This is a genomic window from Candidatus Pseudomonas auctus, assembly GCF_048654275.1.
GTDB classification, from domain to species: Bacteria; Pseudomonadota; Gammaproteobacteria; order Pseudomonadales; family Pseudomonadaceae; genus Aquipseudomonas; species Aquipseudomonas pharyngis.
Map to the genome: position 1 here is coordinate 1 of NZ_JBJYZK010000016.1, position 55,518 is coordinate 55,518.

Annotated in this window: 52 protein-coding genes; 24 read left to right on the top strand and 28 right to left on the bottom strand. The window is 61.4% G+C overall.

What is annotated here, in order from left to right; all coding sequences use genetic code 11:
• Positions 1-116 precede the first annotated feature (116 nt).
• From preA to hydA, 3 genes are all read right to left on the bottom strand, one after another.
• The gene (gene preA / locus ACKUG4_RS23970; protein WP_445434968.1) at positions 117-1,391 is read right to left on the bottom strand and encodes an NAD-dependent dihydropyrimidine dehydrogenase subunit PreA; all 1,275 of its coding nucleotides are present in this window, start codon (positions 1,389-1,391) and stop codon (positions 117-119) included.
• Positions 1,392-2,759, bottom strand: a complete 1,368-nt coding sequence (locus ACKUG4_RS23975; RefSeq protein ID WP_445434969.1) for an NAD(P)-dependent oxidoreductase — start codon at positions 2,757-2,759, stop codon at positions 1,392-1,394.
• Positions 2,760-2,918: 159 nt separating this feature from the next.
• On the bottom strand, positions 2,919-4,358 hold the full coding sequence (gene hydA, locus ACKUG4_RS23980; protein ID WP_445434970.1) for a dihydropyrimidinase: 1,440 nt from the start codon (positions 4,356-4,358) through the stop codon (positions 2,919-2,921).
• 618 nt (positions 4,359-4,976) lie between these two features.
• Between hydA and ACKUG4_RS23985 the strand changes: the two genes are divergently transcribed.
• Together ACKUG4_RS23985 and ACKUG4_RS23990 are read left to right on the top strand one after the other, a co-directional pair.
• On the top strand, positions 4,977-6,461 hold the full coding sequence (locus ACKUG4_RS23985) for an NCS1 family nucleobase:cation symporter-1 (protein ID WP_445434971.1): 1,485 nt from the start codon (positions 4,977-4,979) through the stop codon (positions 6,459-6,461).
• A 143-nt stretch (positions 6,462-6,604) separates the two neighbouring features.
• Positions 6,605-7,888, top strand: a complete 1,284-nt coding sequence (locus ACKUG4_RS23990) for a Zn-dependent hydrolase (RefSeq protein ID WP_236189072.1) — start codon at positions 6,605-6,607, stop codon at positions 7,886-7,888.
• A 60-nt stretch (positions 7,889-7,948) separates the two neighbouring features.
• Here ACKUG4_RS23990 and ACKUG4_RS23995 read toward each other — a convergent pair whose 3' ends face one another.
• A complete protein-coding gene (locus tag ACKUG4_RS23995; protein ID WP_039767201.1) occupies positions 7,949-8,155 on the bottom strand; it encodes a hypothetical protein in 207 nt (68 codons plus the stop codon).
• 170 nt (positions 8,156-8,325) lie between these two features.
• On the opposite strand from ACKUG4_RS23995, the gene ACKUG4_RS24000 reads away from it, so the two are divergent.
• The 3 genes from ACKUG4_RS24000 (at position 8,326) to ACKUG4_RS24010 (ending at position 11,764) form a co-directional block, all read left to right on the top strand.
• Positions 8,326-9,816: a helix-turn-helix transcriptional regulator gene (locus ACKUG4_RS24000; RefSeq protein WP_134333889.1), complete on the top strand. Its 1,491-nt coding sequence runs from the start codon at positions 8,326-8,328 to the stop codon at positions 9,814-9,816.
• A 190-nt stretch (positions 9,817-10,006) separates the two neighbouring features.
• The gene (locus tag ACKUG4_RS24005) at positions 10,007-10,249 is read left to right on the top strand and encodes a DUF1652 domain-containing protein (protein WP_039767197.1); all 243 of its coding nucleotides are present in this window, start codon (positions 10,007-10,009) and stop codon (positions 10,247-10,249) included.
• An 861-nt stretch (positions 10,250-11,110) separates the two neighbouring features.
• A complete protein-coding gene (locus ACKUG4_RS24010; RefSeq protein WP_236189071.1) occupies positions 11,111-11,764 on the top strand; it encodes a trimeric intracellular cation channel family protein in 654 nt (217 codons plus the stop codon).
• 46 nt (positions 11,765-11,810) lie between these two features.
• Here the strand turns inward: ACKUG4_RS24010 and ACKUG4_RS24015 are convergent, their stop codons facing one another.
• From ACKUG4_RS24015 to ACKUG4_RS24030, 4 genes are all read right to left on the bottom strand, one after another.
• Positions 11,811-12,578, bottom strand: a complete 768-nt coding sequence (locus ACKUG4_RS24015) for an SDR family oxidoreductase (protein WP_445434972.1) — start codon at positions 12,576-12,578, stop codon at positions 11,811-11,813.
• 37 nt (positions 12,579-12,615) lie between these two features.
• On the bottom strand, positions 12,616-13,683 hold the full coding sequence (locus ACKUG4_RS24020) for a phosphotransferase family protein (protein WP_064597514.1): 1,068 nt from the start codon (positions 13,681-13,683) through the stop codon (positions 12,616-12,618).
• Between the two features lie 216 nt (positions 13,684-13,899).
• Positions 13,900-14,868 (bottom strand): 2-hydroxyacid dehydrogenase, encoded by a 969-nt coding sequence (locus tag ACKUG4_RS24025; RefSeq protein ID WP_445434973.1) that lies wholly within the window; start codon positions 14,866-14,868, stop codon positions 13,900-13,902.
• A gap of 172 nt (positions 14,869-15,040) precedes the next feature.
• Positions 15,041-15,424 (bottom strand): tautomerase family protein, encoded by a 384-nt coding sequence (locus tag ACKUG4_RS24030; protein ID WP_064597510.1) that lies wholly within the window; start codon positions 15,422-15,424, stop codon positions 15,041-15,043.
• A gap of 274 nt (positions 15,425-15,698) precedes the next feature.
• On the opposite strand from ACKUG4_RS24030, the gene ACKUG4_RS24035 reads away from it, so the two are divergent.
• The 3 genes from ACKUG4_RS24035 (at position 15,699) to ACKUG4_RS24045 (ending at position 17,648) form a co-directional block, all read left to right on the top strand.
• Complete coding sequence (locus ACKUG4_RS24035; RefSeq protein WP_064597508.1) at positions 15,699-15,893, top strand: hypothetical protein; 195 nt, start codon at positions 15,699-15,701, stop codon at positions 15,891-15,893.
• 48 nt (positions 15,894-15,941) lie between these two features.
• Positions 15,942-16,112, top strand: a complete 171-nt coding sequence (locus ACKUG4_RS24040; protein ID WP_172829490.1) for a hypothetical protein — start codon at positions 15,942-15,944, stop codon at positions 16,110-16,112.
• A gap of 255 nt (positions 16,113-16,367) precedes the next feature.
• Positions 16,368-17,648, top strand: a complete 1,281-nt coding sequence (locus ACKUG4_RS24045) for an HAAAP family serine/threonine permease (protein WP_064597506.1) — start codon at positions 16,368-16,370, stop codon at positions 17,646-17,648.
• A 167-nt stretch (positions 17,649-17,815) separates the two neighbouring features.
• On the opposite strand, the gene acnB is transcribed toward ACKUG4_RS24045, so the two are convergent.
• Positions 17,816-20,425 (bottom strand): bifunctional aconitate hydratase 2/2-methylisocitrate dehydratase, encoded by a 2,610-nt coding sequence (acnB, locus tag ACKUG4_RS24050; RefSeq protein ID WP_041475328.1) that lies wholly within the window; start codon positions 20,423-20,425, stop codon positions 17,816-17,818.
• Between the two features lie 469 nt (positions 20,426-20,894).
• Here acnB and ACKUG4_RS24055 point away from each other — a divergent pair, with 469 nt between their 5' ends.
• On the top strand, positions 20,895-21,365 hold the full coding sequence (locus tag ACKUG4_RS24055; protein ID WP_039767141.1) for a DUF1289 domain-containing protein: 471 nt from the start codon (positions 20,895-20,897) through the stop codon (positions 21,363-21,365).
• A gap of 124 nt (positions 21,366-21,489) precedes the next feature.
• Here ACKUG4_RS24055 and uspL read toward each other — a convergent pair whose 3' ends face one another.
• Positions 21,490-22,353 carry a universal stress protein UspL gene (gene uspL / locus ACKUG4_RS24060; RefSeq protein ID WP_007958823.1) on the bottom strand — a complete coding sequence of 288 codons (864 nt, stop codon included), beginning with the start codon at positions 22,351-22,353 and terminating at the stop codon, positions 21,490-21,492.
• A gap of 159 nt (positions 22,354-22,512) precedes the next feature.
• On the opposite strand from uspL, the gene ACKUG4_RS24065 reads away from it, so the two are divergent.
• From ACKUG4_RS24065 to ACKUG4_RS24075, 3 genes are all read left to right on the top strand, one after another.
• Complete coding sequence (locus ACKUG4_RS24065; RefSeq protein WP_064597504.1) at positions 22,513-23,121, top strand: MiaE family protein; 609 nt, start codon at positions 22,513-22,515, stop codon at positions 23,119-23,121.
• Positions 23,122-23,261: 140 nt separating this feature from the next.
• Positions 23,262-23,969, top strand: coding sequence for a response regulator (locus ACKUG4_RS24070; RefSeq protein WP_064380497.1), 708 nt, complete (start codon positions 23,262-23,264; stop codon positions 23,967-23,969).
• Positions 23,970-25,256, top strand: coding sequence for an ATP-binding protein (locus ACKUG4_RS24075; protein WP_445434974.1), 1,287 nt, complete (start codon positions 23,970-23,972; stop codon positions 25,254-25,256). It begins immediately after the preceding gene.
• 34 nt (positions 25,257-25,290) lie between these two features.
• On the opposite strand, the gene ACKUG4_RS24080 is transcribed toward ACKUG4_RS24075, so the two are convergent.
• Both ACKUG4_RS24080 and moaA read right to left on the bottom strand, forming a co-directional pair.
• On the bottom strand, positions 25,291-26,190 hold the full coding sequence (locus tag ACKUG4_RS24080) for a bestrophin family protein (RefSeq protein WP_445434975.1): 900 nt from the start codon (positions 26,188-26,190) through the stop codon (positions 25,291-25,293).
• A 29-nt stretch (positions 26,191-26,219) separates the two neighbouring features.
• Positions 26,220-27,218, bottom strand: a complete 999-nt coding sequence (gene moaA, locus ACKUG4_RS24085; protein WP_064600882.1) for a GTP 3',8-cyclase MoaA — start codon at positions 27,216-27,218, stop codon at positions 26,220-26,222.
• A gap of 357 nt (positions 27,219-27,575) precedes the next feature.
• Here moaA and ACKUG4_RS24090 point away from each other — a divergent pair, with 357 nt between their 5' ends.
• The 4 genes from ACKUG4_RS24090 (at position 27,576) to ACKUG4_RS24105 (ending at position 32,598) form a co-directional block, all read left to right on the top strand.
• A complete protein-coding gene (locus tag ACKUG4_RS24090; protein ID WP_445434976.1) occupies positions 27,576-29,900 on the top strand; it encodes an FdhF/YdeP family oxidoreductase in 2,325 nt (774 codons plus the stop codon).
• Between the two features lie 109 nt (positions 29,901-30,009).
• Complete coding sequence (locus tag ACKUG4_RS24095) at positions 30,010-31,425, top strand: cytochrome ubiquinol oxidase subunit I (RefSeq protein ID WP_236189058.1); 1,416 nt, start codon at positions 30,010-30,012, stop codon at positions 31,423-31,425.
• Between the two features lie 17 nt (positions 31,426-31,442).
• On the top strand, positions 31,443-32,459 hold the full coding sequence (cydB, locus tag ACKUG4_RS24100) for a cytochrome d ubiquinol oxidase subunit II (protein WP_064597494.1): 1,017 nt from the start codon (positions 31,443-31,445) through the stop codon (positions 32,457-32,459).
• On the top strand, positions 32,446-32,598 hold the full coding sequence (locus ACKUG4_RS24105) for a DUF2474 domain-containing protein (RefSeq protein WP_074688757.1): 153 nt from the start codon (positions 32,446-32,448) through the stop codon (positions 32,596-32,598). The genes cydB and ACKUG4_RS24105 overlap by 14 nt, the downstream gene beginning before the upstream one ends.
• Positions 32,599-32,771: 173 nt before the next feature.
• Here the strand turns inward: ACKUG4_RS24105 and ACKUG4_RS24110 are convergent, their stop codons facing one another.
• On the bottom strand, positions 32,772-33,623 hold the full coding sequence (locus ACKUG4_RS24110) for a CAP domain-containing protein (protein ID WP_064597492.1): 852 nt from the start codon (positions 33,621-33,623) through the stop codon (positions 32,772-32,774).
• 199 nt (positions 33,624-33,822) lie between these two features.
• Between ACKUG4_RS24110 and ACKUG4_RS24115 the strand changes: the two genes are divergently transcribed.
• On the top strand, positions 33,823-34,443 hold the full coding sequence (locus ACKUG4_RS24115; RefSeq protein WP_085648353.1) for a cell wall hydrolase: 621 nt from the start codon (positions 33,823-33,825) through the stop codon (positions 34,441-34,443).
• Positions 34,444-34,588: 145 nt separating this feature from the next.
• Here ACKUG4_RS24115 and ACKUG4_RS24120 read toward each other — a convergent pair whose 3' ends face one another.
• From ACKUG4_RS24120 to ACKUG4_RS24135, 4 genes are all read right to left on the bottom strand, one after another.
• Entirely contained in the window at positions 34,589-35,995 is a 1,407-nt protein-coding gene (locus tag ACKUG4_RS24120) for a heavy metal sensor histidine kinase (RefSeq protein WP_445434977.1), read from the bottom strand.
• Entirely contained in the window at positions 35,992-36,663 is a 672-nt protein-coding gene (locus tag ACKUG4_RS24125) for a heavy metal response regulator transcription factor (protein ID WP_039767117.1), read from the bottom strand. The genes ACKUG4_RS24120 and ACKUG4_RS24125 overlap by 4 nt, the downstream gene beginning before the upstream one ends.
• Before the next feature lie 12 nt (positions 36,664-36,675).
• Positions 36,676-36,933, bottom strand: a complete 258-nt coding sequence (locus tag ACKUG4_RS24130; RefSeq protein WP_064597487.1) for a DUF2790 domain-containing protein — start codon at positions 36,931-36,933, stop codon at positions 36,676-36,678.
• A gap of 147 nt (positions 36,934-37,080) precedes the next feature.
• Positions 37,081-37,794 (bottom strand): murein L,D-transpeptidase catalytic domain family protein, encoded by a 714-nt coding sequence (locus ACKUG4_RS24135; RefSeq protein WP_011334749.1) that lies wholly within the window; start codon positions 37,792-37,794, stop codon positions 37,081-37,083.
• A gap of 151 nt (positions 37,795-37,945) precedes the next feature.
• Here ACKUG4_RS24135 and ACKUG4_RS24140 point away from each other — a divergent pair, with 151 nt between their 5' ends.
• On the top strand, positions 37,946-39,559 hold the full coding sequence (locus ACKUG4_RS24140; protein ID WP_445434978.1) for a L,D-transpeptidase family protein: 1,614 nt from the start codon (positions 37,946-37,948) through the stop codon (positions 39,557-39,559).
• A 3-nt stretch (positions 39,560-39,562) separates the two neighbouring features.
• Here the strand turns inward: ACKUG4_RS24140 and ACKUG4_RS24145 are convergent, their stop codons facing one another.
• Together ACKUG4_RS24145 and ACKUG4_RS24150 are read right to left on the bottom strand one after the other, a co-directional pair.
• Positions 39,563-40,078 (bottom strand): HvfX family Cu-binding RiPP maturation protein, encoded by a 516-nt coding sequence (locus ACKUG4_RS24145; RefSeq protein ID WP_445434979.1) that lies wholly within the window; start codon positions 40,076-40,078, stop codon positions 39,563-39,565.
• A 58-nt stretch (positions 40,079-40,136) separates the two neighbouring features.
• The gene (locus ACKUG4_RS24150) at positions 40,137-40,340 is read right to left on the bottom strand and encodes an HvfA family oxazolone/thioamide-modified RiPP metallophore (protein ID WP_064597478.1); all 204 of its coding nucleotides are present in this window, start codon (positions 40,338-40,340) and stop codon (positions 40,137-40,139) included.
• Positions 40,341-40,581: 241 nt separating this feature from the next.
• On the opposite strand from ACKUG4_RS24150, the gene glsB reads away from it, so the two are divergent.
• On the top strand, positions 40,582-41,490 hold the full coding sequence (gene glsB, locus ACKUG4_RS24155) for a glutaminase B (protein ID WP_445434980.1): 909 nt from the start codon (positions 40,582-40,584) through the stop codon (positions 41,488-41,490).
• 69 nt (positions 41,491-41,559) lie between these two features.
• Positions 41,560-43,062: an aldehyde dehydrogenase family protein gene (locus ACKUG4_RS24160; protein WP_445434981.1), complete on the top strand. Its 1,503-nt coding sequence runs from the start codon at positions 41,560-41,562 to the stop codon at positions 43,060-43,062.
• Between the two features lie 48 nt (positions 43,063-43,110).
• On the opposite strand, the gene ACKUG4_RS24165 is transcribed toward ACKUG4_RS24160, so the two are convergent.
• The 3 genes from ACKUG4_RS24165 to cynS form a co-directional block, all read right to left on the bottom strand.
• The gene (locus ACKUG4_RS24165) at positions 43,111-43,770 is read right to left on the bottom strand and encodes a carbonic anhydrase (RefSeq protein ID WP_007950573.1); all 660 of its coding nucleotides are present in this window, start codon (positions 43,768-43,770) and stop codon (positions 43,111-43,113) included.
• 11 nt (positions 43,771-43,781) lie between these two features.
• Entirely contained in the window at positions 43,782-44,018 is a 237-nt protein-coding gene (locus ACKUG4_RS24170) for a DUF2790 domain-containing protein (protein WP_064597472.1), read from the bottom strand.
• An 83-nt stretch (positions 44,019-44,101) separates the two neighbouring features.
• Entirely contained in the window at positions 44,102-44,566 is a 465-nt protein-coding gene (gene cynS, locus ACKUG4_RS24175; RefSeq protein WP_011334741.1) for a cyanase, read from the bottom strand.
• 119 nt (positions 44,567-44,685) lie between these two features.
• Here cynS and cynR point away from each other — a divergent pair, with 119 nt between their 5' ends.
• Entirely contained in the window at positions 44,686-45,573 is an 888-nt protein-coding gene (cynR, locus tag ACKUG4_RS24180; protein ID WP_445434982.1) for a transcriptional regulator CynR, read from the top strand.
• 243 nt (positions 45,574-45,816) lie between these two features.
• On the opposite strand, the gene ACKUG4_RS24185 is transcribed toward cynR, so the two are convergent.
• The gene (locus ACKUG4_RS24185) at positions 45,817-46,146 is read right to left on the bottom strand and encodes a hypothetical protein (protein WP_085602835.1); all 330 of its coding nucleotides are present in this window, start codon (positions 46,144-46,146) and stop codon (positions 45,817-45,819) included.
• A 127-nt stretch (positions 46,147-46,273) separates the two neighbouring features.
• Between ACKUG4_RS24185 and ACKUG4_RS24190 the strand changes: the two genes are divergently transcribed.
• On the top strand, positions 46,274-46,645 hold the full coding sequence (locus ACKUG4_RS24190; protein WP_445434983.1) for a hypothetical protein: 372 nt from the start codon (positions 46,274-46,276) through the stop codon (positions 46,643-46,645).
• Positions 46,646-46,657: 12 nt separating this feature from the next.
• Here ACKUG4_RS24190 and ACKUG4_RS24195 read toward each other — a convergent pair whose 3' ends face one another.
• The 3 genes from ACKUG4_RS24195 to ACKUG4_RS24205 form a co-directional block, all read right to left on the bottom strand.
• Positions 46,658-47,161, bottom strand: a complete 504-nt coding sequence (locus tag ACKUG4_RS24195; RefSeq protein ID WP_445434984.1) for a GNAT family N-acetyltransferase — start codon at positions 47,159-47,161, stop codon at positions 46,658-46,660.
• A 47-nt stretch (positions 47,162-47,208) separates the two neighbouring features.
• Positions 47,209-49,152 (bottom strand): DNA topoisomerase III, encoded by a 1,944-nt coding sequence (locus ACKUG4_RS24200; RefSeq protein ID WP_445434985.1) that lies wholly within the window; start codon positions 49,150-49,152, stop codon positions 47,209-47,211.
• A 117-nt stretch (positions 49,153-49,269) separates the two neighbouring features.
• The gene (locus ACKUG4_RS24205) at positions 49,270-50,484 is read right to left on the bottom strand and encodes an MFS transporter (RefSeq protein ID WP_445434986.1); all 1,215 of its coding nucleotides are present in this window, start codon (positions 50,482-50,484) and stop codon (positions 49,270-49,272) included.
• A gap of 181 nt (positions 50,485-50,665) precedes the next feature.
• Here ACKUG4_RS24205 and ACKUG4_RS24210 point away from each other — a divergent pair, with 181 nt between their 5' ends.
• Positions 50,666-51,034: a DUF427 domain-containing protein gene (locus ACKUG4_RS24210; protein ID WP_414882838.1), complete on the top strand. Its 369-nt coding sequence runs from the start codon at positions 50,666-50,668 to the stop codon at positions 51,032-51,034.
• Positions 51,035-51,083: 49 nt separating this feature from the next.
• Here the strand turns inward: ACKUG4_RS24210 and ACKUG4_RS24215 are convergent, their stop codons facing one another.
• A complete protein-coding gene (locus ACKUG4_RS24215) occupies positions 51,084-52,706 on the bottom strand; it encodes an MFS transporter (RefSeq protein WP_445434987.1) in 1,623 nt (540 codons plus the stop codon).
• 81 nt (positions 52,707-52,787) lie between these two features.
• On the bottom strand, positions 52,788-54,437 hold the full coding sequence (locus ACKUG4_RS24220; protein WP_445434988.1) for a GMC family oxidoreductase: 1,650 nt from the start codon (positions 54,435-54,437) through the stop codon (positions 52,788-52,790).
• Positions 54,438-54,570: 133 nt separating this feature from the next.
• Between ACKUG4_RS24220 and ACKUG4_RS24225 the strand changes: the two genes are divergently transcribed.
• Positions 54,571-55,458, top strand: a complete 888-nt coding sequence (locus tag ACKUG4_RS24225) for a LysR family transcriptional regulator (protein WP_064597450.1) — start codon at positions 54,571-54,573, stop codon at positions 55,456-55,458.
• Positions 55,459-55,518: the final 60 nt, after the last annotated feature.

The following is a 55,518-nucleotide window of genomic DNA, read 5'->3' on the forward strand; positions in this document are numbered from 1 at the left end:
TCCCACGGTCCGTACTGGCTAGAGTCGGAATCGAGCTTTTAGTCCCGCCCACCCCTTCAAGTCTAAACATACAAGCGAGCCTGCTCGCGAAAGCGTCGGGTCAGAAACCGCCGAGCTCAAGGGCTGACGTGGTAGGGATTGCGCGGATCATGATTCCAGTCCAGAAACGGCTTGCCCGTTTCCATCGGCACCATCTCGATGCAATCCGCCACCGGACAAGTGATCTGGCACAGATTGCACCCCACACACTCATCATCGATCACTTCATATTTATGCGTGCCATCGGCCTGTTTCAGGCTGCTGATCGCCTGGTGTGAAGTATCCTCGCAGGCAATGTGGCAACGCCCGCAACCGATGCACGCCGCCTGGTCGATCTTCGCGATGACTTGATAGTTGATGTCCAGGTACTTCCAGTCCGTGGTGTTGCCCACCGCGCGCCCGGAAAACTCGGCAATGCTGGCGTAGCCTTGACTGTCCATCCACCGCGACAGGCCATCCTTCATCTCATCGACAATCCGGAAGCCATGCAGCATCGCCGCCGTGCACACCTGTACCGCGCCGCTGCCCAGTGCGATGAACTCCGCCGCGTCACGCCAGCTGCCAATGCCGCCGATGCCGCAGATCGGCAGGCCCTGGGTCTGTGGATCACGGGCGATTTCCGCGACCATGTTCAACGCGATCGGCTTCACTGCCGAGCCGCAATAACCGCCGTGGGTGCTTTTGCTGCCGACGGTGGGCAGGGCGACCATGTGTTCGAGGTCGACGCTGGTGATCGAATTGATGGTGTTGATCAGCGACACCGCATCGGCGCCGCCCCGGTGCGCAGCGCGGGCGGCGACGCGGATGTCGGTGATGTTCGGCGTCAGTTTGACGATCACCGGCAGCGAGCAATAGGTCTTGCACCAGCGCGTCACCTGCTGGACGTACTCCGGCACCTGACCGACCGCCGCACCCATGCCACGTTCCGGCATGCCGTGTGGGCAGCCGAAGTTCAATTCGATGCCATCGGCGCCGGTGGCTTCCACCAGCGGCAGGATGTGTTTCCACGACTCTTCGACGCACGGCACCATCAGCGAAACGATCAGCGCGCGGTCCGGCCAATCCTTTTTCACCTGGGTGATTTCCCGCAGGTTGATTTCCAGCGAGCGGTCGGTGATCAGTTCGATGTTGTTGATGCCCAGCACTTCGCGGTTGTTGCCGTAATGCGCCGAATAACGCGAAGACACGTTGACCGCCGCCGGGTCTTCACCCAGGGTTTTCCAGACCACGCCACCCCAGCCGGCTTCGAAGGCGCGGACCACGTTGTAGGCCTTGTCGGTCGGCGGCGCGGAGGCCAGCCAGAACGGATTGGGGGCTTTGATACCGGCGAAGACAATCGAGAGATCGGCCATTTACGCAGCCTCCACGTTGAGCATCAGTTGAGCGTTGATCGCCTCGGCGGCGCGCTTGCCGTGTTGCACCGCTTGCACGGTCAGGTCCTGATCGAGGCTGGTGCAGTCGCCGCCGGCATACACGCCGGGGATGCTGGTGCGCAGGTTTTCATCGACCTGAATCCGTTCGCCCTGACGCTTGAGTTCGCGGGCCAGTGGGTCGGCGAGGGCGCTGCCGTCGAAGGCCTGGCCGATGGCTTTGAAGATCGCATCGGCGGCCAGCTCGAAAGTCTCGCCAGTGGTTTGCAGGCGACCTTCCACCAGATGGGTGCGGGCGAAGCGCATGCCACGCACCTTGCCTTGAGCGTCGAGCAGCACTTCATCCGGTTGCGCCCAGGTCAGCAGCCGCACCTGATTGGCCTTGGCGATGTCCTGTTCGTGGCCGGTGGCGCCCATGTCCGCTGCGCCACGGCGATAGACCAGGTTGACGTCGCGGGCACCGAGGCGGGCCATTTGCACGGCCATGTCGATGGCGGTATTGCCGGCGCCGAGGACGATGCAGCGCTCGGCCAGCGGCAGTTGCGACAGGTCGTCGGCCTGACGCAGTTCGCGGATGTAGTCGGTGGCGGCGAGCAGGCCGGGGGCGTCTTCGTGGGACAGGCCGAGTTGCTTGCTCGCATTGAGACCGAGGCCGAGGAACACTGCGTCGAACTGTTGATGCAGTTCGCTCAAAGTCAGGTTGTCGCCGAGTTTCTGTCCGTGGCGGATTTCGATGCCGCCGATCTGCAGGAGGAAATCCAGCTCCTTCTGCGCGTAGTCGTCGACCAGTTTGTACTTGGCGATCCCGTATTCGTTGAGCCCGCCAGCCTTCTCCCGCGCTTCGAAAATCACCACGTCATGCCCGTGCATCGCGCTGCGATGTGCGCAGGACAAACCCGCCGGGCCGGCACCGACCACGGCGATGCGTTTGCCGGTGGCGGCGGCGCGCTGGAACGGGTGTTCGGTGAAGTGCGCGTTGTCCACGGCATAACGCTGCAGCAGGCCGATCAGCACCGGCGCGCATTCGTGGGCGTTGTTGCGCACGCAGGCTTGCTGGCAGAGGATCTCGGTCGGACAGACCCGGGCGCAACTGCCGCCGAGGATGTTCGCCGAGAGGATTTTCTGCGCCGCGCCGGGCACGTTGTCCTGATGGATATTGCGGATGAACGACGGAATGTCGATCTCGCTCGGGCACGCGTTCACGCACGGGGCGTCGTAGCAATACAGGCAGCGCGAGGCTTCCAGATGCGCCTGGCGGTCGTTGAGCGGCGGCGCCAGATCGGTGAAATGGCCGGCGAGGGTGGCCGCACTTTCGTGTGGGTGCGGGAGATGGTTCAAGGTCTCGATCACGGTTTTTTGCCTCACGGTTATTTGAGGTTTTCTGCCTCTGTCGGGCAGTGGTTTTTTGTGGTGTTTGAACTGGCCTCATCGCCAGCAGGCTGGCTCCCACATTTGGAATGCGTACACCTGTGGGAGCTAGCCTGCTAGCGATGGCCGAAGGCCTGAATTTCAGCGTTTAACCGCAACCGGCCTGTGCAACTCCGCCCGCTTGCTCAGCAAATCAAACACCGCCGGATACGCCGGCCGTTCGATATAGCGGCCTGCGCCACGCTCGGCGCGCAGGTCGCCGTCGGTCCAGACCACCCGGCCCTGGCTGACGGTATGGCTCGGCACACCGGTCACGGTCTTGCCTTCGAAGATGTTGAAGTCCACCTGCTGATGGTGGGTCTTGGCGGAGATGGTGCGGGTGCCTTGCGGGTCCCACAGCACCAGGTCGGCATCGGCGCCGACGCGGATCGCGCCTTTGCGCGGGTAGAGGTTGAAGATCTTCGCGGTGTTGGTGGAGGTGAGGGCGACGAAGTCCTGCATCGACAACCGCCCCGAGTTCACCCCTTCATCCCACAACACCGCCATGCGGTCTTCGATGCCGGCGGTGCCGTTGGGGATCTTGCTGAAATCGTCGCGGCCGGCGGCTTTCTGCTCGGCGCAGAAGCAGCAGTGGTCGGTGGCGGTGGTGTGCAGATTGCCGCTCTGCAAGCCATGCCAAAGCGCGTCCTGATGCCCGCGCGGACGGAACGGCGGGCTCATCACGTAACCGGCGGCGGTCTGCCAGTCCGGGTGCTGGTAGACACTGTCGTCCAGCAGCAGATGCCCGGCCAGCACTTCGCCGTAAACCGGTTGGCCCTTGCTGCGGGCATAGGTGATTTCGTCGAGGGCTTCCTTGGTCGAGACGTGCACCAGGTACAGCGGCGTGCCGATGGTTTCAGCGATCCGGATTGCCCGGCTCGCGGCTTCGCCTTCAACCTGCGATGGCCGCGACAGTGGATGCGCTTCCGGCCCGGTGATGCCCTGGGCCATCAACTTGCGTTGCAGGTGATAGACCAGCTCGCCGTTTTCCGCGTGCACGGTCGGCACCGCGCCGAGTTCCAGGCAGCGCTCGAAGCTCGCCACCAGCGTGTCGTCGGCGGCCATGATCGCGTTCTTGTAGGCCATGAAATGCTTGAAGCTGTTGATCCCGTGATGGCTGACCAGCTCGGCCATTTCCTCCCGCACCTGCTCGCTCCACCAAGTGATCGCGACGTGGAAGCCGTAGTCGGACGCGGACTTCTCCGCCCAGCCGCGCCACTGGTGAAAGGCTTCGAGCAGCGACTGCTGCGGATTGGGAATCACGAAATCGATGATCGAGGTGGTGCCGCCGGCCAGGCCAGCGGCGGTGCCGCTGTAGAAGTCTTCGCTGGCTACGGTGCCCATGAACGGGAGTTGCATGTGGGTGTGCGGATCGATGCCGCCGGGCATCAGGTACTGGCCGCTGCCGTCGAGCACTTCGGCGCCGGCGGGAACGTCCAGGTTTTCACCAATGGCTTTGATCACGCCGTCAGCGCAATAGACATCGGCGCGGTAACTTTCATCATGGGTAACAACGGTGGCGCCACGGATCAACAGAGACATTCCGAGTTCCTCGCAGGCATGACCGACTTGTGCCGGTTCTAGTGTTTTATTGTTCGCAGCGCCGAATGCGTAATCTTGTCAGCGCTGTCAGGAATAGACGCTAGTCGCAGTTCTGCAATTGATCAAGATTATTTTTTATAAGCTTATTACTGTTTTAAAGCATTGAAAAATAAAGATAAAAATACAAAATCACCAAAATGGTGAGGCCCTTCACCATTTTGACGCACTTGACAGGTTGGAAATATGAGCAAGATTTCCTATGTGAAATCAGCCGCTTGAAGTTGAGCGGAGAGTGACGCGTCCTGAAGAAAAATAATGCAGTGCACCAGATTGAGTCCTGACAGTTCGGACAACTTGCCTGGCATTTAGCCTGAGTGTTCAGTCAAGTTTCGCGGCCTCACAAGGTGAATAATTAAAACTGATAAACATCAGTAAGTTGCAGGAAATAGAAAGCACGGCCCGATGCGAAGCGGGGCACCCGGCACGTTTATTGATGCCGCCGCTGACACCATGGCCGGTGCATTAAGGTTGTCAGTTCCTCCGGCCATCGTCCGGCCCGCACCTGCGTGTGCAGCCGCCTGATGAGCAAAAAATAATCAGAAGAACAGTGGAGCGGCCATGCAACAGAACAGATCGCAAGTGACCGAGCGCGACGGCTTGTTCGAACTCGAAGCCGGCAGCGACGTCCTCGACAGTCCCCGATACAACCACGACATGGCACCGACCAAGGTGCGCGAACGAACCTGGAACAAATGGCACATCACCGCGCTGTGGGTCGGCATGTCGATCTGCGTGCCGACCTACACCCTCGGCGGCGTGCTCACCGCGTATTTCGGCCTCACCGTCGGCGAGGCCTTGCTGGCGATTTTGTTTGCCAACGTCATCGTCCTGATTCCCCTCACACTCAACGCGTTTCCCGGCACCAAGTACGGGATTCCGTTTCCAGTGTTGCTGCGCTCGTCGTTCGGGATTCTCGGCTCCAATGTGCCGTGCCTGATCCGCGCGCTGGTGGCGTGCGGCTGGTTCGGCATCCAGACCATGTTCGGCGGGCTGGCGATTCACCTGTTTCTCGGCTCGGTGTTTGACGGCTGGAAATCCCTCGGCGGGACGGGAGAGGTGATCGGTTTCATGGTCTTCTGGGCGCTCAACCTGTGGGTGGTGATCCGTGGCGCCGAGTCGATCAAATGGCTGGAAACCCTGTCGGCGCCGCTGCTGGTGGCGGTCGGCATCGGGTTGCTGGTGTGGGCCATGCCCAATGTGTCGATGACTGAATTGCTGGCGATCCCGCCGAAGCGTCCCGAAGGCGCGAGCGTGGTCAGCTACTTCGCCGCCGGCCTGACGGCGATGGTCGGTTTCTGGGCCACCCTGTCGCTGAACATTCCTGACTTCAGCCGTTATGCCCGCAGCCAGAAGGATCAGATCCTCGGGCAGATTTTCGGTCTGCCGCTGACCATGTTCCTGTTCGCCGCACTGGGCGTGGTGATGACCGCCGCCTCGGTGAAACTGGTGGGCGTCAGCGTTTCCGATCCGGTGACGTTGATCGGCCATATCCAGAGCCCGGTGTGGGTCGCGGTGGCCATGGCGCTGATCATCATCGCCACGCTGTCGACCAACACCGCCGCCAACATTGTTTCGCCAACCAACGACTTCCAGAACATCGCGCCCAAGGTGATCAACCGCACCAAAGCGGTGATCCTCACCGGGTTTGTTGGTCTGGCGCTGATGGGCCATGAGCTGCTGAAAAAGCTTGGCTTGATCGTCTCCGATGTCAGTCTGGAAACCGTGTATTCGAACTGGCTGCTGGGCTATTCCAGTCTGCTCGGACCGATTGCAGGGATCATGGTGGTGGACTATTTCCTGATCAAGAAACAGCAACTGGACCTGGCTGGCCTGTACCGCGACGACGTGTACCCGGCGTGGAACTGGTCCGGATTCATCGCGTTTGGCGTGCCGGTGGTGCTGACCCTGCTGTCGTTGGGCAGCAGCGCATTCAGCTGGTTCTACAGCTACGGCTGGTTCACCGGCTCGGCGCTGGGCGGGTTGATCTATTACGGGTTGTGCGCGATGCGTGCGCAGCCTTCTGTCGCGAAATCACCGGTGTGATGGAGGGCCTTATCGCGAGCAGGCTCGCTCCCACAATTGGAATGCGTTCCCCTGTGGGAGCGAGCCTGCTCGCGAAGACGGCCTGACTAACGCCGGAGATGTATCCGAAGAAACTCATAAGAAAACTGCCTGAGGAGATCCCCATGAACGCAGCCGTAGACGTTCTGCAATCGACCCATCAGCACATCAACCGCGACCGCTTATGGGCGTCGCTCATGGAGCTGGCGAAGCTCGGCGCGACGGTCAAGGGCGGGGTCTGTCGCCTGGCCCTGACCGACCTCGACCGCCAGGCCCGTGACCTGTTCGTGCAATGGTGCAAGGACGCCGGTTGCAGCGTCACGGTCGATGAAGTCGGCAACATCTTCGCCCGCCGCCCCGGCCGCAACCCGAACCTGCCACCGGTGATGACCGGCAGCCACATCGACACCCAGCCCACCGGCGGCAAGTTCGACGGTTGCTTCGGCGTGCTCGCCGGGGTCGAGGTGCTGCGCACCCTCAACGACCTCGGCGTGGAAACCGAGGCACCGCTGGAAGTGGTGGTCTGGACCAATGAAGAAGGCTCGCGCTTCGCCCCGTGCATGATGGGCTCCGGCGTGTTTGCGGAAAAATTCACCCTCGAAGAAACCCTGGCCAAGGTCGATGCCGACGGCATAACGGTTGGTGAAGCGCTGAACGCCATCGGCTACGCCGGACCGCGCAAGGTCAGCGGGCACAAGGTCGGCGCCTATTTCGAAGCGCACATCGAGCAAGGCCCGATTCTTGAGGACGAACAGAAAACCATCGGCGTAGTACTCGGCGCACTGGGGCAGAAGTGGTTCGACCTGAAACTGCGCGGCGTCGAAGCCCACGCCGGTCCGACCCCGATGCACCTGCGCAAGGACGCTCTGGTCGGCGCCTCGGTGATCGTCGGCGCGGTCAATCGAGCGGCGCTCGGCCACCAACCCCACGCCTGCGGCACGGTCGGTTGCCTGCAAGCCTATCCCGGCTCACGCAACGTCATTCCCGGCGAAGTGCGCATGACCCTCGATTTCCGGCATTTGGAACCGGCACGCCTCGACTCGATGATCGCCGAGGTCAAGCAAGTCATCGAAGCCACCTGCGAAGAACACGGCCTGACCTATGAACTGACCCCGACCGCCGACTTTCCGCCGCTGTACTTCGAAAAAGGCTGCGTCGAAGCCGTGCGCGGCGCCGCCAAAGGTCTGGGCCTGTCGCACATGGACATTGTCAGCGGCGCCGGCCACGACGCGATTTTCCTCGCCGAACTGGGCCCGGCGGGGATGATTTTCGTGCCGTGCGAAGGCGGTATCAGTCACAACGAAATCGAAAACGCCGCGCCGGACGATCTTGCGGCCGGATGCGCGGTGTTGCTGCGGGCGATGCTGGCGGCTTCGGCGGCGGTGGCGGGCAAGCAACGCGCGGCGTAAAGCCAGGGTTGGGTAGTCAAGAGACTGTGGCGATCTGGCAGATCGCCACAGACACCCGGCTCAAGTTGTTCTTTTGTGGCTCAGCTCTGCCTTGCGCCGTTCCTTGCCATCCGGGCTGCCGATGTTCAACAGCCTTCTTTCGATCATCACGTTTTCCAGTGCCTGCCGCTCTGCCGGGTCCATCTGGTGTTCGCGCTTTTTCAGCTCCAACAGAATGGGTGTGGACCACGTGCGATAGGTCCGTTCGGTAATACGGTCGCTCGTCATTTGTCTCTCCTTGATCAGATGCCCGGCCGCAGGCGCGGACACAATCCGTCGAGGTACTAACGTTAGACGAGAAAGCCGCGAGGCGCGAATAGTCAACGCTCAATCGTGGTTGGCACGATCACAACCGTCCGCGGTCGTAAATTTCACATGCGCGAACTTGTGGAGAATCAATGAGCCGGGACGTCCTGACCACCGAAACCAATCGCCGTCAGTTGCAGCAAATCATTGCCGGGCTGTCCGACGGGGTGATTCTGCTGGAGATCGACCAGACGATTCTCTGGGCCAACGAGGCGGCGCTGACGATGCATGGCGTCAGCCGCATCGGCGAGCTGGGCAACAACGCCGGGGAATATGCCGAGCGCTTCAATCTGCGGTATCGCAACAACCACGCGCTGGCACCGGAGCAGTACCCGATCTGCCGTGTGGCCGCCGGCGAAACCTTCAGCGACGTGCTGGTCGAAGTCTCCCCGTGCAGTGACGAGGAACGCACCTGGGTACACAGTGTGCGCAGCATGGTGCTGACCGATCGCGATGGCGAGGTCGAGTCGCTGGTGCTGATCATGAGCGACGTCACCGATTGGGCCAACGCCGAGCAGCGCTTCGAAAAAACCTTCAATGCCAACCCGGCGCCGGCGGTGATCTGCCGCCTCAGCGATCTGCGTTATATCAAGGTCAATCCGGGGTTTCTGGAAATGACCGGTTACGCCCGCGATCAGGTGATCGGCGCCTCGACCTATGAGCTGGACATTCTCGAACGGGCCGAGCGCAAGGATCTGGCGATCCAGCGCCTGCGTGATGTCGCGACCATTCCGCAGATGCAGGCCGAACTGCGTCTGCCGGACGGTGGCAGCAAACAGGTTATCGTCGCCGGCCAGCCGTTGGTGCTCAACGACGAAGACTGCATGCTGTTTTCGTTCGTCGACATGGAGCCACGGCACAAGGCCGAGGTCGCCCTGCGCCAGAGTGAGGAGCGGTTCGCCAAGGCCTTTCGCCTGACGCCGGTGCCGATCCTGATTTGCAGTGCCGACGAGCAGCGGCTGATCGATGTCAACCAGGCCTTCCTCGATACCTTGGCTTACGACAGCGACGACGTGCTCGGCAAGACCGTCGCGCAACTGGACTTCATCGATGAAAAGGCTGAGCGCGCCCGCTTGCTGGCGGCGCTGGAGAAGACCGGCCGGGTCGATCGCGCCGATATGCGAATCCGCAAGAAAAACGCCGAAGTGCTGGAGTGCGCGGTGTCCGCTGACACCGTCAACATCCAGAACACAGTGTGCTATCTGCTGGTGCTGATGGACATCACCGAGCGCAAGCACACTGAGCTTGAACTGGTGGCAGCGATTGAAGAGGTGATGAAGGATGCGTCGTGGTTCAGCCGCACGCTGATCGAAAAGCTGGCCAATGTGAAGAAGATCAACTCGCCGCAGTTGCCCAGCGTTTCGTTCACCGATCTCACCGCCCGCGAGCGCGATGTTCTGGGGCTGATCTGCGAGGGGCTGGCGGACAAGGAAATTGCTGCACGGTTGAAACTGGCGCCGAATACAGTGCGCAATCATGTGGCGACGGTTTATTCCAAGCTGGATGTGCACAGCCGCAGCGAGGCAATTGTCTGGGCCCGCGAACGGGGGTTGTTCTCGGGGAGCAGCCGGGGACAGCGCTAAGGTGCAAATGCACTAGTTCATGAGGTGCAAATTCGGGTGTCTGACAAGGCAGGCTGTTCTTAGGCTGGTGGGGTGCGATGCGGGTTTCGTTCGTGATCGTGTCCCTTCCGTCGTTGTTATTGGATCAGACCATGAATGTGTTGTTTGTCATTGAACCTGGCGTGTTGCGTCGATTTTCGGAGCTGGCGCGATGATTTATCTGACGCAGTTGCGGGCGCAACTTGAGCGTAGTTTTTCGCCGTTGGCTTGTGAGTGTGTGGTGGATGGGGATCATTCCCTTACTGTGAAGTTGTATCACCCGGCTTCAGGGCAGGTTGATCTGGTGATTAGTGGGTTGAGTCTGGATGCCTTGCGTACTTCGGAAGCGGTGGATGCTTTGGTTGATGAGTTGCGGTATGAGCTTGAGAGTAACTCGTTGCGAACGCCGGGGTGAACTTGGCGGCCTCTGGGCCGACCTGGTTCATGGGGTTTTTGGGTGAATATCCGATTCTTCGGGTGTTGCGGCTGGCGGTTCCGCTCTTACAGCGGGTCACTTTGGCAAACGCCCCAAAGTAACCAAAGGTCTTGTGCCCTGACGTACGGCCCTCGCTGTGGCTCGGGTTCCTTCGCTCCGGGATTGATCCGGGGGCATCGCCTACGGTTTGCTTCGCTGCACCTCCTCTCGATGTGTTTGGCTTCGCCAAACGGTCGCTGCGCTCCCACCCCCGGATCAATCCCTCCACTCAGCCTGCCGACGGGGCCAGCACGTCAAAAGCCTTTCTCGAGCTAACGCTCATCGTGGTGAGTGGTGAGTGGTGAGGAGCGAGGAGCGTAGGGCCGATTTTGATCGTTCCCAGGCTCCGCGTGGGAATGCAGCCCGGGACGCTCTGCGTCCCAATCCGACTTTCACCTGTGGGTGATGGCTTGTCGGCGGTGGCGTTGGATCAGTCGACTCATTCCGAAAATCGACAGCAAATCCTGCCAGTTCGAGCCATTTCACTGGCACTCACCCCCCACTGGTCTATAAGGAATGAGTGGTTCGGTTTCCATAACCGGGCGTTGTCCTGCTCGGCGACGGGAGTTTTCTTCCATTCATCGCGGGTCATCCTATGAACAATCCTGGGAAACGCGTGTGTGCTTCGTTGTTGTCGGCTTTCGGTCTGGTGCTGCTCAGTGGTTGCGCCAGTCCTCCACCCTCTCCGCCGGCAGCACCGCCTCCGCCACCTGAGCGCACTTGTCAGGTCATGGAAAATACCGAGGTCGCCGGTGATGCCTATGCCGACGGGCAAGTGACTCGACACATCACCAAGACCCGTTGCGTCACTCAATAAGCCGGGCGCCGTTGAAGGCGCGGGTCGAGTGGATTGTGCTGGTGGCCGATCTGGTTGGCACCGCAGTCTTTGCCGTGGAAGGCGCGATTGCGGCGATGCGCAGTCAGCTCGATCTGCTCGGGGTGATGGTGATTGCGTTTATCGTCGCGCTCGGTGGCGGGGTGACGCGTGATCTGTTGATCGGTGCTACGCCGCCCAAGGCTGTGGCGGACTGGCGCTATCCGGCGCTGGCATTTGCCATGGGCGGGGTGGCGTTTGTTTTTCATGAACTGGTGCTGGGCTGGTCCGGTTCGACGCTGATCGTGCTGGATGCGGCGGGATTGGCGCTGTTTGCCGTGGCCGGGGCGCAGAAGGCGTTGAATTTCGGGATCTCGCCGTTTGTGGCCATGTTGATGGGCACGATTACCGGGGTCGGTGGCGGGGTGCTGCGTGACATTGTGCTGGCGCGGGTGCCGGTGGTGTTGCAGGCGGATTTGTATGCCAGCTCGGCGTTTGTCGGGGCGGCAGTGTTGATCGTCGGGCGCAGGCTGGGTGTGCCACCGGTGGCGGCTGCGTTGCTGGCCGGGGCGGCGTGTCTGTTGTTGCGGTTGTTGTCGGTGCATTTCGGCTGGCAGTTGCCGAAGGTTCTGGAGGCATGAAGAGGGCAGCCCTCGGGCTGCCCTTTTCTTTTGCGTCAGAAGCGGCTCAGGACAGGAATCCGCCGTCCACGTTCAGCGACACGCCGGTGGTGTAGCTCGAGGCATCGCTCGCCAGGAACAGCACGGCGCCGGCCATTTCGCTCGGGTCGGCGACGCGTTTGAGCGGGATCTGTGTCAGGGCCTGTTTCAGGATCGCGTCGTTCTTAACCAGGGCCGAGGCGAATTTGGTGTCGGTCAGGCCCGGCAGCAGGGCGTTGCAGCGGATGCCGAACTGCGCGCATTCCTTGGCGAAGACTTTGGTCATGTTGATCACCGCAGCCTTGGTCACCGAGTAGATGCCCTGGAAGATCCCCGGCGAGATGCCGTTGATCGAGGCCACGTTGATGATGCTGCCGCCGCCGTTTTCGCGCATCAGCTTGCCGGCTTCCACCGACATGAAGAAGTAGCCGCGGATGTTCACGTCGACAGTTTTCTGGAAGGCGCCAAGGTCGGTGTCCAGCACGTTGCAGAACTGCGGGTTGGTCGCGGCGTTGTTGACCAGGATGTCCAGCCGGCCGAACTGTTCTTTGATTCCGGCGAAGACCTGGCTGATCTGTTCCATTTCGCCGATGTGGCAGGCGATCGCTGTGGCCTTGCCGCCGTCGGCGATGATGGCATCGGCCACGTGCTGGCAGCTTTCGAGTTTGCGGCTCGAAACGATGACATGGGCGCCTTGTTGGGCCAGCAGTTTGGCGATGGCCTCACCGATGCCGCGGCTGGCGCCGGAGACGAAAGCGATCTTGCCGTCGAGGTCGAACAACTGAGTCTTGGACATGGGATTCCCTTGTAGTAAGCCTTGTATAACGCCGTCATCAGAGGCTGGATTTGGCAATGACCTGCAGGCTCATCTGCTCCAGCAGTTTGTTCATGTGAATGAACTGCGCGAAGCGTTTGTCCTGGGTCTGGCCATGGAAGAAGCGGTAGTAGATCTGCTGCACGATGCCGGCCAGGCGGAACAGGCCGTAGGTGTAGTAGAAGTCGAAATTGTCGATCCGGATCCCCGAACGCTCGGCGTAATAGTCGACGAATTCGCGGCGGGTCAGCATGCCCGGCGCGTGGCTTGGCTGGCGGCGCATCAGTTGCACCGGTGCCGGGTCGTCGGCCTGGATCCAGTAGGCGAGGGTGTTGCCCAGGTCCATCAGTGGATCGCCGAGGGTGGTCAGTTCCCAGTCGAGCACGCCGATGATCTGCATCGGGTTGTTCGGGTCGAGGATGACGTTGTCGAAGCGGTAGTCGTTGTGGACGATGCTGGAGGTCGGGTGGTCGGCCGGCATCTTGTCGGTGAGCCAGGCTTTGACCTGTTCCCAGTGCGGAGCGTCCGGGGTCAGGGCTTTTTCGTAACGCTCGCTCCAGCCTTTGATCTGGCGGGCGACGTAGCCTTCAGGCTTGCCCAGATCGCCGAGGCCGCAGGCGTTGTAATCGACCCGGTGCAGCTCGACGAAGCGGTCGATGAAGCTTTTGCACAGGGCTTCGGTTTTCGCCGAATCCAGCCCCAGCTCCGGCGGCAGGTCCGAGCGCAGGATGATCCCCTTGACCCGTTCCATCACGTAGAACTCGGCACCGATCACCGACTCATCGGTGCAGTGCACATAGGCTTTCGGGCAATACGGGAAGCCGTCGCGCAGCTGGTTGAGGATGCGGAATTCGCGGCCCATGTCGTGGGCGGATTTGGCCTTGTGGCCGAACGGCGGACGGCGCAGGACGAATTCCTGGTCCGGGTATTCCAGCAGGTAGGTCAGGTTCGACGCGCCGCCGGGAAATTGGCTGATCTGCGGTGTGCCGGTCAGGCCCGGAATATGCGCCTTGAGGTACGGATCGATCAGGCTGGCATCGAGTTCTTCGCCAGAGCGGATACGGGTGGACTGGTCAGTAAGCGCCATGCTTATCCCTTCTGCTTATTTTGGAGGCCAGACATCATTGGCTAATCTAATGGCGCGCTCGGGTCGTCACAAGCGCGGTCCGGTCTTATAGGTTAGCGTGTTGGACGGTAATCAACTTTGGGAATGGGCGTGGCGTCCCGCAGCCCAACGCCGCCACGCTTGGCATGATTTCGGCAGACGCCGAATCCCGGCGTCTTGAACTTTGTCTGGCGCGCTTTAGTGCACGCGCTGGTTGTTCAGTTTCGGCGGCAACTGGAGCGGCGTCAGCACCGGTTGGCCGGAGAAGAACGCCAGCAGATTTTTGCCCACCAGTTCCACGGTGCCCTGGGTGGCTTCCGGTGATAACCCGGCGACGTGCGGGGTCAGAAGCACATTGCTGAGGTTTTTCAGTGCATCGGGCACTTGCGGCTCGTGATCGAACACATCCAGCGCCGCCCCGGCGATGCGACGTTGTTCCAGTGCGCTGATCAGTTCAGCGGTGGCGATGACGCTGGCGCGGGCAATGTTGACGATAAAACCGTTGGGCCCCAGGGCATCGAGCACCGGGCGGGTCACCAGATGCTGGCTGCCGATGCCGCCGGGCGTGGCGACCACCAGAAAGTCCGAGGCCCGGGCCAGTTCGGTCGGGGTCGAGCAGAACGCGTAAGGCACGTCGCTGCGCACCTGACGGTTGTGGTAGCTGATCTCCATGTCGAAGCCCAGGCCCGCACGTTTGGCAATCGCCATCCCCACCGCGCCCAGTCCGAGAATCCCCAGGCGCTTGCCGGCCAGTGACGGGCGCATGATTTTCGGCCACTCGCCCCGACGCACGGCTGCGTCGCAGCGCGGTATGTCACGCACCAGCGCCAGCAACATGGCCATGGCGTGGTCGGCCACCGACGAAGCGTTGACACCGGCGCCGTTGGTTACAGTCAGGCCACGGTCGCTGGCGGCTTGCAGGTCGACCTGCTCGTAACCGGCGCCGATCACGCAAATGATTTTCAGCGCGGGCAATGCGGCGATCTCTTCAGCGTATAACCCCAGGGGGCCACGGGTCAGCACCGCGTCGATCCGCGCCCCGTGGGTGGCGATGGCTTGCGCGCGTTCGGCAGGGGTCGGCGCGAGAATCAGGTGAAAACCCTGATGTTCAAGAATCGGCAAATAGTCATTGATGGTTTCAACCAGTACCAGAACGGTGGCGGGCATTGCTCGGCTCCTGTGATCGTCGGTCTTCGGGCGCAAAAGTCGGTTCAGAGTGCTGACTCCAGAGCGGTTTGGCAATGGCTGGCGCGGCCCCGCATCAGGCAGTGTAGGAGCTGATGCGGGGAGCGCGCGGGTGCTTCGTCAGAAGGTGAGGCCGGCGCTGGCGGTCACAGGATCAGGTCACGTACTGGGCGATGCCGTTGCCGAACGACCAGTTCTCTTTTTTCACCTCCACCAGATTGATAAACACATCCTCCTGACGCACGGCCAGTTGCTGGTTCAGGTTGCGCGCGATGGTCTGGAACAGCCGTTGTTTCATCTCGACGGTACGGCCTTCGCTGATGGTCAGCTGGATGAACACGATGCCGTCGCTGCGCTGGATTCCCAAATATTGCGGGTCATAGATCAAGTGCTGGTCGTCGTGCTCGGCCAGCACCTGAAAATTGTCGTGTTCCGGCACATTGATCTCGCTGCGCAGGGCGGCGTAGATCACTTCGCCAATGCGTTTGGCGAACGTCGGGTCCGGGTTCTTCTTGATGTCGACGCGGACGAGGGGCATGGGATGGCTCCACAGGCGAGGGGGACTGGACGGGAATGTCAGTCAATTCGCCATTGGGTATAGCCGAAAAATGCCGGTCAGTGAGGTTGTTTAAAAACGTTAGGAAATGGACGCACCATCCTGCGGGATTTACGGATGTTGCCTACAAGTGCTGCCGGATTCATCCGCTATACGGCGGGGTGAGATGCGCGGAACCATAGAGAGCAGGACGGGATGCGCTCTTCAGGACGGAGCGGCAACCCGGACGGAAATTGCCATCAGCCAAGGAAGGCCAATGCTTCAGAACAACCGTGAAAACCTGGAACTGGACAGGCTGCATAACGAAACGCGAAAACTGGTGGCTGAGCGGCAGAAGCTTCTGGCGGAAGAGAAGAAGCTGAAGTGGGAGACGTATTTCTATCCAGTCGCGGTGGTGGCCGGCGTGTTGACGGCAAGCGCGGCGTTAGCGGGCGTCTTTTTCAAGTTTTGAACGTTCGTTTTCGCAATCTTCAGACACATGACCCAAAAGGAAATAAACATGAGCACCTATGACGCCAAAGCCAGAATGGAGCAATTGGAACGGGAACACGATGAGTGGGCCGAAAAAATACGGATCAAGAACAGGAAAGAAATGCGCCCGATCTGGGGGTTGCTGGGATTGGGCATCTTTTGCATGTCCCTCGGCTTCATATTGGCCCGATCGATCTGATCGGGTTTTCCCATGGCACATTCGGCGCCAGCACATGCCATAGAACGACATGTGACGTATCTGGTGCCGACAGTCTTTTTCCCAAAAGCGACAAGCCTCCGATCTGCTCCGCACAACCATTCCTCAGCTAAGTCTTTGCTTCTGCTCATTTATCGCGGAGAATCGCGCCCCTGTTTCGGCCGGAGCATGTCTGTCGGTTTTTTCCGACGCGTCCTGACCGAGTGGCAAGTGACCGGAATGCGGAGATCCGACCGGATGAATGATCAGGCCAATAGCGTCGAACAACGCTTTGAGGCGGCAGCACCAGCCGAACTGTCGAGCTGGAATCGCCATGACACTACCTGGATGTTGGGACTGTTTGGGACGGCCATCGGCGCCGGTACCCTGTTTTTGCCGATCAACGCAGGTCTGGGTGGCTTCTGGCCGCTGGTGATCCTCGCGCTGCTGGCCTTCCCGATGACGTTCTACGCACACCGCGGCCTGACCCGCTTCGTGCTTTCCGGTCGCGAAGGCGCCGACATCACGGACGTGGTGGAACAGCATTTCGGCATCAAGGCCGGCGCGCTGATCACCCTGCTGTACTTCTTCGCTATCTTCCCGATCCTGCTGATCTACAGCGTTGGCCTGACCAACACGGTCGCCAGTTTCCTCGAGCACCAACTGCACATCACGCCGCCACCGCGCGCGCTGCTTTCGTTCGTGCTGATTCTCGGCCTGCTGGCCGTGGTGCGCTGCGGCGAGCAAGTGATCGTCAAGGCCATGAGCCTGATGGTGTATCCGTTCATCGTCGCGCTGCTGTTCCTGGCGGTGTACCTGATTCCGCACTGGAACGGCGGCATCCTGACCACCGCTTCGCAGGTGCCGGCACCGTCGGCGCTGCTGCACACGCTGTGGCTGGCGATTCCGGTGATGGTGTTCTCGTTCAACCACTCGCCGATCATCTCGGCGTTTGCTGTGGATCAGAAGCGTCGTTACGGCATTCACGCGGATGAGCGCAGCTCGCAGATCCTGTCCCGCGCGCACCTGCTGATGGTGGTGATGGTGCTGTTCTTCGTGTTCAGCTGCGTGCTGACCCTGTCGCCGGAGCAACTGGCGGAAGCCAAGGCGCAGAACCTGTCGATCCTGTCGTACCTGGCCAACCACTTCAGCAACCCGACTATCGCGTTCGCGGCGCCGCTGATTGCGTTCGTGGCCATCTCCAAGTCGTTCCTCGGCCACTACATCGGTGCCAGCGAAGGCCTGAAGGGCTTGATCGTCAAAAGTGGCAAGCGTCCGGGCGCCAAGGCGCTGGACCGCATCGTGGCGGCGTTCATGCTGGTTGTGTGCTGGATCGTGGCGACCCTGAACCCGAGCATCCTCGGCATGATCGAAACCATCGGTGGCCCGGTCATCGCGGCGATCCTGTTCCTGATGCCGATGTACGCGATCCGCAAAGTGCCGGCGATGGCCCGTTATCGTGGGCAGATGTCGAACGTGTTTGTCACCGCAGTGGGTCTGGTGGCCATTTCGGCGTTGATCTATTCGCTGACGGCGTGAGATCCAACACAAGATCCCGTTTGATCTTGTGAAACAGAAAGGCCGATCTGCATCGCAGGTCGGCCTTTTTTGTGCCTGCGATCAGCGCGGGGCGAGGCCCCATCCGGCAGGCATAAAAAAACGCCGCTCATCTCGCGATGGGCGGCGTTTTTCATTGCGTTGCAGCGTTAGGCTTGAACGACCGGGATCTTGGCGTTCGCAGCAGCTTCACGGAACTCGGCAATCTGGTCGAAGGACAGGTAGCGGTAAACGTCGGCCGCCATGCTGTCGATCTTGCCAGCGTATTCCATGTACTCCTCGACGGTCGGCAGGCGACCCAGGATCGAAGCGACGGACGCAAGCTCAGCCGAAGCCAGGTAGACGTTCGCGCCGTCGCCCAGACGGTTCGGGAAGTTACGGGTCGAGGTCGACACCACGGTGCTGTTCGGCTCAACGCGTGCCTGGTTACCCATGCACAGCGAGCAGCCTGGCATTTCCATGCGGGCGCCGGCCTTGCCGTAGATGCCGTAGTAGCCTTCTTCGGTCAGTTGGTGAGCGTCCATCTTGGTCGGCGGCGACAGCCACAGACGGGTTGGCAGTTGACCCTTGACCTGATCCAGCAGTTTACCGGCAGCGCGGAAGTGACCGATGTTGGTCATGCACGAACCGATGAACACTTCGTCGATCTTCTCGCCAGCAACGCTGGACAGCAGACGGGCGTCGTCCGGGTCGTTCGGCGCGCACAGCACAGGCTCGCTGATATCGGCCAGATCGATTTCGATGACTTCGGCGTACTCGGCGTCGGCATCGGCTTCCATCAGTTGCGGGTTGGCGATCCAGGCTTCCATCGCTTGAGCACGACGCTCCAGGGTACGCGCATCGCCGTAGCCTTCGCCGATCATCCAGCGCAGCAGGGTGATGTTGGACTGCAGGTACTCGGTGATCGACTCTTTCGACAGCTTGATGGTGCAACCGGCAGCCGAACGTTCGGCCGAGGCGTCGGACAGTTCGAACGCCTGTTCCAGGGTCAGACCTTCCAGGCCTTCGATTTCCAGGATGCGGCCGGAGAAGGCGTTTTTCTTGCCTTTCTTCTCGACGGTCAGCAGACCGTTCTGGATGGCGAAGTAAGGAATGGCATGAACCAGGTCACGCAGGGTGATGCCAGGTTTCATTTTGCCTTTGAAGCGCACCAGGATCGATTCCGGCATGTCCAGCGGCATGACGCCGGTGGCAGCGGCGAACGCGACCAGGCCGGAACCGGCCGGGAACGAGATGCCCATCGGGAAACGGGTGTGCGAGTCACCACCGGTACCGACGGTGTCCGGCAGCAGCATGCGGTTCAGCCACGAGTGGATGATGCCGTCGCCCGGACGCAGGGAAACACCGCCGCGGGTCATGATGAAGTCAGGCAGGGTGTGGTGGGTGGTCACGTCGATCGGCTTTGGATAAGCCGCGGTGTGGCAGAAGGACTGCATCACCAGATCAGCGGAGAAGCCCAGGCACGCCAGGTCTTTCAGTTCGTCACGCGTCATTGGACCGGTGGTGTCCTGAGAACCTACGGTGGTCATCTTCGGTTCGCAGTAGGTGCCAGGACGAACGCCTTTGCCTTCTGCCAGACCGCAAGCCTTGCCGACCATTTTCTGGGCCAGGGTGAAGCCCTTGGTGCTTTCAGCCGGAGCTTCCGGTTTCTTGAACAGGTCGAACGCTGGCAGACCCAGTTCGGCGCGAGCCTTCTCGGTCAGGCCACGGCCGATGATCAGCGGGATACGGCCGCCGGCGCGGACTTCGTCCAGCAGCACCGGGGTTTTCATTTCGAAGGTGGTGATGACTTCGTCGGTACCGTGCTTGCAGACTTTGCCTGCGTGCGGGTACAGGTCGATCACGTCGCCCATGTTCATGTTCGATACGTCGAACTCGATTGGCAGTGCGCCGGCATCTTCCATGGTGTTGTAGAAGATCGGGGCAATTTTGCTGCCGAAGCAGAAACCGCCAGCGCGCTTGTTCGGCACGTAAGGGATGTCGTCGCCGAAGAACCACAGGACCGAGTTGGTCGCCGATTTACGCGAGGAACCGGTACCGACCACGTCACCGACGTAGGCGATAGGGAAGCCCTGGCCGCGCATTTCTTCGATCTGCTTCATCGGGCCGGTCTTGCCTTGCTCGTCCGGAACGATGCCGTCACGGGCCATTTTCAGCATGGCCAGGGCGTGCAGCGGGATGTCTGGACGCGACCAGGCGTCTGGCGCAGGGGACAGGTCGTCGGTGTTGGTTTCGCCAGTCACCTTGAAGACGCGCAGGCTGATCTTGTCGGCCAGCACCGGGCGCTTCTTGAACCACTCGCCGTCAGCCCAGGATTGCAGTACGGCCTTGGCGTGAACGTTGCCGTTCTTGGCTTTTTCAGCCACGTCGTGGAAGGCATCGAACATCAGCAGGGTGTGCTTGAGTTCCTCGGCGGCCACTGGCGCCAGCTCGGCGTCGTCCAGCAGTTCAACCAGGGTCACGATGTTGTAGCCGCCCTGCATGGTGCCGAGCAGTTCTACAGCGCGCTTCTTGTCCAGCAGAGGGGAGGAGACTTCGCCCTTGGCCAGTGCGGAGAGGAAACCGGCCTTGACGTAGGCGGCTTCGTCCACTCCTGGTGGTACGCGATTGGTGATCAGGTCAACGAGGAAAGCTTCTTCGCCAGCCGGAGGATTCTTCAGCAGCTCGACCAGGCCTGCAGTTTGTTCGGCGTTAAGCGGCTGGGGAACGATACCCAGGGCTGCACGCTCTTCGATATGTTTGCGGTAGGCTTCAAGCACAGTTATTACCCTCATCAGTGGTCCCAAATGGGTGTCCGGGACGCTCATCCCGAAATTGCCGTGCTCATGCTCCTCACGACGTTGTGGGTCGTTCGGCCAGAATTACCGGCAATTCCTTACAGAAGCTGCTTTCAAAGTTTTACGCCTGCAGAACGGGGAGCTGATGAGGGTTGGCGTATGGCTTTTCCCCGCTGGAAAAACCTTACGCCAACACCGCTCTGAAGGAACGACTGTGCTCGTGACGCTTTGAAAACAGCTTCTAACGGACATTGGCGCCTAAAAAGGCTGGCTGATTCTACGGCAAAAAAAATTTAAAGGTAAGTCGCGCTCTATTGGACTTTGGTTGCGTTGTGCGCGGGTGGGGCAAACCCTGATCCGGCGCTTGCCCCTGACGTTTGAGGGGTGATGAATGGCGGACAAAGGGCTAACATGCCGACCTGTTCCGCGTTTCAAGTGTTTTGCCCACTCTATGCCCAATCAGACCATCAAGACCCCCTGCGTCGGCCTCTGCTCCACCGTTTACGGTGATCTGGTGTGCCGTGGCTGCAAGCGTTTCCACCACGAAGTGATCCATTGGAACGGTTACAACGAGGAGGAAAAGCGCGCGGTCTGGCTGCGTCTTGAGCAATTGCTGTCACAAGTGATGGCGAGCAAGGTCGAGGTCTTCGATCCGGCGCGTCTGCGCCTGCAACTGGAACAGCGCAAGATCCGCTTCGTGCCGCATCAGTCGGAATATTGCTGGGCGTATCAGCTGATCGCCCGGGGCGCGCGGGTGATCATTAATCTGGAAGCCTACGGCATGGTGCTGCTGCCGGAGTTTCGCGACTGGAACCTGCCGGAACTGCGCGATGCCATTGATCGGGAATTTTTCCTGCTGTCGGAAGCGCACTATCAGCGCTACATCGCCCCCGGTTTCCTCAAGGACGCCCTCGGCGACTGATCTATTGCCATCGCTGGCAAGCCAGCTCCCACAATGATGGTGTAAAGCTCTCCATGGAGTGCACACCTAAGTCCCTGTGGGAGCTGGCTTGCCAGCGATGACGGCCTTGCAGGCGCCCGAATACTTAATGCTTCACCGCCAACTCGACCAAATGGTCTTCAACCTCCTGAGGCTTTAGCACCAGCACGTCGCTTTCCAGCTGATCCAGCACCTGTTCAGCCGTGTTGCCGATCAACGCACCGGATACGCCGCTGCGCGCCACGGTGCCAATCACCGTCACCGCCGCCTGCAGCTTGTGCGCCATGAACGGAATCAGCACGTCCGCCGGGCCTTCCTCGACATGCAGGTGAGCGTCATCGATGTCGAACTCAGCCTGAAACGCCCGGCATTGCTCGCGATAGCGCGCCTCGATGGTTTCCTTGAGCTGGAACGTCGGGTCGGCCGCCGACAGCATCGGCGACGGATGAGCGGTAATTACGTGCAGATGCCCCTTGGCCAGGCTGGCGATGTCGAACCCATGGTCGATGATCGTGGTGTGCAGATGACGGTGTTCGCCGTCGGCATTGCCCACGTCGACCGCCGCAAGAATCACCTTGTCCTTCCACGAACCGGCGGTTTTCACCAGCAGCACCGGAGTAGGGCAGTGGCGCAGCAGTTTCCAGTCCGCCGGGGTCAGCAGGGCCTTTTTCAGCGAGCTGTCGGGGAAGTGCTGTTTGATCACCAGCCCGCAACCTTCGGCCTGCTGCACGTCGATGATGGTTTCGTGCAGGCTCTCGTTCCACGCCTGTTCGGTGGTGACGCTGTAGCCGTCCGCCAGCAGCGCGGCCTTGAGCACGCTGAGCATGCCGGCGTGATCGTGCTTCTTGTCGCAGACCAGCAGGTGCAGATGGGCCTGGGTCACCCCGGCGATCAGCTTGGCGCGCTTGAGCGCCAGGCTTTCCGCGTGTTCGGGTTCGATGACCACCAGAATGCTGCGAATGGCTTGCATGAGTGAGTCTCCAGCAATGAAAAGGCACGGCGTTGCACAACTATAGTTGCTGCGCATCCGTCTGCGACTTGATGCATATCAACGCGCGCGGCTGGTGGTCTGCGGGCAGGCCGGTATAATCGGCGCCCTTCGCTCGAACACCTTTTGACCGTGAGCCCCATGATCCTTCCCGAAATCCACGAATTCCTTGGTTGCCGCACGCCTGACGCCTGGGTTGAAGCCGCGCTGGCCGATCAGGAAACCCTGCTGATCGACCACAAGAACTGCGAGTTCAAGGCCGCCAGCACCGCGTTGAGCCTGATCGCCAAGTACCATTCCCATGTCGATCTGATCAACATGATGTCGCGTCTGGCCCGGGAAGAGCTGGTGCACCACGAGCAGGTGATGCGCATCATGAAGCGGCGCAAGATCGAACTGCGCCAGCTGCATGCCGGCCGTTATGCCTCGAGCCTGCGCAAAGTGGTGCGCAGCCATGAACCGGTGAAACTGGTCGACACCCTGGTGGTCGGCGCCTTCATCGAAGCGCGCAGTTGCGAGCGGTTCGAAGCGCTGGTGCCGCATCTGGACGAAGAACTCGGCAAGTTCTACTTCGGCCTGCTGAAAAGCGAGGCCCGGCATTTCCAGGGTTACCTGAAACTGGCCTACCAGTACGGTGATGCCAAGGACATCGCCCAGGTGATCGAGAAAGTCCGCGCCGCCGAGCAGGACCTGATCGAATCGCCGGACGAGGAATTCCGCTTCCACAGCGGCGTACCCGTCGCGGCATGAATTGTTAAAAACTCTTAAGAGTATGAAACATCAACGAAAACCGGCCCCGGAGGCCGGTTTTTGCTGCCTGCGATAAACGACTCGCCCGCGAATGCCGCCATAATGGCGCCCACTTCACAAAGCGGTTGGCGGCGGTTGTTATGGATAACCTGGGTTTTGGCAGAGTCCTGCTGGTGGAAGACGATGAGCGGCTGGCCGCGCTGATCGCCCACTTTCTCGAACAACACGGCTACGAGGTACGCACGGTGCATCGCGGCGATCTGGCCGTGGCCGCGTTTCTCGAATTCAAGCCCAAAGTGGTGGTGCTCGACCTGATGCTGCCAGGGCAGAGCGGCCTGCACGTATGCCGGGAAATCCGCAGCGTGTCGGACACACCGATTGTCATCCTGACGGCCAAGGAAGATGACCTCGACCACATTCTGGGCCTGGAGTCCGGCGCCGATGACTACGTGATCAAACCGATCAAGCCGCCGGTCCTGCTCGCGCGCCTGCGGGCCCTGCAACGCCGGCAGGTGCCGGACAGCGGCGTGGTCAGTTCACTGGAATTCGGCAACCTGGTCATCGACCGCAGTTGCCGCGAAGTGCGTCTGGCGGGCGAGCTGATCGAGCTGACCACCATGGAATTCGAACTGCTGTGGCTGCTGGCCAGCGCCGCCGGCAAGATCCTGTCGCGCGATGACATTCTCAACCGCATGCGCGGCATCGCGTTCGATGGCCTCAATCGCAGCGTCGACGTGTACATCAGCAAGTTGCGCAACAAACTCAAGGACAACCCTCGCGAACCGGTGTGCATCAAGACCGTGTGGGGCAAGGGTTACCTGTTCAATCCGTTCGCGTGGGAGTTGTAGATGCTGCGGTTATTTCTCGGGCTGTTTCTGGTGATGACCGTCGGGCTGGTAGCGGCGCTGCAAACCGTCGAACACACCTTCAACGCGTTGCTCGACAACCAGATGCAGGCCTACAACCGTGAAGCGGTGCGCGGTCAGGCCTGGTCGCTGGTCGAACACATGCGCGACCAGCAGGGCGCGGCGCGCGAGGCGCAACTGGAGGCGTTGCGGCCGCACTACGGGCTGACGTTGAGCCTGGTCGAGGCTGACCAATTGAACCTCAATGATCAGGAAAAAGCCGAACTGGCCCAGGATGTGTTGGTTATTCGTGACGATTACACCCAGTTCATCAGCAACATCGACGGAGGTTCGCAGTTGCTCAGCATCAAGCTGCCGCCCGAGCCGAGCCTGATGCCGTTCTACATTGCCGGGGCCTACCTGATGCTGGCGGTGCTACTGGGCATCGTCCTGTACTTCTGGGTTCGCCCGCATTGGCGCGATCTGGAAAAACTCCGGCTGGCCGCCGAGCGCTTCGGCGACAACGACCTCTCGGTGCGGATTCAGCTGTCCAAACGCTCGAACATCCGCGACCTGGCCGGCCACTTCAACCTGATGGCAGCGCGCATCGAAGGGCTGATCGCCAATCAGCGCGAACTGACCAACGCCGTCTCCCACGAACTGCGCACGCCGATTGCCCGGTTGTCGTTCGAGCTCGATCAACTCAAGCAGCAACCGGACGCCAGCCAGAACCGCGAACTGATCGCCGACATGTATGCCGACCTCGGCGAGCTGGAAGAAATGGTCTCCGAACTGCTGACCTACGCCAGCCTCGAACGTGGCGCGACGGTGATTACCCGCGAAAACATCCAGGCGGCCAACTGGCTCGACAGCGTGGTCGGCAGCGTAGCCCTGGAGGCCGAGGCGGCCGGTGTGCAATTGCTGATCGTTGATTGCCGAGTCGATGAAGTACGGATCGAACCGCGGTTCATGGCGCGGGCGGTGATCAATCTGCTGCGCAATGCCATTCGCTATGCCGAGCAGCGGGTCGAGGTGTCGCTGGTGCGCATCGGCGATCAATACGAAGTGCAGGTCAACGACGACGGCCCGGGCGTGCCGCTGGAAGGACGGGAGAAAATCTTCGAACCGTTCTCGCGCCTGGACGCCAGCCGTGACCGCCGCACGGGCGGCTTTGGCCTCGGTCTGGCGCTGGTGCGGCGGGTGTCTCAATCCCATTGCGGGCAGGTCGACGTCGGCGATTCACCGTGGGGCGGGGCGTCGTTCCGCATGACCTGGGCGCATCTGGATTGATGAGTTTCCCTCCCCGGAAGGGGGAGGCAGTCGATTAACTGAGGACGTAGTCCACCGGTTTCAGCGCTGGCGGCAACGGCTCAGTCCCCAGCTCCGAGAGAATATCCCGCTCGATGCTGCGCACCAGCGCATCGGTCGGCAAATCGTTTTCATCCCGGCCGAACGGGTCTTCCAGTTCATCGGCAATCGCATCCAGCCCGAAGAAGGTGTAGCTGACAATTGCCGTGAACAGTGGCGTCAGCCAGCCCAGCGGTTCGGCCATGGCGAACGGCAGCAGGATGCAGAACAGGTAAATCGTGCGGTGCAGCAGCAGGGTGTAAGGGAAGGGCAGCGGCGTGTTCTTGATCCGCTCGCACACCGCCTGCGCCTGGGTCAGGCTGGTCAGGTGATTGGCCAGCAGCATGTAGCGCCACTCGCTGAGATCACCGGCCTCATGCAGATTGGAGCATTGCTGACCCACCGTCTGCAGGATGCGCCCGCTGTAGTCCGGCACCTGCGCATCGTGCTGCGGGGTGATCCACTCGGCGCTGGCGGCGGCTTCGTCTTCCCGGCGCAACCGCGCATTCAGCGCATGGGCAAAACCTGCGAGGTTGAGCAGCAACAGACGGCGCTGCGCAGATTCGCGGATCACATGGGTCTCGCGAATCATCGAGCGCACATGCACGATCACTTCGCCCCAGGCCTTGCGCGCTTCGTACCAGCGGTCGTAACAGGCGTTGTTGCGAAAATTCATGAAGATCGACAGCGACAGGCCGAGCAGGGTGAACGGCGTGGCGTTGACCTTGGTGAAGTTGCTCGGGTGGAGCATTTCCACCAGCACGATGGCCGACGCCAGCAGCGTCACCATCAGGGCGCGCAGGGCGATGCGCTTGGCAATCGAGCCTTTGAGGGTGAAGAGAATGGCGAATTGATTGACCTTGGGTCGGATGATCATGCGGCTCTCTGCCTTGCAAACGTGGCGGATCAGCCGCCGGTCATGTTCATGAAACGCACCACTTGCACGTCGTCGTTCACTTCAAAATTGTGCCGGTAAGGCTTGAGTTTCATTGCTTCAATGATGGCTTTCTCGAGTCGTTCCGGTTGACCCGGATGAGCCCGCAGCACCGCTTTCAGATCCACCGAATGCTCGTTCCCCAGACACAGTAGCAAACGCCCCTCGACCGTCAGCCGCACCCGGTTGCAGGTGCCGCAGAAATTGTGGCTGTGGGGAGAAATAAACCCCAGTCGAATGTGCGGCGCTTCGGCCAGCCGCCAGTAGCGCGACGGGCCCTGGGTCGATTCGGCGGAGTCGATCAGGGTGTAGCGCTCGGCGATCTTTTCGCGCACCTGAGTGCTGGAAAAGAACGACTCGGCGCGGCTGTGTTCGCTGATGATCCCCAGCGGCATTTCCTCGATGAAGGAAATATCCAGATCCCGCTCGATGGCGAACTGCACCAGATCGTTGATCTCGTGATCGTTGCGGCCCTGCATCACTACGCAGTTGAGTTTAGTGCGGGTAAATCCGGCGGCGCGCGCGGCGTCGATGCCGTCGATCACCTGGGCCAGGTCGCCGGTGCGGGTCATCTGCTTGAAGCGCTCGGCATCGAGGCTGTCGAGGCTGACGTTGAGGCGTTTGACCCCGGCATCGAACAGCGGGCTGGCCAGTTTGCCAAGTTGCGAGCCGTTGGTGGTCAGACACAGTTCGCGCAGACCGGGCAGGGCGGCGATCTGCTTGCACAACCCAACGACGCCGGGGCGAATCAGCGGCTCGCCGCCGGTCAGGCGAATCTTGCGGGTGCCCAGTGCAACGAAGCTCTGCGCCAGTTGATAGATCTCCTCCAGCGTCAGCACCCGTTGGCGCGGCAGAAACTGCATGTCTTCAGCCATGCAATACACGCAGCGGAAGTCGCAGCGGTCGGTGACCGACATGCGCAGGTAGTCGACGCGGCGGTTGTAACCATCGATCAAGACGCGCTCTGACATGACAGCCTCGCTTGGGTGAAATCCGCTATTGAAGGGATTGGGTTGGCGCAGGTTATGAGCAACTTCGGACGGCGTCCAATCACTCTTGATTACCGGCCGATTGATGCTGTCGATGATGAAATTATTTATTCGCTGTTCTTCCCTGCTTAGTTTTGCAAGTGCCCGGATTTAAAGGTTTTAAGTCCGTGATAGATGCTTTCGATAACGCAGTCATTAATAGCGATTAGACAAGGTTTTGCAGCGGTTCCTATCCTTGGCCCCGTCAAACGAAACGACCGCTTTTTAACTTGAAAGTCAGTCGTCGCTGTTTAAACCCGATCAGGTTTTTGCCTGTGTGCATCGTAATGGAGAAGTCCCATGTCACAAGTCGACCGTTACAAACCCTACAAGGGCGCCGCTGCGGGTTGGGGCGCTGTCATCAGTCTCACCAAGAACTGGCTGGGCAGTGAAAACGCCCTGAAGAACATCCGCGCCATGCTCAAGACCAACCAGAACGGCGGCTTCGACTGCCCCGGTTGTGCCTGGGGTGAGGCACCCGGCGCGAGCATGCTGAAGTTCTGCGAGAACGGCGCCAAAGCGGTGAACTGGGAAGCCACCGGCCGCCTGGTCGATCCGGCGTTCTTCAACAAGTACACAGTCTCGAGCCTGGCCGAGCAAAGTGATTACTGGCTTGAGTATCAGGGCCGGATCACCCATCCGATGCGCTATGACGCGCGGGTCGACCGCTATGTCGAAACCACTTGGGACGACGCCTTTGCGCTGATCGCCAAGCACCTCAAAGGCCTGAAATCGCCCCACGAGGCCGAGTTCTACACCTCGGGTCGTGCCAGCAACGAAGCGGCGTTTCTCTATCAGTTGTTCGTCCGCGCCTACGGCACCAACAATTTCCCCGACTGCTCGAACATGTGCCACGAAGCCAGCGCCGTGAGCATGGGCGAGAGCCTGGGCGTCGGCAAAGGCACGGTGGTCTATGAAGACCTGCACCACGCCGACGCGATTTTCGTGATCGGCCAGAACCCCGGCACCAACCACCCGCGCATGCTCGAACCACTGCGTGAAGCGGTGAAACGCGGCGCGCAGGTGGTGTGCATCAACCCGCTGAAGGAGCGTGGACTGGAGCGCTTCCAGAATCCGCAGAACCCGATCGAGATGCTCAGCAACGGCTGGGAAGCGACCAACACCGCGTACTTCCGCCCGGCACTGGGCGGCGACATGGCGATGATTCGCGGCATGGCCAAATTCCTGCTGGAGTGGGAGCGCGAAGCCCAGGCCAATGGCGGCGAACCGGTGTTCGATCACGCCTTCATTGCCGAGCACACGTCGGGTCTCGACAGCTACCTGGCCGAAGTCGATGCCACGAGCTGGGAGCACATCGTCGAGCAGTCTGGCGTGCCGTTGCATGACATCGAACTGGCCGCGCGCATGTACGCCCGGGCCAAGAGCGTGATCATGTGCTGGGCCATGGGCCTGACCCAGCACGTGCACTCGGTGCCGACCCTGCAGGAAGTCATCAACCTGCAACTGTTGCGCGGCAACGTTGGCCGTCCGGGCGCCGGGCTGTCGCCGGTGCGCGGCCACAGTAATGTGCAGGGCGACCGCACCATGGGCATCAACGAACTGGCCCCGACCGAGCTGATGGACGCCCTGGAAAAACGCTTCAACTTCAAGGTGCCGCGCATGCACGGCCACAACACGGTGATGGCGATTGGCGCCATGGAGCGCGGCGAAGCCAAGGTGTTTATCGGTCTGGGCGGCAACTTCGCTCAAGCCACGCCGGACACCCCGCGCACCCACGCCGCGATGCGCAAACTCGACCTCACCGTGCACATTTCGACCAAGCTCAACCGCAGCCATCTGGTGACCGGGCGTGATGCGTTGATCCTGCCGTGCCTGGGCCGTACCGACATCGATGTCCAGGCCGAAGGTCCGCAAGGCGTGACAGTGGAAGACACCTTCAGCATGGTGCACTTGTCGTTCGGTCAACTGAAGCCGAAGTCGGCGCATCTGAAATCCGAGCCGGCGATCATTGCCGGAATCGCTGCCGCCACATTGGGCAAACACCCGATCGACTGGGAATGGGCGGTGGGCGACTACGGGCGCATCCGCAACCTGATCGCCGACGTGATTCCGGGCTTCGAGAACTTCAACGAGAAGCTGCTGATCCCCGGTGGTTTCCACCTCGGCAACAACGCCTCCGACCGGGTCTGGAACACCGAATCCGGCAAGGCCCAGTTCACCCCGTGTGTGCTGCCGGAACATCTGATCAGCGAAGGCGTGCGCAACCTGCCGGTCAAACCGCATCTGATCCTGCAAACCATGCGTTCCCACGATCAGTACAACACCACGCTGTACGGCCTCGATGACCGTTATCGCGGTGTATACGGCATGCGCGACGTGGTGTTCGCCAACGAACAGGACATCCGCCGACTCGGTTTCGAACCGGGGCAAAAGGTCGATCTGGTGGCGCTGTGGGGCGACGAGCGCGAGCGTCGGGTCAGCGGTTTCACCCTGATCGCCTACGACATTCCCGCCGGGCAGGCTGCCGCGTACTACCCGGAAACCAACCCGTTGGTGCCGCTGGAAAGCTACGGCGACCGCACCTACACGCCGACCTCCAAATTCGTGGCGATCCGCCTCGAAGCGGCCGAGGCGAGCAACCTGATTCCGTCGTCGGTGGCGTAACCGACTCACGCGATCCAACCCTTTTGCATTTTGACTGGCTGCAGGCGTTCGCGCCTGGCGGTGGCCCGGCCGTGTGCTGCCGCTTTTCAGCCTTGATGAGGACATCATCATGTTCAACCTGGAGGCACTGGACCTGGCGCGAATTCAATTCGCGTTCACGGTTTCGTTCCACATCATTTTCCCGGCGATCACCATTGGTCTCGCGAGTTTCCTGGCGGTGCTCGAAGGCCTGTGGCTGAAAACCCGTAACGACACTTACCGCGATCTTTACCACTTCTGGTCAAAGATCTTCGCCGTCAACTTCGGCATGGGCGTGGTGTCGGGGCTGGTCATGGCGTACCAGTTCGGCACCAACTGGAGCGGATTTTCCGACTTCGCCGGCAGCGTCACCGGGCCGTTGCTGACCTATGAAGTGCTGACCGCGTTCTTCCTCGAAGCCGGGTTCCTCGGGGTGATGCTGTTCGGCTGGAACCGCGTGGGCCGTGGCTTGCACTTCTTCGCCACGGTGATGGTCGCCATCGGCACGCTGATTTCGACCTTCTGGATTCTCGCCTCCAACAGCTGGATGCAGACCCCGCAGGGCTTCGAGATCGTTGACGGCCGGGTGATGCCGGTCGACTGGCTGGCGATCGTGTTCAACCCGTCGTTCCCGTTCCGTCTGGCGCACATGGCGATTGCCGCGTTCGTCGCCACGGCGTTCTTCGTCGGCGCTTCGGCAGCCTGGCATTTGCTGCGCGGCAACGACAGCAAACCGGTGCGCAAGATGTTTTCCATGGCGCTGTGGATGGCGCTGATCGTGGCGCCGATTCAAGCGGTGGTCGGTGACGCCCATGGCTTGAACACCCTGGAACACCAACCGGCAAAAATCGCCGCCATCGAGGGCCACTGGGAAAACGCCGACAACGGGCCGACCCCGTTGGTGCTGTTCGGCATCCCCGACATGCAGGCGGAAAAGACCAAGTATGCGATCGAGATTCCGTACCTCGGCAGCCTGATCCTCACCCACAGCCTCGACAAGCAGATTCCGGCGCTCAAGAGCTTCCCGAAAGAAGACCGGCCGAACTCGACCGTGATTTTCTGGAGCTTCCGCGTGATGGCCGGGCTGGGCATGTTGATGATTCTGGTCGGTGTGCTGGGCCTGGCGTTGCGGCGCAACGGCAAGATCTACCGGCATCGCGGCTTCCAGCGGCTGGTGCTGCTGATGGGGCCGAGCGGACTGATTGCGCTGCTGGCGGGGTGGATCACCACCGAAGTCGGGCGCCAGCCGTGGGTGGTGTACGGCCTGATGCGCACCCATGACGCGGCATCCCATCACTCGGTGGCGCAGATGAGCACCTCGTTGGCGCTGTTTGTCGTCATCTACTGCTCGGTGTTCACCGTGGGCATCGGCTACATGATGAAACTGGTGAGCAAGGGCCCGCAGCCGCACCACGAACATCCGCCCGAAGGCACTCAGGTGCAGACCCCGCGCCGGCCACTTTCGGCGGTCACCGACAACCTCGAATCCGCGACCCGGATCCACTGAAAAAGGAGTGTTGAGTCATGGGTATTCAAGGTATCGATCTCTCGTTGATCTGGGGCGTGATCATTGCCTTCGGGGTGATGATGTACGTGATCATGGACGGCTTCGATCTGGGCCTCGGGATCCTGTTCCCGATGATCAGCGACGAGCAGGAACGCGACGTGATGATGAACACCGTCGCACCGGTGTGGGACGGCAACGAAACCTGGCTGGTGCTCGGCGGGGCGGCGTTGTACGGCGCGTTTCCGCTGGCTTACGGGGTGATTCTCGAGGCGCTGTATCTGCCGTTGATCTTCATGCTGGCGGGTCTGATTTTCCGTGGGGTGGCGTTCGAGTTTCGCTTCAAGGCGCCGGCTGAAAAACGCCATCTGTGGGACTGGGCGTTCATTGGCGGTTCGCTGCTGGCGACGTTCTCCCAGGGCGTGGTGATCGGCGCGTATGTGGCGGGGATTCCGGTGGTGGATCGGCAGTTTGCCGGTGGCGGTCTCGACTGGCTGGCGCCGTTCCCGCTGGTCTGCGGCGTCGGTCTGGTGATCGCCTACGCCTTGCTCGGCAGCACCTGGTTGCTGGTCAAGACCGAAGGCATGCTCGAATCGCGGATGCGCCACTACAGCCGTCCGCTGGCGTGGCTGTTGCTGGCGATGGTGGTGGTGATCGGCGTGTGGACGCTGCAACTGCATCCGGAACTGGCCAGTCGCTGGTTCAACCATGCGCACCTGACCGTGTTCGCCGGGCTGGTGGTGTTGGCGGTGCTGGCGTTGTTCGGGCTGTTGCGTTCGCTGCGTCAGCGCCACACCCACTGGCCGTTCGTGTTCACCCTGGTGCTGATGTTCCTCGGTTACATCGGTCTGGCGCTGAGCATCTGGCCGAACATCATCCCGCCCTCGGTCAGCCTGTGGGCGGCGGCTTCACCGGCCACCAGTCAGTTGTTCGCCTTGATCGGCGCGCTGTTCATCCTGCCGGTGATCCTGATGTACACCTTCTGGAGCTACTACGTGTTCCGCGGCAAAGTGAGGATTGGCGATGGCTACCATTGAGATGCGTGAAGTGAAAAGCCGCTGGTACAAACGCTTGGGCTGGTTGCTGTTGATCTGGTCCGGCAGCGTGGTTTCGCTGGCGGTGGTGGCGAGCCTGCTGAAGCTGGCGATGTATGCAGCAGGAATGAGAACCCACTGACCATAAAAAAACCGGAGCCTGGCTCCGGTTTTTTATTGCCTGCATTTTGCATCCACTGCACAACCCCCGTGAGGGCCAGCCTGCTATCGATAGCGATCTTTCAGTCTATGAAGATGTGAAGACCTCATCGCGAGCAGGCTCGCTCCCACAGGGGCAGCGGTGGATTCAAGTCATCATTCGCCACCAAACATCGCAGTCCAGTAAATCCCGGCACTGCTCTTCGGATCGACTGCGTAGGCAGCGCCGAGTTCGCGGTACTGCGGGTTCATCAGGTTGGCGCAATGGCCGGGGCTGGCGAGCCAGCCGGCGACGACCTTCTGCACCGTGTCCTGCCCGGCGGCGATGTTCTCGCCGACCTGCTGGCCGCTGTAGCCGGCCAGTTCGGCGCGGTCGCCGGGAGTGCCGCCGTTGCGGTCCTTGTGGTCGAAATAATTGTTGTTGGCCATCTCGCGGCTGTGTTCCTGGGCAACGCCGCCAAGCACGGCGTTCCATGCCAGCGGCGTGGTCGCCGCGAATGCCTGACTGCCGCACTGGCGCGGTTGGGCGCGGGCGGCATTGAGTTGTTCGAGGAGTTTCTGGCCTTCCGCCTGACCGTCGCCGAGGCGGGCCGACAGCAGCGGTCGGGCCAGAGTGATGCGCCAGTCACGGTCGGCGCGACTGACACCGATATCGACGAACTGCGGATCCAGCACCACCTGACAGAAGCTCTCCTGAATCGCCTTCATCGCCGACGCCGCGTCCCGTGGTCCGTTCAGGGTGATCGCCTGCACGTTGACCATCGGGTAGCGAGCGCTGGACATCGCCTGCTGCAAATCCACCACGCCGGTGGCCGGCAGAATCAGGCGCGGATCGGCCGACAGCGGCGGCAATTCGCTGGACGCCTGGCTGCCACAACGCTGCGGCTGGCTGCGGTAGCTGTTGATCGATTCGATCAATTGCGACTCGTCGGTGGCCATGGCCGAAGTGGCCAGCGCCAGGCCCACGGACAACGCGGCGAGTCGCAGAACGGATGGCATGAAGCGCATGGAAATCTCCCTTGGGCTGAGTGCGCACATCATGCGCGAAAGGGCCCCGGTTGGTGCAATGTCTTTTTCTTCATGGCACGGATTTTTCTGCGGAACGATGCTGTGAAAATTGCCGTCTACACTTCGCGAAGAGCCCGGGATCCGGGCGTCTCAACCACGTAACACTTTGCCCGCAGCGGGCCCTGCCGGAAGAATGATCATGGGATTGAACGGGTTGCTTTGCTGTCTTGCGTTGACCCTGCTGAGCGGTACGGCACTGGCCACCGATCAGGCGCCGATCAAGGAAAAGGCTGAAGCGAAAGCCGAAGTACTGGAAGAGAAAGCGGCCGACAAACCCGACGCGCCCCCGGCACCCAAATCCGAAGCCATCACCCCGACCGAAGCACAGGCGGTTGACCCCGCCGGCGCTGCGCCGCTGGACGATCCGATCACCTGTCTGGCACGCAGTATCTATTGGGAAGCCAAGGGCAAGGACACCGCCGACATGGAAGGCGTGGCCAGTGTGGTGATGAACCGTCTCGGGCATGACGGCTTTCCGGGCACGGTCTGCGAGGTGGTCAAGCAGGGCTCGGAAACCAGGAGCTGCCAGTTTTCCTGGTGGTGCGACGGGCGTCCGGATCAGGTCAAGGAAGATGCCGAATACGCGCTGGCCAAGGAAATCGCCGGCAAGGCCCTGAACCGCCAGCTCACCGACCGCACCCACGGCGCGCTGTATTTCCACGACCGCAACGTTCATCCGAGCTGGGCCAAGGAATACAGAAAGACCGCCGAGACCAGGAAATTCCTGTTCTACAAACCTGCTGGCGGGGATGCGCGTTAGGCGCAGACTTCGCGCACACAATGGCGCCGCCATTTCCCTAGTAGGAGCGAGCCTGCTCGCGTTAACGCCCGGTCAGCCAGTTTCATCAGTGCCTGACCCAACGCATTCGCAAGCAGTTCGCTCCCACAGGGACACTTTGGCGAAATCAGTCGCGGGGTTGTCGGGCCGGAAAGAACAGTTCAAAGCAGGTGATGCCGTCAACACTGCTGACGCTGTAGCGGCCCTGATGCAATTGCATGATGGTCGCGACAATCGACAGGCCCAGCCCGTTGGATTGGGCCGAGCGCTCGCGGGACGGATCGACGCGGTAGAAGCGTTCGAACAGCCGCGACAGGTGTTCGGCAGGAATGGTCGCGCCCTGATTGCGTACCCGCAGATAACTGCCGTCCGCTTCAGCCACGGCCTCGACCTGCAACGTCGAATCCGCCGCACCGTACTTGATCGCGTTGGCGCACAGATTGGCCAGCGCCCGACGCAGCAGCATCGGCTCGGCCCAGATCACGCCGCTGCCACTGGCCTCGATGCTGACGCCGACATCGGCTGCCAATCCTTCGAAGTAGTCGGCGATGCGTTGCATCTCATCGCATGCATCCAGCTCCTGCCGCTGGCTCAGCGCGCTGGCCGGGTCGGTGCGGGCGAGAAACAGCATGTTGTCGAGCATCCGCGCCAGCCGTTCGAGTTCTTCGACGTTGGAGGCGAGTAACTGCTGATAGGCGTCGACGCTGCGGTTCTGTTGCAGGGCGACCTGGGTCTCGCCGAGCAGGTTGTTGATCGGCGTGCGCAGTTCGTGGGCCATGTCGGTGGAGACCTGGCTCAGTTGCGCAACCCCTCGGTCAAGCCGGTCGAGCATCGCGTTGAAAGCTTCGATCATCGGTTGCAATTCCCGGGGCGTGCCGTGGCGGTCGAGGCGTTCGCCGAGGTTGGCGATGCCGATTCCGTGGGCATGCCGGGCAATCCGCCGCAATGGCAGCAAACCGCGATACACCAGCAGGCAGCCGACCAGCGCCAGCACAATCGCGGCCAATGAAGCGAGGCCGTACACGCTGAGCCGATAATTGGCGAGCATTGCCGTGCGCTCGGTCATCAGGCGTCCGGTGAGCACCTGCAGGTTGCCCAGATCGCCCGAGTCGATGGTCGCCGCCACCGCCGAAAACGGCACACCGTCGACGCTCGGCAAGTGCTGTACATCGCTCAGGGCCATCGGATGATCGATCGGTACGGCGGGCAAGTTCGGGGTGGCGAGGTTGCCGGGGTTGACCACCAGCAGCGGCGGCTGGCCGGGGGCGCCGATGGTCAGCAAGGCTTCGCGGTTGCCGAGCATGTTCTGAAACAGCGCCGGCTTGTTCTTGATCAGCTCCAGGGTGTTGCTGTCGTTGAGGAAGGTGCGCAACTGATCGACGCGACTGACCAACTGGATGTCGTCGCGGCGAATCAGAGCTGCTTCCAGTTGGTTGTACAGCGCCGCGCCCAGGCCTGCCAGCGCGGCGAAGGCAAGCACGGCGAAGACCAGCGCCAGGCGCAAGGTCAGGGAATACGTGCCGGCGATTTTCATGGCTGGGTATCGAAGCGGTAGCCGATGCCGCGCACGCTGTGGATCAGCTTGAGCGGAAACGGATCGTCGATTTTCGCCCGCAGGCGGCGCACGGCGACATCGACCACGTTTGTGTCGCTGTCGAAATTCATGTCCCACACCCGCGAGGCGATCAGCGAGCGCGACAGCACCTGGCCGGTGTGGGTGGCGAACAGTTGCAGCAGGGCGAATTCCTTGTTGGTCAGGGTGATCCGGTTGCCGGCGCGGCTGACCCGACGCTTGAGCACGTCGATCTGCAGATCGGCCACCTGCAATTGCTCCTCTTCATGGATCGGCCCGCGCCGGGTCAGGGTGCGCAGGCGCGCCACCAGTTCGGCGAAGGAAAACGGCTTGATCAGGTAGTCGTCGGCACCCAGCTCCAGGCCTTTGACCCGGTCGGCGATGTCGTCGCGGGCAGTCAGGAACAGCACCGGCGTGTCGGTCTCCTTGCGCAGCCGGCGCAGCACTTCCCAGCCATCCATTTTCGGCATCATCACGTCCAGCACGATCACGTCGAAGTCGAACTCCAGCGCCAGGTGCAGACCGTCGGCGCCGTCCCGGGCCAGGCTCACGCTGTAGCCCAGTTCCTGCAGGCCGTTGAGCAAGTAATTGCCGGCCTTCGGTTCGTCTTCGACAACAAGGATATTCATGGCTACTGCGCCTCAATGGTCGTTGGTGCAGCCGCTGCCTTGCACTTGATAGTCCAGCACATGTTCACGGCCCTGGTGGTCGAGGTAGTCGAGCTGCGCGGGGATCACGCCGCAGGCCTGGGAAATATCGGTGCTGGAGAGGACTTTGTCGACATCCAGGTGCACGAAGAAGCCGGTTTTGTCATGAATGACGGCAGCGTCCGGCGCAGGTGCAGCGAACACGGAACCGGTGGCGAGGAGGGCGGTGAAAGCGAGGATCAGGGTTTTCATGATGGGTCACTCGAATCGTTGAAGTTGATCGGCGTTCTGGCCGGGACAACTTCAAGCTACCGGGCGATCCGCTCGGCAAACCGACAACTCGATGACAAATCTGTAATAAACCGAACCTGTGGGAGCCAGCGCACTCCCACAGAGTATTCAGCTGGCGTGGGTGCTGAGAATGCTCGCGATCTGTTGCGGCTGGCAGTTGAGGTACGGCGAGGATTTCAGCCACTGCTGATCCGGATACCAGGAGAACATGAATTGGCCGTTCTTCAGGCTGTCGATCACCCGTTTGGCAACCTGCGGTCGCACCGCCGGGCAACCCTGGCTGCGGCCCAGGCGGCCGGTACGTTTGCTCCAGAACGGGTTCACGTAGTCGGCGGCATGGATCACGATGGCGCGGTCGCGGGCCATGTCGTTGATGCCCGGTTCCAGACCGTCCATGCGCAGCGAGTAACCGTGGGTGCCCTGGTAACTTTCCTGGGTCCGGAACAGGCCGAGGCTGGACTGGAAACTGCCTTCACGGTTGGAGAACCGGGTGGCGAAATTTTCCCCGGAGTTCGAGCCGTGGGCGACCAGATCGCGCAGTACCAGTTTTTTCCGGGTCAGGTCGAAGATCCACAACCGGCGCTCGGTGGACGGCTGCGAATAGTCGATGATCGCCAGGTGACGGGACTGCTTCGCGCCGTTGTTGATCGCACATTGCATGGCGTTCAAGGCACCTTTCAGCGCCTGGGGATTGAGTTCCGGCGCGGCGTGCGCGAGGCTGGTGTAGAGAACCGGCGAAGAGGTGCCGGCGGCAAAGGCTGGGCTGGTCAGCACGCCAAGGGCGGTGGCAGTCAGCAGAAGTCGGCGCAAAAACGTCAACATTTAAAGTGAGTCTCCACTTGCTACTTGTTTGGCACTTAGGCTCCTGACGTCCAGTCGTTCCCGGCAAGCCCGCGAATCGGGCCTGACTGTGCACCGCACCTGAGGTAAGGTTGACCGTCAATCAAGACGGCCATGGATTGGAGTAAAGCAGTTGTTCAAAAAGTACGCATGCTACTTGAGCATTTGTTTGCTCGCTGCGCCGTTTGTCGCTTGCGCCGAGGAACCGTTGCCGGAACTTCCGACGCTGCCGCCCGTGCCGACGGAAATGCCCATCGAACCGCAGAGTCCGTTGCAGGCTGCGCTGATCAGCCTGCCCCAGGCGTGCCCGACGATCGGCACCAGTCTCAACGGCCCGGCGCTGGATCAGTTGCGCGCGTTCTACCAGCAGCAGGACTGGCTGCCGGTGTGGGCCGATGGCGGGCAATTGCCGGCCTTGCATGCGCAATTGCAGCTGTTGGCCGACGATGGCCTGAACCCGAAACGCTATCCGGTAGCGCTCACCGCGCCGCAGGACGGCGAACTGTGCGCCGATATCGAGATCAGCCGTTACTACCTGCAAGCCCTGCAGGATCTGCATTACGGCCGCCTGTCGCAATCGCACTTCGAACCGCTGTGGCATTCCGACGAAACGCCACGCGACCGGCAGGCCGAATTGCTGGCGATCGCCGTGCCAGGCGTGCACAACGTTCCGGCTGCCTTCGATCTGGCCCGGCCGCAGTTGGCGCAGTACCAGAACCTGCGTCATCTGTATGCCGCGCAGCGCCTGCAAGCCCTGCCTCAGTGGACGTCGGTGGGCAACGGCCCGTTGCTGCGTCCGGACATGGAAGACAAGCGGGTGCCGGAACTGGCCCGGCGTCTGTACAGCGAAGGCTATCTGAACAGTGTGGCCGGCACGCCGGACAACGCTTATCACGGTGTATTGGTGGAGGCGGTGAAGCGTTTTCAGGCCAACCATTCGTTGCAGGCCGACGGAGTGGTGGGGCCGGGGACGATTGCCGAACTCAACATCAGTCCGCTGACTCGCCGTGAACAGTTGCGGGTCAACCTAGAACGTTTCCGCTGGATGGCCCAGGACATGGAGCCGGACGGTCTGCTGGTCAACGTCGCCGCGGCCGAGCTGACGCTTTATCAAGGTGGCCTGCCGGTGTGGCAGACCCGCACCCAGGTCGGGCGCGCCGAACGCCAGACCCCGCTGCTCAAATCCCGGGTCACGCGCCTGACGCTGAACCCGACCTGGACCGTGCCGCCGACGATCTGGAAGGAAGACAAGCTGCCGGAGATCCGCAAGGATCAGACCTTCCTCAGCCGCCAGAACCTGCAAGTGCTCGACGCCAACGGCCAGCCGCTGGCCGCCGCCGACATCGACTGGGACAACCCCGGCAACATCCTCCTGCGTCAGGACGCCGGGCCACGCAACCCGCTGGGGCAAATGGTCATTCGGTTCCCCAACCCGTTTTCGGTGTACCTGCACGACACGCCGAGCAAGGCGCTGTTCGACAAGGGGCCACGGGCGTTCAGCTCCGGCTGCGTGCGGGTCGAGCATCCGATGAAGCTGCGCGATTTGCTGCTCAGCCCGGCGGAGAAGGCGCGCACCGACACTTTGCTCGCCACCGGCACCACCCATGAATTCCGCCTGAGCAATCCGGTGCCGATCCTCATGACTTACTGGACGGCACAGGTCGACGGCCAGGGGCGTGTGCTCTACGCACCGGACATCTACAGCCGGGACAGTGCGTTGCTGGCCGGGCTGGACCGGGCGCATTGATCCTCAGTGGCTGGCTTGTTTCCAGAAAAACCGCGCCAGCCACGCATCCACGCTCAACTTGCCGGCCCCGGCAAACACCAGCGGCAGCAGCGCAGCCAAATAAATCGCCGGCAGCTTGAAGTTGCCGAAGCCCTTGTTGGTGATCGCGTAACCCTGGGCCAGCTCACTCAACGATGACCAGTCCGCCGGCCAGTGCACGGCAGCGGTGGCGACGACGGTCACGACAATCAGCGAAATCGCCGAAATCCGCGTGCCGAATCCGATCAGGATCGCCAGTGCGCAGATCAGCTCGGCCCACATCGACAGTTCCCAGTTCAGCGTGGCGGGCAAGTGGTCGAAGGGGAACGGGAACCGCTCCTGAATGTCTTCGAACCAGTTCTGGCCGTTGAATTTCTCCAGCCCCGATTCGAAAAACTCCCAGGCGATGAACAGGCGCAAGGTCAGCGGCGCGAGCCACTGGCCGGCGCGGTCGAGGTTCCAGTGCAGGCCTTTGACGGCCGACGAGAGAGCTGTGGTCATGGGAAGGCTCCATTCATTCAAGGGAAAAACGGGGCACCGACGTGCCCCGTAAAAAGGGTTACTCGCCGGCGCCGCACTTGCCTTCGCCGCATTTGCCTTCCGAGGTTTTTTCCGCGGTGTCGGCCTTGGCCTGGGCCTGGCTGTAGCCGTGATCCAGTTGCTTGACGCTGAACGCTTCGGAAGCCGAAGCCGCGTTGGACAGGGCCAGGCCACCGGCAAGCAGGAGGCCGAGGGTCAGGGAGGTTTTCGAGCGCTTGGTCATGATGTATCTCCGATGCGATAGGTGAGTTCAAAGGCTTGATCGGGGTTGCCGATCGACAGGCGTATTTGAGCGTCAGGCTGTATCGCGGATGTGTCGCAAAGGGCCGGATTTGTGCGCGGGATGTGTCGGGCGTCGGGCCGTACACACTGCGATACACAGCGCCGGTGTGATTCGATTGCCGGGCGCAGCGTCTAGCCACGGTGTCCCCGCAATCCCATGGGGCGAGACTTCGGAACCCGGCATGCAAGCGCTGTTGAACGAGATCCTTGACGCTGTCCAGCCCCTGATCGGGCAGGGCAAGGTGGCTGACTACATTCCCGCCCTCGGCACCGTGCCGGCCAATCAACTGGGCATCGCCGTGTATGGCAACGACGGCGAGATGTATTGCGCCGGCGACGCCGAGACGCCGTTCTCGGTGCAGAGTATTTCCAAGGTATTCAGCCTGGTGCAGGCCATCGAACATTCCGGCGAGGCGATCTGGGAGCGTCTGGGCCACGAGCCTTCCGGCCAGCCGTTCAACTCGCTGGTGCAGCTGGAATTCGAACGCGGCCGTCCGCGCAATCCGTTCATCAATGCCGGGGCGCTGGTGATCTGCGACATCAACCAGTCGCGCTTTGCCGCACCGGCGTTGTCGATGCGCGACTTCGTGCGACGGCTGTCGGGCAACCCGCAGGTGATGGTTGACGGCAAGGTTGCTGACTCCGAATACGAGCACCGCGCGCGCAACGCGGCGATGGCGTACCTGATGCAATCCTTCGGCAATTTCCACAACGACGTTGAAGCGGTGCTGCGCAGCTACTTCAGCCACTGCGCGTTGCGCATGAGCTGCATCGACCTGGCCCGGGCCTTTTGTTTCCTGGCCAACGACGGCTTCTGCAAACACAGCGGCGAGCAGATTCTTACTCGCCGCCAGACCCAGCAAGTCAACTCGATCATGGCCACCAGCGGCCTGTACGACGAGGCGGGCAACTTCGCCTACCGCGTTGGTCTGCCGGGCAAGAGCGGCGTCGGTGGCGGCATCGTCGCGGTGGTGCCGGGGCAGTTCACGGTGTGCGTGTGGTCGCCGGAGCTGAACGCGGCGGGCAATTCGCTGGCGGGGATGGCGGCGCTGGAAATGCTCAGTTCGCGGATTGGCTGGTCGGTGTTCTGAGGCCGTGTTGCTTTGAGGGAGGCCAACCTATACATTTTCCGGCCGCCCTCAATATGGTGAATCCGCTCCATGTCTCTCGCGCTCGAACGTCTCGTCGCTGGCACGCCTATCCCTTTCGCCGGTAACCGCGTCACCGTGGTCAGCCCCGAACTGGCCGAGCGTTTCCGCCCCGGCGACCACCTGTTGGTGGAGCAGGTGAGCGGCGAGCTGTTGCTGATTCCGGTGGCGGATCAGCAGGCAGCCTCGGTGGCAATCGAGCGTGCAGCGGCGGCGTTTACCGCGTTGTCAGCGGTGCCGGACGAGGCCATCAGCCGCTTCTTCGATCTGTTTGCCCAACGTCTGGAAAACCCGGACGCCTGGGCACTGATCGAAACCGCCAACCTCGCCGACATCGAACGGGCCAAGGCGCGCGGTCGCTCCACCACCCGCTTGCTCGCCGACGAGCGCATGCGCCGTGACATGATCGCCGGTCTGCGGGCCTGGCGTGATGCGCCGGCCACCCGTGGCAAGGTGATCAGCAGCGTCGAACATGACGGCTGGAAGGTCGAGCAGGTAGTGTCGCCGCTGGGCATCGTCGCGTTCGTGTTCGAAGGTCGGCCAAACGTCTTCGCCGACGCCGCGGGCGTACTGCGCACCGGCAACACCGCCGTGCTGCGTATTGGCAGCGATGCGTTGGGCACCGCGCAAGCGATCGTCACCCACGCCCTGAACCCGGCGCTGGCCGATGCCGGTCTGCCGTCGGGCGCGGTGTCGCTGGTGGAGAGCGTCAACCACGCCGCCGGTTGGGCGATGTTCGCCGACCGGCGGCTGTCGCTGGCGGTGGCCCGTGGTTCGGGTCGTGCAGTCAGCCAGTTGGGCAGCATCGCCCAGCAGGCCGGTACCGCCGTCAGCCTGCACGGCACTGGTGGCGCGTGGCTGATTGCTGATCGCGATGCCGACGCCAAGCGCTTTGCCGCCGTGGTGCGCAATTCGCTGGATCGCAAAGTCTGCAACACGTTGAACGTCTGCCTGATCCAGCGCGACCGTGCTGCCGAACTGGTGCCGCTGTTCCTCGACGCCTTGCAGCAGGCCGGCACCGCGCGTGGTCAGGGCTGCAAATTGCATATCGTCGAAGGCAGCGAAAGCTACCTGCCGAGCGACTGGCAGAACGCGACGGTCGAGGTCTATCGCGCCGAGGGTTACCAGACCGAAGCCCTGGCCGAGCCGCTGCCGGAAGCGCAACTGGGCCGCGAGTGGGAATGGGAAGAAACCCCGGAAACCAGCCTGATGATCGTCGACGATCTGGATCAGGCCATCGCACTGTTCAACCGCTACAGCCCGCAATTCACGGTGTCGCTGATCAGCGAAGACTCGGCGGTTCAGGAGCGTTTCTACAGCGCGGTCAACGCGCCGTTCGTGGGCAACGGGATCACCCGTTGGGTCGATGGCCAGTACGCGCTGAACAAGCCGGAACTGGGGCTTTCGAACTGGGAAAGCGGCCGCCTGTTTGCCCGCAGCGCGATCCTCTCCGGTGACGGCGTGTTCACCGTACGCAGCCGCATGACGCAGATCGATCTGGGCGTAAAACGCTGAACAGAACAACGCCGCGCCCGTCGCAATGACGGGCGCGGCGTTGTGTTTTCAAGCCGCATCGACTGCCTGACCGTACACCGCGCAAGTCGACGGTTGCTCGGCCAGCGAGACAAAGGTACGGCGGTCGGCACTCAGTGCGTCGATCGAGCCGGTCTCGATGTCGTACACCCAGCCATGCAGATTCAGCAGGCCTTTCTCCTGAGCCAGGCGCACGCTCGGGTGAGTCTGGATATTCGCCAGTTGCGCGATCACGTTTTCCCGCACCATCGAACTCAGCTTGGCGGCGTCATTGGCGTGTGGCCGCGATTCGTTGACCACTTTCGCCGACTCGGCGTGTTGCAGCCAGCCGCTGACGGCGGGCAGGTGATCCATGCATTTGCACTGGGCGATGGCGGTCATGGCGCCGCAATCGGAGTGGCCGCAGATCACGATGTCGGTTACGCCGAGCACGGCCACCGCGTATTCCACCGTCGCCGAAACCCCGCCCGGATGCGGGCTGTAGGACGGCACGATATTGCCGGCGTTGCGGATCACGAACAGCTCGCCGGGTTCCTGCTGGGTCAGCAGTTCCGGAACGACGCGGCTGTCGGAGCAAGTGATAAACAGCGTGCCCGGGGTTTGGGTAGTCGCCAGGTGTTTGAACAGCTCGGTGCGTTGCGGAAACGCCTCGTTCTGGAACTTCAGGAAGCCTTCGATCAGGTTTTTCATGGTGTGTCCTCTCAGTTCGAACAGCCGGTGCCGAATTCGCTGTATTGAAGAATGTGTTTTGCGCCGTGGCTGTCGAGGTAAGTCATTTCGACCGGCACCACGCCGCAGACGTCGGCGACCGGGGTGATGCTCACGACCTGCGCAATGTCCAGCGACATGCCGTAGCGGTAGGCGACGGCCTCTTCATCAGCCTGGGCCTGGGCAGCAAGGCCGGCGAGCAGGGCCAGGGTCAACAGAATTTTTTGCATGGGGCAGCCTCCAGACGGGTGTGGTGACGACTTGGCAATTCAGGTTTGGATGGGCCTGCACGCGGGGTGCGGGCCCGGAGGGGTCAGAACGGACGCAGCGGGAGGAACTTGCCGTCGAGGGTGACCACGGCGCGGGAACCGCCTTCAGGATCTTCGACTTTCTTGATGTCGAGCTTGAAATTGATCGCGCTGATGATGCCGTCGCCGAACTGCTCGTGAACCAGTGCTTTCAGGGTGGTGCCGTAGATCTGAATCATCTCGTGGAAGCGGTAGATGGTCGGGTCGGTCGGCACACCGTCGAGGCTGCCGCGCAGCGGGATGATTTGCAGGGCGGCGACGTCTTCGGCGCTCAGCTCAAGCTTGTCACCGACCACTTCGGCCGCGGCTTTCGGCAGTGGATGCTGGCCGAGGAGGGCGGCGGTGACGTAGGCCAGGCTCAGGCCAGTGCCGTCGGCCAGATCCTGCCACGACAGGTTTTTCTGTGCCTTGGCATCCAGGGCGCGGGTGGTCAGGGCGATGCGGCTGTCGTTGTAGGCTTGGGATTGCATGGTGCTTCTCCTTTCGGGGTTGGCTTGCTGTGTGGATTCATCTTCTGCCGATTGATCCATAGCGTCCAAGACCGATATACAATGCCAAGCATAAGTAATGCCTATAGATGGAGCGTTCCATGCTGCTGCGACATTTGCGATACCTGCTGGCCGTGGCCGATCACGGCGGCTTTACCCGGGCTGCCGAGGCGTTGCATGTGTCGCAGCCGACCTTGTCGCAACAGATCCGCCAACTGGAAGAAACCCTCGGTGTCGATCTGTTTGATCGCACCTCGCGCTCGGTCAAACCGACTGACGCCGGCCAGGCCTATATCGAATGCGCGCGACGGGTGCTGGTGGAGCTGGAGGCGGGCAAGCGCGCGTTGCATGACGTGAAGGATCTGTCCCGAGGCTCGCTGCGCCTGGCCATGACGCCGACGTTCATGGCGTATCTGGTCGGGCCGCTGGTGCGCGATTACGTGGCGCGGTATCCGGGGATTCACCTGGAGATTTTCGAGTTGTCGATGGATGACATCGAGGCCGGGTTGGCGGATGACTCGCTGGATATCGCGATTGCCTTCACACCGGTGCGCAATCCGGACATCGAGTGCATTCCCGCGTTTGTCGAGACGTTGGGGGTGATGGTCGGGCGTGAACATCCGTTGTATGACAGCGCTTCGGTGCTGACGCCGGAGGACATTGCGCAGCTGGATTTTGCCTTGCTGGCGCCTGACTTTTTCACGCGCCTGTCGATCGATGAATACTTCCGCCAGAACGGCATCACCCCCAAGGTGCAGATCGAGGTGAATTCGGTGAGCACGTTGCTGGAAGTGATCCGGCATGCGCCGATTGCGACCATGCTGCCCGAGGCGATTGCGACCGAGGACCGGGCGTTACGCAGGTTGCGGGTCGAGAGCGAAGCGCCGCAGCGGGGAGCGGCGCTGTTGCGGCGCAAGAACAACTATCACAGTGCGGCGGCGGTGGCGTTCATGAATCTCGCGCTAGGCATGGGAAGCCCCTCACCCTAACCCTCTCCCAAGGGAGAGGGGACTGACCGAGGTGAGTGTTCGAGATTCATCGACCTGAAATATTGAGTCGTACTCAGGAATTGAAGCGACCCCGATCTGCTCCCTTTCCCCCTCGCCCCCTTGGGGGAGAGGGTTGGGGTGAGGGGGTAGGTTCTTGACCACAAAAAATATCTCAAGCCGGGAACAAAAAAGGGCTTGCTCCTATTCGGAAGCAGGCCCTTTTTGTTTATATGAAGTTTTAACTTAGTAGAACCGATCAATCACCCGAACTTCGTTCTTGTTCTGCATCGAGTCCCACGCCTGTTTCAGCGTTTGCAGAACATTACCGATGAAGTCCTTGTCGGCCGCGGCTTTCTTGCCGACATAGCCGTGGCCACGGCGGTACATCTTCAGGCGGGCCAGCAGGTTCTGGTTGTTCCGATCGAACTCTTCTTCACCAGCATGGGGCGACAGGCAGTCGATATGGACCTGACCCGACTTGCTGATCCACAGAATATGGCTGTCGTGGCTGTCTTTTTGCGCAGCGAACATACGAGCCAGTTCTTCGATAGTAGGTTGATTGTTCAGATTCATGATATTGCCCCTTGACCAGTCTGGTGATCTTTCAAAGTTGATTCGCTAATACAGGTAGCCCATCGGTTAGTTGATCCCTGGCACCGAAACCAGGACGTCAGCGGTCGCCCGTATGAAGTACGGGGTCATGCGTCTGTTGCATGTAGTCGTGTTGAATAACTGCTACGCAATAGCGTCACAACGAGGAGAAGCAGCGAAAACCGGGAGGCTCCTTGACGACGTTTTCAGGGTCGACCACAAGCGTCTTGAGAATTTTCGCCAGCGCTTCTCGTCCTTGTACTGGACGTTCAGGCCAGGTCAGCTTCTTCAATCTGCCTTGTGGGCAGCGTGTATCCGGAAAAAACAGCTCGGCGGTCAGACGAGCTTGCTCAAGCGTGTTGCCAATGCTCCCGATCGGGGAGACGTCTGCATCATGCAAAAGCAAAACGATGCCGTCAACGGTTTTGTAGTGATTATTTTTGGTCACTACATATTGTCGGACAAAGTCATTCTGGAATGAAAAAAGAGGTCTTCAGACAGCGGGAGAAAGGCTGCGCAGGCAGTAGAACGTACAGGGATAGCCGTCCACTGTTTTGGTCTGGCGGGTAAAGTCGCCGCCGCTCAGCTCGGGGATGAGCCGGGCCCAGAACCGCTGTGCAGGCATATTGGCGTCGACATGGAAAATCTGCCATCGACCGGGCAAGTGGCTCAAGAGGGCAGAGGCGACAAACTGCGCGACGCCTTGGCCACGCCAGCGCCGGCTGACGAAGAAATAGCCGATGTTGTAATCGGCGCCTTCGATGAGGAGGTGGTCATCCACGGTCACGAACCCCGCCAGTTCGCCGTCGACGTGGATCAGGAATGGTCGGGTCGCCGGCTGGCGCCAGTAATCGTCTTTCAACTGGATCGGGAAGAACCCATGCCCGCCGAGCTTCAGCGGCAGCCACTCGCTGAAGTCATAAGTGTAGAACTGCATCAGGTTTTCAAGGGTTTCCAGTTCGTCGCGCCGGGCGACGCGCAGTTCGATGACAGACATGCCGCAGCCTCCTGACCATCACTGTTGAAACAGTAGCGCGCAGCGGGCTATTTGGCCGCCGGTTTCGCCGAGCGTTTGCCGGTTCCGGTGGTTTTGCGCCGAGTGGTCTTGCGTTTGTTCTTCCATGGCGCAGCGGCTTTGCCGGCAGGTGGCGGGCCGCTGATGGTCAGGTTCAGCCCGGCGCAACGGGTCACTTGCTTGCTCATCCACGCCGCCTGTTTGGTGACGAACTCCTCCAGACTCATCTCGCCGCTCTGCACCATGTCCAGCGCCTGTTCCCAGATCGCCGTGGTCCCGGGGTCGGCAATCGCCCGCGGCACGGCGTCGATCAGGCTGAAGGCGGCGGGTGTGGCGGACAGCGCCTTGCCGTTTTTCACCAGATAGCCGCGATCCAGCAACCCTTGAATGATCGAGGCGCGGGTAGCTTCGGTGCCGATGCCGGTGGTGTCCTTGAGTTTCTGCTTGAGCAGCGGATCTTCCACCAGTTTGGCGACGTTCTTCATGGCCTTGATCAGGTCGCCCTCGGTGTAGGGCTTGGGCGGCTGCGTCCACAGGTCCTTGAGTTTCACGTCCGCGATGGCGCACTCGGTGCCTTGGGTCAGCGCTGGCAAAGTCTGCGGCGCGGGGGTTTCACGCCCCTTGGTAGGGGCCAGCGCTTCGGGCAACGCGCGTTTCCAGCCCGGCTCGAAGATCTGCTTGCCGACGGCGCGCAAGGCTTCCCCGGCGCAATCGAAATCGGCCTGGGTGCGGTCGTATTCGTGATTGGGCAGGAACTGTGCCAGATACCGCGCGCGAACCAGCGTGTAGACCGCGCGGTGCTTGCCGGTCAGACGCTCCAGGTTTTTCGCGGCAGCGGTCGGAATGATGCCGTGGTGGGCGCTGACCTTGGCGTCGTTCCAGGCGCGGGAGCGGCGCTGTGGCTCCAGATGCTCGCGCAGCGCTTCGAGGCTCGGATCGGCCTGACGCAACGCCGCAAGAATCCCTGGCGCCTCGCTGTGCTGGCTCAGGGGCAGATAGCCGCAATCGCTGCGCGGGTAGGTGATGACCTTGTAGGTTTCGTAAAGCGCCTGGGCGATATCGAGGGTTTCCTGGGCACCGAGGCCGAGCTTCTTCGAGCAGACTTCCTGCAAGGTGCCGAGGTCGAAGGGAAGGGGTGCCACTTCGCGCATGCGTTCGGTGCGCAGCTTGACCACCCGGGCGCTGGCGGCGCTGCCGATGGCGGCGGCCGCTTGCTGGGCGAGGGCCTGATTGAGACAACGGTCCTGATCGTCACAGGCATCGCCCGGCGCACGCCACTGTGCCGTGAACGGCGTGCCGTTGTGCAGCAGTTGCACGTCGATGGCCCAGTACGCGACCGGCACGAAATCGGCAATGCTGCGGTCGCGATCCACCACCAGCCGCAACGTCGGCGTCTGCACCCGGCCCACCGGCAGTACACCTTGATAGCCTGATTGCCGGCCGAGCAGGGTGAACAGGCGACTCATGTTCATCCCGATCAGCCAGTCCGCCCGCGAGCGCCCCAGTGCCGAGTGATACAGGCTGAAGGTTTCAGCGCCCGGTTTGAGCGCTGCCAACGCCTTGCGGATCGAGGCTTCATCCAGCGCCGACAGCCACAAGCGGCGGATCGGCCCGCGATAGCGGCAATACTCCACCAGCTCCCGGGCGATCATCTCGCCCTCACGGTCTGCGTCGGTGGCGATGATCAGTTCGCTGGCCTCGCCGAGCAGGCGCTTGACCGCCTTGTACTGGCTGGCGGTACGCGGCTTGACGGTCATTTTCCATTTGTCCGGGATGATCGGCAGGTCCGCCAGCACCCAGCGCTTGTATTTGGCGTCGTAGGCGTCCGGCGGCGCGGTTTCCAGCAAGTGGCCGATGCACCAGGTCACCGTGACGTCCGTTCCCAGCCAGCAGCCGTCGCCCCGACGCTTTGCGCCGAGCACGGCCGCAATGTCCTTGGCCTGGGAAGGTTTTTCACAGAGGTACAGCCGCATAACCACCGTCGTCGATCATTGCCCGAAGAGGCGCACAGGATGGCCTGACTCGGGCGAACGGGCAACTTTTATCTGTATGGATATACAGATAAAAAGATTGCCGGGCGTGTACAGCTTTTATCGGTCGGTTTCGAAAATCGACGCCATGGAGGAACGCCGTACTCTGGCAAACCACCCGAGAGCCGCCACGCCCAGCAGCGTCGCCAGCACGGCCAGAATCAGAATCACACGTTGCGTCCCCAATGGCGCAGCGAGCAGCGCAACCAGCAGACCGGCCAGCGGTTGCGACAAGTTGTTGAGCAGGGTGATCACGCCCACGGTCTTGCCGAAGTCCTGAGGGGGAATCACTCGCTGGCGAATGCTGCGCATGTAAACGTTGAACATCTTGTCGAAGCCGACGATCAACAGGAAACCCAGCACATAACCCGCCAGGTTCGGGCTCAGGGCGCTGATGAAGGCGCCGGCGGCGAGCATCGAATAGGCAACGCCACCCAATACGCGCAACGGCAATACCACCCGGGCGAGGAAAAACAGAATCACGATGGTGGTCACCGCGCCTGCCGCTTGCAGCACGGCGTAGTCGTCCTTGCCGGCGCTGTACTGACCGAGCACCATGGCCGCCGAAGTGGCCAGGGTGACCCCGACAATCAGGTTGACCCCCACAGCCAGTGTGATGATCTTTTTCAGCTCCGCCCGTTCACGGATATGCCTGAAAGCGATGCGCAGAGGCTGCAGCCAGATGTCCTGATGCTGCTCGAACACCTCCAGAGTGATACGGCTGAAACGTTGCCACACCCGCATGCTCAGGTCGGCGAGCAGGAACAGCCCGGCCACCCACAGCACCACCCAGTGCCAGGCCGAAACTTCCAGCAGCAATGCCGCCACCAAAGGCCCCAGAACCAGTCCGGTCTGGTCGGCTATCTGCGAGTAGGACAGGGTTTTGGTGTAGCTGTAGTGCTGGAAAATACGCGGCATCAGCACTTCGCGGGCCATGATGCCCTGAGTCGTCAGCACGCCACATAGCGCCGACAGCACCACCAGCCACGCGATACCGCCGAAGACGGCATAAAGCCCTACTGCCAGCACGCAAAGCAGAGCACGGTAGACCTGACTTATGTGCAGAATCCTGATGGGCGAGAACTTGTCGCACAGGGCTCCGCATAGCGGAAACGCGAGAAAACGCGGCAGCGACTCGACGAAGAATGCGAGCCCCGCCCAGGACGCGCTGTTGGTGGTCTGGAACACCACCAGCGGCACGATGAACAACAGGATCTGATCCGCCAGCCGCGACAGGAACAGCGAGATGAAAAAAGCCAGGTAATCCTTGCGCATGATGACTCCTGTCGGTGGGCGTCTTGGTCGTTTTGTGCGTGATATGAAAACAGAAACCGCCGCCTTCGCAAGCGACGGTTGTTGCTGATCGGAGAAAAAACCGTTCGGCTGCGGATCCGACGAGATTCCCCCACATGGGTTATACCTGAACCGGTGCCTTCGCCGCCGTCAGGAGAAACCGATGAAAAGTTCCGGTCCCAGTCCCGTCATCACCGTTGCCGAGCAGCCTGGCTGCCTGCTTGTAAAATTCCACGGCATACAGGTCGCCGCCTCGGCCCGAGCCCTGGTGCTGCTCGAAGCCAATTACCCGCCGGTCTACTACATCCCGCGTGAAGACATCGACGAAAAATACTTCGCCCGCACCGACCACACCACCTACTGCCCGTACAAGGGCGATGCCAACTATTTCAGTCTGCAAGTGCCGGGACATGAGGGCGCGAACGCGGTATGGACGTACGAAAATCCAAAGATTTCGGTCAGCCAGATCAAGGACTACGTGGCGTTTTATCCCGATCAGGTGAAGTTTGAGTTGCTGGAGGCGGAGGTTTGAGATCCAGCAGGGTGGCGAGGGCATTGCGCCCCCGCCACACGAATATCAATCAGTTCTTGTCCAGATCGATATTCTTCGTCTCACGCAGGCAGATCATCCCCACCACCAGGCTCACCCCGGTAATCAGCACCGGGTACCACAGCCCATAGAAGATATCCCCGGTGTACACCACCAGCGCAAACGACACGGTTGGCAGGAATCCGCCGAACCAGCCGTTGCCGATGTGATACGGCAGGGACATCGAGGTGTAGCGGATGCGGGTCGGGAACAGTTCGACCATCAGCGCGGCGAGCGGACCGTAGCACATGGCCGAGATGATGATCAGGCCGACGATCAGGGCCACGATCATCGGTTTGTTGATTTGCTGCATATCAGCCTGTTGCGGATAGCCGGCGAGGGTGATCGCGCCGCGCAGAGCCGCCTCGTCGAAGCCGTCGAGTTTCACATCGCCGACGCTCACTTGCACCGTGCTGCCCGCCGGCGCGGCGACGCTGGAGTAGGGCAGGCCTTGCTTGACCAGGAAGGTCTTGACCTTGTCGCACGGGCTGTCGAATTTGGCCTTGCCCACCGGATCGAACTGGAAGGTGCAGGTCGCCGGGTCGGCCACCACGGTGATCGGTGCCTGTCGGCTGGCGTGGTCGATGGCCGGGTTGGCGTAGTGGGCCAGGGATTTGAAGATCGGGAAGTACAGCGCGGTGGCCAGCAGCAAGCCAAGCATCAGCACCGGTTTGCGCCCGACCTTGTCCGACAGCCAGCCGAAAATGATGAAGAACGGCGCGCCGATCACCACGCTGATGATCAGCAGACTGTTGGCCACCGCCGGGTCCATTTTCAGGAACTGGGTGAGGAAGAACAGCACGTAAAACTGCGCCGCGTAGAAGGTCACCGCTTGCCCGGCGTTGATGCTGAACAGGGCGATCAGCACGACTTTGAGGTTTTCCCATTTGCCGAAGGACTCGCGGATCGGCGCCTTGCTGGCCTTGCCTTCTTCTTTCATTTTCAGATAGGCCGGCGATTCGTGCAGACTCAGGCGAATCCAGGTGGAAATACCCAGCAGCACGATCGACAACAGGAACGGAATACGCCAGCCCCAGACTTCGAATTGATCGCCGGTGAAGTAGCGGCAACCGAGCACCACCAGCAGCGACAGCAGCAGACCAAGGGTCGCGGTGGATTGAATCCAGCTGGTGTGGAACCCGCGCTTGCCGATCGGCGCGTGTTCGGCCACGTAAGTCGCAGCGCCTCCGTATTCGCCGCCGAGGGCAAGGCCCTGAAGCATGCGCAGTATCACCAGAATGATCGGTGCGGCGATGCCGATGCTGGCGTAGGTCGGCATCAGGCCCACGGCGAACGTCGCCACGCCCATCAGGATGATGGTTGCGAGGAAGGTGTATTTGCGCCCGATCATGTCCCCCAACCGACCAAACACCAGCGCCCCGAACGGCCGCACGATGAAGCCTGCGGCAAATGCCATCAGCGCAAAGATGAATGCGGTGGTGTCGTTGACCCCGGCGAAAAATTGCTTGCTGATGACCGCCGCCAGGGCGCCGTAGAGGAAGAAGTCATACCACTCGAACACCGTCCCCAGGGACGAGGCGAAGATGACCTTTCGGGTATCGGGGCTGGCGTCCGCGCTGCGCACGGCATCCAGAGACTGAACGTGTTCTGACATATCGGTATCCCTCACAGTGATTGTTTTTGTTGTTTCCACTGTCGGCACCGGCCTTGTGGGTGGGCGCCGCTGTTCCTTTGGTCAAGAGAGTGCGGTCAGTGCTTTTTCTTCGGCGGGAAAACTCCGGGCGGTTGGGTTGAGAATAAGCTGTGCCGCTTTTTCAGCAATCATCAGCGTAGGCGAACAGGTGTTGCCCGAGGTAATGCGCGGCATGATCGACGCATCGGCAATCCGCAGCCCCGGTACGCCATGCACGCGCAACTGCGCATCGACCACGGCGTCCGCGTCGTTGCCCATGCGGCAAGTGCCGACCGGATGGAAAATCGTCGTGCCGATCTTCGCCGCCGCTTCGTGCAGTTGTTCTTCGGTTTGCAGACTGGCGCCGGGCAGGTATTCCACCGGATTGAAAGCTTGCAGGGCGGGGGCGCTGACGATGCGCCGGGTCAGGCGAATCGCGTCGGCGGCCACGCGCAGGTCTTCGGGATGGCTGAGGTAATTGGGCTGTATCAGCGGCGCGGTTTGCGGATCGGCGGAGCGGATCTCGACCCGGCCCCGGCTCTGCGGCCGTAAATCACACACCGACGCGGTGAATGCGGGGAAGCTGTGCAGCGGCTCGCCAAAACGCTCGAGCGACAGCGGCTGCACGTGATATTCGAGGTTGGCCGAGGTCTGCTCAGGCCCGGAACGGGCAAACGCACCCAGCTGACTCGGTGCCATCGACAACGGCCCGCTGCGGTCGTACAGGTAACGCAGGCCCATGCCCATCTTGCCCCACATGCTGCCGGCAATCTGGTTGAGGGTGCGGGCGTTTTCCAGTTGGTAGATAAGCCGCAGTTGCAGGTGATCCTGCAGATTGCCGCCGACGCCCGGCAGTTCATGCACCACACCGATCCCGAGCTTTTCCAGCAGCGGGCGCGGCCCGATTCCGGAGCGTTGCAGAATGCTCGGCGAGCCCACGGAGCCGGCGCACAACACGATCTCCTTGCGCGCCTTGAAGCTCTTTTGTTGACCCTGCCAACGGGCACTGACTTTCGAGGCGCGACCGTCCTCGAACAGCACTCGATCCACCTCGATGTCGGTCAACACTGTGAGATTGGCCCGATCGCGAATCGGCTTCAGAAACGCCTTCGCCGCATTCCAGCGCACCCCGGCCTTCTGATTGACCTGAAAGTAGCCGCAACCCTCGTTGTCGCCCTGGTTGAAGTCGTCGATGCTGGCGATGCCGCTCTGTTCGGCAGCGCTGCGGAAGGCATCGAGAATCGGCCACGACAGGCGCTGGCGTTCGACTCGCCATTCACCCTTGTCGCCATGAAAATCCGCCGCGCCAGCGAAGTGGTTTTCGCTCTGCTTGAACAGTGGCAGCACGTCATTCCAGGCCCAGCCCGGATTGCCCTCGGCAGCCCAACCGTCGTAGTCGTTTGCCTGACCACGCATGTAGATCATGCCGTTGATCGACGAGCAGCCGCCCAGCACCTTGCCGCGCGGATAACTCAGCGCGCGGCCGTTGAGGCCCGGTTGTTCTTCGGTCTTGAAGCACCAGTCGGTGCGCGGGTTGCCGATGCAGAACAGGTAACCCACGGGGATGTGAATCCACGGATAGTTGTCGCGCCCGCCGGCTTCCAGCAACAGCACGCGCTGCTGCGGATCCGCCGATAGCCGATTGGCCAGCAAACATCCGGCCGGCCCGGCACCGACCACGATGTAATCGAACTCATCGAGGGAAGTCTGCATTCCCTGACCTCGCTTATTGTTTTTGTTGTCGGTCATCCTAGTTGTTAGCTTTCGTCAAAAGAATGTTAGTTTTTGCGCAGCCGCTGTGCGTTTTCAAACAGCGTTCCCTGACGATAGCCGACAAGGACAAGCCATGTTCGACTGGAACGACCTGCGGTTCTTTCTCGAGTTGCAGCGCAGCGGCCGCCTGCTCACCGCTGCCCGCCGCCTGAACACCACGCACGCCACCGTCGCCCGGCATATCGAGGCCATCGAAAAAAGCCTTGGCACCGCGTTGTTCGTCCAGCACGCCCAGGGGTACGAAATGACTCCGGCGGGGGAGGCGCTGCTCAAACATGCCGAAGCCATGGAAAATGTCGCGCTGCTGGCTCAGGAAGAAATCACCCAGTCCACGGCGCCGCTGGGCAAGATTCGCGTCGGTGTGACAGAAGGGCTGGGCATCATGTTTCTCGCCAGCCGCATGATCGGGTTGTTCGAGCGTTACCCGGGACTGGAAGTGGAACTGGTGGCGGTACCGCGCTTCGTCAGCATCCTCAACCGCGAGGCGGAAATCAGCATTCACCTGGAGCGGCCGGCGGCGGACATGCTGGTCACCCGTAAACTCACCGATTACCGGCTCGCGCTCTATGCCAGCCGCGCCTATCTCGATAATTCACCGCCGCTGCGCAGTCGCGAAGATCTCGGACGGCACGCGTGGATCGGCTACGTCGATGATCTGCTGTTCAGTCAGGAGCTGATGTTTCTCAACAGCTTCTGCCGCAACCCACGGGTGGTGTTTCACAGCACCAGCGTGATCGCCCAGCAGCAGGCGGCGCGCTCGGGGTTGGGGATTGCGGTACTTCCTTGCTACATGGCCGCGTCGGACCCGGATCTGGTGGCGCTGTTGCCGGATGAGAGCATCGAGCGCAGTTACTGGATCAGCACGCGGCGCGAGTTGCACAAGTCGGTACGGTTGCGGGTGGTCTGGGATTACGTGGTGGGGCTTTGCGAAGGCGAGCGCGAGTTGTTGATGGGCCAGTAAAGACAGCGGTTTCATGCAACTAAAACGCCCGGCAAAAGGTCATTCGATTTGCGGAGGTTG

Bases quoted from the DNA above. Each gene is read 5' to 3' on its own strand.
- preA (WP_445434968.1), bottom strand. From the start codon at position 1,391: ATGGCCGATCTCTCGATTGTCTTCGCCGGTATCAAAGCCCCCAATCCG.
- hydA (WP_445434970.1), bottom strand. From the start codon at position 4,358: ATGTCTCTGTTGATCCGTGGCGCCACCGTTGTTACCCATGATGAAAGT.
- ACKUG4_RS23985 (WP_445434971.1), top strand. From the start codon at position 4,977: ATGCAACAGAACAGATCGCAAGTGACCGAGCGCGACGGCTTGTTCGAA.
- ACKUG4_RS23990 (WP_236189072.1), top strand. From the start codon at position 6,605: ATGAACGCAGCCGTAGACGTTCTGCAATCGACCCATCAGCACATCAAC.
- ACKUG4_RS23995 (WP_039767201.1), bottom strand. From the start codon at position 8,155: ATGACGAGCGACCGTATTACCGAACGGACCTATCGCACGTGGTCCACA.
- ACKUG4_RS24000 (WP_134333889.1), top strand. From the start codon at position 8,326: ATGAGCCGGGACGTCCTGACCACCGAAACCAATCGCCGTCAGTTGCAG.
- ACKUG4_RS24005 (WP_039767197.1), top strand. From the start codon at position 10,007: ATGATTTATCTGACGCAGTTGCGGGCGCAACTTGAGCGTAGTTTTTCG.
- ACKUG4_RS24015 (WP_445434972.1), bottom strand. From the start codon at position 12,578: ATGTCCAAGACTCAGTTGTTCGACCTCGACGGCAAGATCGCTTTCGTC.
- ACKUG4_RS24020 (WP_064597514.1), bottom strand. From the start codon at position 13,683: ATGGCGCTTACTGACCAGTCCACCCGTATCCGCTCTGGCGAAGAACTC.
- ACKUG4_RS24025 (WP_445434973.1), bottom strand. From the start codon at position 14,868: ATGCCCGCCACCGTTCTGGTACTGGTTGAAACCATCAATGACTATTTG.
- ACKUG4_RS24030 (WP_064597510.1), bottom strand. From the start codon at position 15,424: ATGCCCCTCGTCCGCGTCGACATCAAGAAGAACCCGGACCCGACGTTC.
- ACKUG4_RS24035 (WP_064597508.1), top strand. From the start codon at position 15,699: ATGCTTCAGAACAACCGTGAAAACCTGGAACTGGACAGGCTGCATAAC.
- ACKUG4_RS24040 (WP_172829490.1), top strand. From the start codon at position 15,942: ATGAGCACCTATGACGCCAAAGCCAGAATGGAGCAATTGGAACGGGAA.
- ACKUG4_RS24045 (WP_064597506.1), top strand. From the start codon at position 16,368: ATGAATGATCAGGCCAATAGCGTCGAACAACGCTTTGAGGCGGCAGCA.
- ACKUG4_RS24055 (WP_039767141.1), top strand. From the start codon at position 20,895: ATGCCCAATCAGACCATCAAGACCCCCTGCGTCGGCCTCTGCTCCACC.
- uspL (WP_007958823.1), bottom strand. From the start codon at position 22,353: ATGCAAGCCATTCGCAGCATTCTGGTGGTCATCGAACCCGAACACGCG.
- ACKUG4_RS24065 (WP_064597504.1), top strand. From the start codon at position 22,513: ATGATCCTTCCCGAAATCCACGAATTCCTTGGTTGCCGCACGCCTGAC.
- ACKUG4_RS24070 (WP_064380497.1), top strand. From the start codon at position 23,262: ATGGATAACCTGGGTTTTGGCAGAGTCCTGCTGGTGGAAGACGATGAG.
- ACKUG4_RS24075 (WP_445434974.1), top strand. From the start codon at position 23,970: ATGCTGCGGTTATTTCTCGGGCTGTTTCTGGTGATGACCGTCGGGCTG.
- ACKUG4_RS24080 (WP_445434975.1), bottom strand. From the start codon at position 26,190: ATGATCATCCGACCCAAGGTCAATCAATTCGCCATTCTCTTCACCCTC.
- moaA (WP_064600882.1), bottom strand. From the start codon at position 27,218: ATGTCAGAGCGCGTCTTGATCGATGGTTACAACCGCCGCGTCGACTAC.
- ACKUG4_RS24090 (WP_445434976.1), top strand. From the start codon at position 27,576: ATGTCACAAGTCGACCGTTACAAACCCTACAAGGGCGCCGCTGCGGGT.
- ACKUG4_RS24095 (WP_236189058.1), top strand. From the start codon at position 30,010: ATGTTCAACCTGGAGGCACTGGACCTGGCGCGAATTCAATTCGCGTTC.
- cydB (WP_064597494.1), top strand. From the start codon at position 31,443: ATGGGTATTCAAGGTATCGATCTCTCGTTGATCTGGGGCGTGATCATT.
- ACKUG4_RS24105 (WP_074688757.1), top strand. From the start codon at position 32,446: ATGGCTACCATTGAGATGCGTGAAGTGAAAAGCCGCTGGTACAAACGC.
- ACKUG4_RS24110 (WP_064597492.1), bottom strand. From the start codon at position 33,623: ATGCGCTTCATGCCATCCGTTCTGCGACTCGCCGCGTTGTCCGTGGGC.
- ACKUG4_RS24115 (WP_085648353.1), top strand. From the start codon at position 33,823: ATGGGATTGAACGGGTTGCTTTGCTGTCTTGCGTTGACCCTGCTGAGC.
- ACKUG4_RS24120 (WP_445434977.1), bottom strand. From the start codon at position 35,995: ATGAAAATCGCCGGCACGTATTCCCTGACCTTGCGCCTGGCGCTGGTC.
- ACKUG4_RS24125 (WP_039767117.1), bottom strand. From the start codon at position 36,663: ATGAATATCCTTGTTGTCGAAGACGAACCGAAGGCCGGCAATTACTTG.
- ACKUG4_RS24130 (WP_064597487.1), bottom strand. From the start codon at position 36,933: ATGAAAACCCTGATCCTCGCTTTCACCGCCCTCCTCGCCACCGGTTCC.
- ACKUG4_RS24135 (WP_011334749.1), bottom strand. From the start codon at position 37,794: ATGTTGACGTTTTTGCGCCGACTTCTGCTGACTGCCACCGCCCTTGGC.
- ACKUG4_RS24145 (WP_445434979.1), bottom strand. From the start codon at position 40,078: ATGACCACAGCTCTCTCGTCGGCCGTCAAAGGCCTGCACTGGAACCTC.
- ACKUG4_RS24150 (WP_064597478.1), bottom strand. From the start codon at position 40,340: ATGACCAAGCGCTCGAAAACCTCCCTGACCCTCGGCCTCCTGCTTGCC.
- glsB (WP_445434980.1), top strand. From the start codon at position 40,582: ATGCAAGCGCTGTTGAACGAGATCCTTGACGCTGTCCAGCCCCTGATC.
- ACKUG4_RS24160 (WP_445434981.1), top strand. From the start codon at position 41,560: ATGTCTCTCGCGCTCGAACGTCTCGTCGCTGGCACGCCTATCCCTTTC.
- ACKUG4_RS24165 (WP_007950573.1), bottom strand. From the start codon at position 43,770: ATGAAAAACCTGATCGAAGGCTTCCTGAAGTTCCAGAACGAGGCGTTT.
- ACKUG4_RS24170 (WP_064597472.1), bottom strand. From the start codon at position 44,018: ATGCAAAAAATTCTGTTGACCCTGGCCCTGCTCGCCGGCCTTGCTGCC.
- cynS (WP_011334741.1), bottom strand. From the start codon at position 44,566: ATGCAATCCCAAGCCTACAACGACAGCCGCATCGCCCTGACCACCCGC.
- cynR (WP_445434982.1), top strand. From the start codon at position 44,686: ATGCTGCTGCGACATTTGCGATACCTGCTGGCCGTGGCCGATCACGGC.
- ACKUG4_RS24185 (WP_085602835.1), bottom strand. From the start codon at position 46,146: ATGAATCTGAACAATCAACCTACTATCGAAGAACTGGCTCGTATGTTC.
- ACKUG4_RS24190 (WP_445434983.1), top strand. From the start codon at position 46,274: ATGCGTCTGTTGCATGTAGTCGTGTTGAATAACTGCTACGCAATAGCG.
- ACKUG4_RS24195 (WP_445434984.1), bottom strand. From the start codon at position 47,161: ATGTCTGTCATCGAACTGCGCGTCGCCCGGCGCGACGAACTGGAAACC.
- ACKUG4_RS24200 (WP_445434985.1), bottom strand. From the start codon at position 49,152: ATGCGGCTGTACCTCTGTGAAAAACCTTCCCAGGCCAAGGACATTGCG.
- ACKUG4_RS24205 (WP_445434986.1), bottom strand. From the start codon at position 50,484: ATGCGCAAGGATTACCTGGCTTTTTTCATCTCGCTGTTCCTGTCGCGG.
- ACKUG4_RS24210 (WP_414882838.1), top strand. From the start codon at position 50,666: ATGAAAAGTTCCGGTCCCAGTCCCGTCATCACCGTTGCCGAGCAGCCT.
- ACKUG4_RS24215 (WP_445434987.1), bottom strand. From the start codon at position 52,706: ATGTCAGAACACGTTCAGTCTCTGGATGCCGTGCGCAGCGCGGACGCC.
- ACKUG4_RS24220 (WP_445434988.1), bottom strand. From the start codon at position 54,437: ATGCAGACTTCCCTCGATGAGTTCGATTACATCGTGGTCGGTGCCGGG.
- ACKUG4_RS24225 (WP_064597450.1), top strand. From the start codon at position 54,571: ATGTTCGACTGGAACGACCTGCGGTTCTTTCTCGAGTTGCAGCGCAGC.